Source organism: Bacteroides propionicifaciens DSM 19291 = JCM 14649, assembly GCF_000375405.1.
GTDB lineage: Bacteria > Bacteroidota > Bacteroidia > Bacteroidales > Bacteroidaceae > Bacteroides_E > Bacteroides_E propionicifaciens.
Map to the genome: position 1 here is coordinate 1 of NZ_AQWS01000024.1, position 41,443 is coordinate 41,443.

At 38.8% G+C, this 41,443-nt stretch carries 26 protein-coding genes, 1 tRNA gene, 1 rRNA gene and 1 pseudogene; 6 read left to right on the forward strand and 23 right to left on the reverse strand.

Going from position 1 to position 41,443, the window contains the following annotated elements; translation table 11 throughout:
• Positions 1 to 816 precede the first annotated feature (816 nt).
• The 3 genes from B091_RS0108285 to B091_RS0108295 are packed head-to-tail and all read left to right on the forward strand — an operon-like array spanning position 817 to position 3,787.
• Positions 817 to 1,926, forward strand: a complete 1,110-nt coding sequence (locus tag B091_RS0108285; protein WP_018109539.1) for a DNA polymerase III subunit — start codon at positions 817 to 819, stop codon at positions 1,924 to 1,926.
• A 12-nt stretch (positions 1,927 to 1,938) separates the two neighbouring features.
• Positions 1,939 to 3,291, forward strand: a complete 1,353-nt coding sequence (locus tag B091_RS0108290) for a PSP1 domain-containing protein (RefSeq protein WP_018109540.1) — start codon at positions 1,939 to 1,941, stop codon at positions 3,289 to 3,291.
• A complete protein-coding gene (locus B091_RS0108295) occupies positions 3,278 to 3,787 on the forward strand; it encodes a gliding motility lipoprotein GldH (protein WP_026166350.1) in 510 nt (169 codons plus the stop codon). The genes B091_RS0108290 and B091_RS0108295 overlap by 14 nt, the downstream gene beginning before the upstream one ends.
• Here B091_RS0108295 and rodA read toward each other — a convergent pair.
• From rodA to B091_RS0108385, 18 genes are all read right to left on the reverse strand, one after another.
• Positions 3,726 to 5,189, reverse strand: coding sequence for a rod shape-determining protein RodA (gene rodA, locus B091_RS0108300; protein WP_018109541.1), 1,464 nt, complete (start codon positions 5,187 to 5,189; stop codon positions 3,726 to 3,728). The genes B091_RS0108295 and rodA overlap by 62 nt on opposite strands.
• Positions 5,170 to 7,032 (reverse strand): penicillin-binding protein 2, encoded by a 1,863-nt coding sequence (mrdA, locus tag B091_RS0108305; protein WP_018109542.1) that lies wholly within the window; start codon positions 7,030 to 7,032, stop codon positions 5,170 to 5,172. The genes rodA and mrdA overlap by 20 nt, the downstream gene beginning before the upstream one ends.
• Positions 7,032 to 7,538, reverse strand: a complete 507-nt coding sequence (locus B091_RS0108310; RefSeq protein WP_018109543.1) for a hypothetical protein — start codon at positions 7,536 to 7,538, stop codon at positions 7,032 to 7,034. The genes mrdA and B091_RS0108310 overlap by 1 nt, the downstream gene beginning before the upstream one ends.
• A gap of 1 nt (position 7,539) precedes the next feature.
• On the reverse strand, positions 7,540 to 8,373 hold the full coding sequence (gene mreC, locus B091_RS0108315; RefSeq protein ID WP_018109544.1) for a rod shape-determining protein MreC: 834 nt from the start codon (positions 8,371 to 8,373) through the stop codon (positions 7,540 to 7,542).
• A 58-nt stretch (positions 8,374 to 8,431) separates the two neighbouring features.
• On the reverse strand, positions 8,432 to 9,451 hold the full coding sequence (locus B091_RS0108320) for a rod shape-determining protein (protein ID WP_018109545.1): 1,020 nt from the start codon (positions 9,449 to 9,451) through the stop codon (positions 8,432 to 8,434).
• Positions 9,452 to 9,483: 32 nt separating this feature from the next.
• Positions 9,484 to 11,007, reverse strand: a complete 1,524-nt coding sequence (purH, locus tag B091_RS0108325) for a bifunctional phosphoribosylaminoimidazolecarboxamide formyltransferase/IMP cyclohydrolase (RefSeq protein WP_018109546.1) — start codon at positions 11,005 to 11,007, stop codon at positions 9,484 to 9,486.
• Between the two features lie 142 nt (positions 11,008 to 11,149).
• Complete coding sequence (locus B091_RS0108330; RefSeq protein ID WP_025069598.1) at positions 11,150 to 13,186, reverse strand: M13 family metallopeptidase; 2,037 nt, start codon at positions 13,184 to 13,186, stop codon at positions 11,150 to 11,152.
• A 19-nt stretch (positions 13,187 to 13,205) separates the two neighbouring features.
• Positions 13,206 to 15,161, reverse strand: a complete 1,956-nt coding sequence (gene abc-f, locus B091_RS0108335) for a ribosomal protection-like ABC-F family protein (protein ID WP_018109548.1) — start codon at positions 15,159 to 15,161, stop codon at positions 13,206 to 13,208.
• A 651-nt stretch (positions 15,162 to 15,812) separates the two neighbouring features.
• Positions 15,813 to 17,339: a leucine-rich repeat domain-containing protein gene (locus B091_RS0108340; RefSeq protein ID WP_018109549.1), complete on the reverse strand. Its 1,527-nt coding sequence runs from the start codon at positions 17,337 to 17,339 to the stop codon at positions 15,813 to 15,815.
• A 132-nt stretch (positions 17,340 to 17,471) separates the two neighbouring features.
• Positions 17,472 to 18,689, reverse strand: a complete 1,218-nt coding sequence (gene mobV, locus B091_RS12360) for a MobV family relaxase (protein ID WP_018109550.1) — start codon at positions 18,687 to 18,689, stop codon at positions 17,472 to 17,474.
• Positions 18,690 to 18,970: 281 nt separating this feature from the next.
• On the reverse strand, positions 18,971 to 20,203 hold the full coding sequence (locus B091_RS0108350; RefSeq protein WP_018109551.1) for a site-specific integrase: 1,233 nt from the start codon (positions 20,201 to 20,203) through the stop codon (positions 18,971 to 18,973).
• 277 nt (positions 20,204 to 20,480) lie between these two features.
• The gene (locus B091_RS0108355) at positions 20,481 to 21,383 is read right to left on the reverse strand and encodes a glycosyltransferase family protein (protein WP_018109552.1); all 903 of its coding nucleotides are present in this window, start codon (positions 21,381 to 21,383) and stop codon (positions 20,481 to 20,483) included.
• A gap of 95 nt (positions 21,384 to 21,478) precedes the next feature.
• Positions 21,479 to 23,869 (reverse strand): translocation and assembly module lipoprotein TamL, encoded by a 2,391-nt coding sequence (tamL, locus tag B091_RS0108360; protein ID WP_018109553.1) that lies wholly within the window; start codon positions 23,867 to 23,869, stop codon positions 21,479 to 21,481.
• Positions 23,866 to 28,329 carry a translocation/assembly module TamB domain-containing protein gene (locus B091_RS0108365; protein WP_018109554.1) on the reverse strand — a complete coding sequence of 1,488 codons (4,464 nt, stop codon included), beginning with the start codon at positions 28,327 to 28,329 and terminating at the stop codon, positions 23,866 to 23,868. Before B091_RS0108365 ends, tamL begins: the two co-directional genes overlap by 4 nt.
• A 50-nt stretch (positions 28,330 to 28,379) precedes the next feature.
• Positions 28,380 to 30,560, reverse strand: a complete 2,181-nt coding sequence (locus B091_RS0108370) for an ATP-binding protein (protein WP_162137974.1) — start codon at positions 30,558 to 30,560, stop codon at positions 28,380 to 28,382.
• A gap of 82 nt (positions 30,561 to 30,642) precedes the next feature.
• Positions 30,643 to 31,980, reverse strand: coding sequence for an MATE family efflux transporter (locus tag B091_RS0108375; protein WP_018109556.1), 1,338 nt, complete (start codon positions 31,978 to 31,980; stop codon positions 30,643 to 30,645).
• Positions 31,977 to 33,224, reverse strand: a complete 1,248-nt coding sequence (locus tag B091_RS0108380; RefSeq protein ID WP_018109557.1) for a M16 family metallopeptidase — start codon at positions 33,222 to 33,224, stop codon at positions 31,977 to 31,979. The genes B091_RS0108375 and B091_RS0108380 overlap by 4 nt, the downstream gene beginning before the upstream one ends.
• Before the next feature lie 3 nt (positions 33,225 to 33,227).
• Entirely contained in the window at positions 33,228 to 34,061 is an 834-nt protein-coding gene (locus B091_RS0108385) for a peptidylprolyl isomerase (RefSeq protein WP_025069595.1), read from the reverse strand.
• A gap of 211 nt (positions 34,062 to 34,272) precedes the next feature.
• On the opposite strand from B091_RS0108385, the gene B091_RS0108390 reads away from it, so the two are divergent.
• Positions 34,273 to 35,658, forward strand: coding sequence for a sigma-54-dependent transcriptional regulator (locus B091_RS0108390; protein WP_018109559.1), 1,386 nt, complete (start codon positions 34,273 to 34,275; stop codon positions 35,656 to 35,658).
• Between the two features lie 69 nt (positions 35,659 to 35,727).
• Here the strand turns inward: B091_RS0108390 and B091_RS0108395 are convergent, their stop codons facing one another.
• The 3 genes from B091_RS0108395 to B091_RS0108405 are packed head-to-tail and all read right to left on the reverse strand — an operon-like array spanning position 35,728 to position 37,750.
• Positions 35,728 to 36,396: an RluA family pseudouridine synthase gene (locus tag B091_RS0108395; protein ID WP_018109560.1), complete on the reverse strand. Its 669-nt coding sequence runs from the start codon at positions 36,394 to 36,396 to the stop codon at positions 35,728 to 35,730.
• Between the two features lie 3 nt (positions 36,397 to 36,399).
• Positions 36,400 to 37,146, reverse strand: coding sequence for a 3-oxoacyl-[acyl-carrier-protein] reductase (gene fabG, locus B091_RS0108400; protein ID WP_018109561.1), 747 nt, complete (start codon positions 37,144 to 37,146; stop codon positions 36,400 to 36,402).
• Positions 37,147 to 37,150: 4 nt separating this feature from the next.
• Complete coding sequence (locus B091_RS0108405; protein ID WP_018109562.1) at positions 37,151 to 37,750, reverse strand: TetR/AcrR family transcriptional regulator; 600 nt, start codon at positions 37,748 to 37,750, stop codon at positions 37,151 to 37,153.
• 230 nt (positions 37,751 to 37,980) lie between these two features.
• Between B091_RS0108405 and B091_RS0108410 the strand changes: the two genes are divergently transcribed.
• Both B091_RS0108410 and B091_RS12850 read left to right on the forward strand, forming a co-directional pair.
• Positions 37,981 to 38,053 (forward strand) — tRNA-Met (locus B091_RS0108410).
• 74 nt (positions 38,054 to 38,127) lie between these two features.
• A pseudogene (locus B091_RS12850) lies at positions 38,128 to 38,928 on the forward strand (carbon-nitrogen hydrolase family protein).
• Here the strand turns inward: B091_RS12850 and B091_RS0108420 are convergent.
• The gene (locus B091_RS0108420; protein WP_018109565.1) at positions 38,923 to 41,028 is read right to left on the reverse strand and encodes a glycoside hydrolase family 97 protein; all 2,106 of its coding nucleotides are present in this window, start codon (positions 41,026 to 41,028) and stop codon (positions 38,923 to 38,925) included. The pseudogene B091_RS12850 and the gene B091_RS0108420 overlap by 6 nt on opposite strands.
• A 188-nt stretch (positions 41,029 to 41,216) precedes the next feature.
• Positions 41,217 to 41,327: ribosomal RNA gene (rrf, locus tag B091_RS0108425) — 5S ribosomal RNA — on the reverse strand.
• Between the last annotated feature and the right edge of the window lie 116 nt (positions 41,328 to 41,443).

Here is a 41,443-nt window from a genome sequence, read left to right on the forward strand (position 1 = left end):
TCTTCAAAGATCGCTTATCTTTTTAAACCTCCTGACTTTTCAGAAGCGAGTGCAAAAGTAAACCTTTTCTTTTTATCATCCAAATGTTTTAGTAGAATAATTGAAAAAGTTTTTCTTGACTCTTTTCGTTTCGGATCAGCTTACTAATATAGTAAATAAAACTCGCTTTAGCAAGCTTCTAACCTAAAATTCGAAAAACTTCTTTTCTGCCAGTATGTCATTTTCTCGTGGCCTTAACCTCGAGGCCTTGTCTCTTACAAAGCGAGTGCAAAAGTATAGCATAGGATTGCCAAATGCAAGTAATATAGAACATAATTTACAAGACTTTTGGTTTATTATTTAGTAAAGCTCTATTAACCCGCACGTTAACACGTGAAATAAATTTACATGGTTTGCAGACTAGTTACTGGTGCTCTTTTACTACTCCTTATTATATACAGTTTATTTTATTACTGTACTGGTGCAGTAAAACCACTACGGTGGAAATCTAAAATGAGCTACTCCCTTGAGGGCTCCGAGTAGGTCGAAGTGGACAAACCAGTAGCTCATTTTAATTTACTGTAAACCCTGATTAAGAATTTAGCACATGCTACTTGATAAAACCAAATCGTCACAATAAAACTCAAAAGGATACTCGAATGTTGACCTAATACAAGATCAAAAGAAAATTAGAACTGATAAATAATCACTTTAAAGCCGCTTAGATTATAATTTAAGTACTAAGTTGCCTATGAAGCTTCACGGATTTTAGTATTTTTGTTGAGATTTGGATCATTAAGCATACCAAATTTATCCAGACTCACACCCGCAAGAATTATGTATTTCAAAGATATTTTAGGTCAAGATAGAATTAAACAAGAACTTCTCCTCCAATACAAGGAAGGAAGAGTAGCACACACCCAATTGTTTTGCTCAGCCAAAGGGGTCGGTGCATTTGAGTTAGCACTCGCTTACGCACGCTACCTCAATTGCGAACATCCAGGCGCTAGTGATAGTTGTAGAGTTTGCCCCTCTTGTATCAAATTCAACAAACTAATTCATCCCGACTTACACTTTATATTTCCTGTGATTAAAGCTAAAATATGCGATGATTATCTTGCAGACTGGAGACGCTTTGTCTTAAGCACCCCATATTTTACGTTAGAGCAATGGTTGAATTATATTCAAGCCGAAAATGCTCAGGGAATAATTTATGCCAAAGAGAGTGAATCGCTACTGGAGAAGCTATCCTTCAAGTCGAGCCAGGGTAAATATAAAACAACCATTATCTGGCTACCCGAAAAAATGCATACGGTTTGTGCCAATAAGCTTCTCAAGCTTTTTGAAGAGCCTCCGAAGAATACAATCTTTATTTTAGTATCTCAAGAACCTGAGCTACTACTCCCCACTATACTAAGTAGAACCCAACGCATTGATATTCCGAAACTAAAAAGTGAGGAAATAGCAGGCTACCTGCAACAAAATTACGGTATCGACCCAACTCTTAGTAAATCTATCGCACATATTTCTGAGGGCAGTTTAAATAAAGCACTGGCTGAAATTCAATTGAATGAAGATAAAAGCTTATTTTTAGAGCTGTTTATTAATATCATGCGAAATGCTTATGCCAAAAAGGTCAAAGAAATTAAGGCTTGGAGTGAGCAAGTAGCTGCATTAGGTCGCGAAAAGCAGAAACAATTATTGACCTATTGTCAATACATGATTCGAGAAAACTTTATATATAATATACAAAAGCCAGAGCTAAACTACATGAACGACGAAGAGAAGCGATTTTCTAAAAACTTTTCTCCGTTTATTAATGAAAGAAACATCATCAACATCATGAAAGAGTTTAATCGGGCTCAACAACATATAGAACAAAATGCCAATGCTAAGATGGTCTTTTTTGACTTAGCATTGAAATTGATTGTTCAAATCAAACAATAATAAAATTAATTTATGGATTTCAAGCTATATAATGGAAGTGGAGCTCTCTCATACAAAGGAGTATCCCGTCCTACAAACAAACTTAATACCTACGATTGGCTGGCTGACGTTCCGGGAAATACGGAAAACTCAGACATGGTCGAAGTTCAGTTTAAAAACACCCGAAAGGATTATTATAAAAACAGTAATAAGATAGATCTTCGAAAAGGCGACATCGTGGCTGTAGAAGCTAGTCCTGGGCACGACATAGGCGTTGTTACCCTGACCGGAAAACTTGTTCAGCTACAAATGAAAAAAGCTAACGGACATCCAAATGCAGAGGTTAAGCGAATTTACAGAATAGCTAAACCTGTAGATTTAGAAAAGTACGAAGAGGCAAAAGCTAAAGAACACAATACCATGATCAAGTCGAGAGAAATCGCTGCCCGACTTAACCTAGATATGAAAATTGGTGATGTCGAATATCAAGGAGATGGAAACAAAGCTATTTTCTACTATATTGCAGATGGCCGTGTCGATTTTAGACAACTGATAAAAGACTTAGCTGGCGAATTCAGAATACGAATTGAAATGAAGCAGATTGGTGCACGCCAAGAAGCAGGTAGAATTGGTGGTATCGGCCCGTGTGGTAGAGAACTTTGCTGTGCTTCGTGGATGCGAAACTTCATATCTGTATCTACCAATGCAGCACGAATTCAAGACATTTCACTAAACCCACAAAAACTAGCGGGCCAATGTGCTAAGCTAAAGTGCTGTTTAAACTACGAGGTAGATGCCTATGTAGAAGCACAACGTAAAATGCCTTCACGCGAGGTTGTACTTGAGACTAAAGATGCGGATTACTTCTTTTTCAAAGCCGATATTCTAAATGGAATGATTAGCTATTCTACACACAAGTATGCTCCTGAAAACTTAGTGACCATAACTGGTCAACAAGCTTTCGATATTATATATCAGAACAAAAAAGGCCGTAAACCAGCTCTAAATATTGATCCTGTGGAAGAGGAGTCAACATCCAAATCCAAAGACTTACTTGACCAAGAGAGCTTAACTCGCTTCGATCCAAGTAAAAAAGAAAAGCCTGCAGGAAAACGCAAGAGCAACAACAAAAAGGTTATTCAAAAGAATAACAGCAGAGGAGAAGCTAAACAAACAGAAGAATCAGGCAAAGATCAGGCGCAAGTAGCACCTCAAAACACAGAACGTCGCAGACCCAACAGACCTCGTCCTGTTAAAAGAGAAGCAGACAGCAATCCATCTAAAGAGGCTCAAGCTCCTAATCATAAAAGAAAATATAGAAGACCAAATAACCGAAGAGGTCGAAACACAAACGAAGGAAGCAACAATAGTAGTGAGCAAAAGTAAATTTACCCTGCTATCTGTAATTATATTCTTAATTTCAGCATGTAGCGATTATAAAACTTATCATCAGTTTTACTCCATAAGCCAAGGCAGTTGGAGTAAGACTGATTCTTTAGTTTATGAGATTCAAAATATTCCAGAGCATGCAGCTCTACAGGTTGAAGTAAGATTTACATCAGAATATCCATACAGTGATTTATACCTAGCCATAAGAGAGAATCTATCCGACTCTACATATTATAAGGTTGATACACTAAAGCTATCACTTACCCATTCTGATGGGCGCTCAAAAGGCAGTACGTTGGGTAAACTCTATCAAACCTCTAAGAGCTATAAAACCATTAATACACCTCAGAAAGCCAAGTCAAATCAAATTTATATTTATCACCTGATGAATGACTCAACCCTTGTAGGCATAGAGGATGTTGGTATACGAGTTACCCATGCAGACGATGCGCACGACCCGCATCCAAACGAAGAAAAACAAACAGAAGAATAGTAAACCCCCAAAGAGAAGACCCACCATAACTCAAAAATGGCAGTGGTATTCCAATTACTGGAGTTAGCCCTAAAACCATCCCAATATTGATAAATAGATGGAAAAGGAAAATACTCAACACACAATAACCATAGACCCTACAGAATGTAGAAGTCTGTCTTTCGGCTAAAACAATCAGACGCAAGATCAAAAGCAAGTACAGGAGCAGTATCAATGATGAGCCTACAAAACCAAGCTCCTCACCCACAGTACAGAAAATAAAGTCAGTATCTTGCTCGGGCACATACTTCAGTTTCGTCTGAGTTCCATTAAGGAAGCCCTTACCTGTAAGCCCACCTGAACCAATTGCAATCTTAGATTGATTTACGTTATATCCCGCACCCGATAGATCTTCATCCATACCCAAAACAATTTCAATACGCACACGCTGATGAGATTCGAGCACATTGTCGAATACGTAATCTATCGAGTATAAAAAACTAATAGAACCAACCAAAAATAAGGCTATCAAACTATACCCCCACTTACGGCTCTTAATAGAGATGATAATCAAGTAGGTTATCGCAATCAAGCAACATAGATAAACGGAATATATAAAATTAAATGGAATAAGATATTTCGAAATCAAGTAACTAACTCCTATAATAAAAGTAGAAACAAGAAGAATAAAAAGTGAGACTGACTTCTTTCGACGAAAGACCCAAGCTAGACAACTCGTAAAAAACAGTGAAAGAACCAATACACTAAACTCCCCTATCGAAACGGTTGAGTTGGCAAAATACTCTTCATCAAACCGAATACCAACAATAAAGTAGAGCACGGAAGCTATTGCTAAAAACAGGACTACGCCAGGCATCCCCTCACGATATAACATCAGAAAGAAGGTAAAATAGACTAAAGCTGAACCCGTCTCTTTTTGAAGTATAATTAAAGCAATGGGTAAAATAATAATCAAGGCTAAAATCAGTACATCGGCAAGTTTCTTCATTGAGAAAGTCCGACTATTCATAAACCTAGCTAAAGCCAAGGCTGTAGCAAACTTACCAAACTCGGCAGGCTGCAAACTTATAGGACCAAATACAAGCCAGGACCTCGACCCTTTGACATCAGGAGCCACGAAGATGGTGACTATCATCAGCAGAATCATCCCAATGTAAAAGACATAGGAGAAGTTCCGATAGAATGAATCATCAAGCATCAGAAGGACAAAAGCCAATCCAAAAGAACAAGTTATCCACAGAAGTTGCTTACCAGCACGAGTAGAATAATCGATAAAATCGGGGTTTCCATATTCATAGCTAGCACCACAAACACTGAGCCAACCACATACAACCAATAGGACATATAATAAAACTGTCCACCAGTCTAGTGCTTTCCAAATACTAGTACTTTTTGAGATCATAGGGGATTAAGTTAGTTTTACTAATTTCGTCAACCAAATAGTCGCGTTCCTGAGCAATGGTTCCGTTTAAATATTTCTCTATCATTAAGGCTGCAATAGGTACAGCAGAAGTAGCTCCAAAACCTCCATGCTCGACGTAAACCGAGATTGCTATTTCCGCATTCTTCATGGGTGCAAAACCCATAAAAACGGAGTGGTCACGACCTCGATTTTGAGCAGTACCTGTTTTACCACAAACCTCAATGCCTGGAATATTTGCTCTTCGAGCAGTACTACCATAGGGACTACCAATTACAGCTCCACGCATCCCCTCGACAATATAATCGTAGTAGTGTGGATCAATGCTTGTCTGTTTTGGTGTGCGGTATAGCTGGCTAATCGTATCATTTTTGACCGACTTAACAATATGGGGTACATAGTAGTGACCGCGATTGGCTATGGTAGCACTTAAATTAGCTATTTGAATAGGTGTCAATAAGATTTCCCCCTGTCCTATAGCTGTATGAATAATACGGAGTCCGTTCCACTTACCTTCACCGTATATTTTATCGTAAAATTGAGCATTAGGAATTAAGCCTCTCTTCTCACCAGGTAAGTCCACACCAAGAGCGTAACCAAAACCCATTGTGACCATATGGTCTTTCCAAACGGTAAGCGCTTCAGCTGGAGATTTATATTTTCGATTATCTATCATTTTATAGAGACCCCAACAAAAGTAAGAGTTACAAGAGGTCGATATTGCACCTTTAAAAGCTACAGGAGATGGATGAGTATGGCAACCAACACGCAAGCCTGGCACTACAAAGCCATGATAGCAAGGAAAAGTTGTATTGACATCTACAATGTTTTCTTGTAAAAATATAGCCCCTTGTGCCACCTTAAAAACAGATGCTGGAGGATAAGTCGCCATTATTGAACGATTAAAAAGTGGCTTGGTTGGGTCACGCTGAAGATCACGATGGCTTATTCCACGCTTACGGCCCACCATTGATGAAGGATCAAAAGAAGGAGACGAAACCAGACATAAAATTTCACCAGTCGAGGGTTCTATTGCAACAATACTCCCCAACTTACCTTGCATCAGCTTCTCTCCAAACATTTGCAATTCTATATCAAGACTCAAGGTTAAGTCTTTTCCTGGAGCAGCCTTAATATCAAGCTCTCCTCCTTTATATTTTCCTTGAATACGTCCGTGAGCATCACGAAGTAACACCTCTAAACCTTTGGTCCCCCGTAACTGCTTTTCATAAGATCGCTCTACACCTTGACGACCTATATAATCACCTCGAGTATAATAATCATCGTTAGCAATATCACGCTTAGAAACCTCTCCAATATCCCCTAGTGCATGAGCTGCTGAATTATGGGCATATTTACGAGTATCTCGTCGTTGGATGTAAAAGCCAGGAAATTTAAATAGTTTTTCTTGAAAAACAGCCGACTCTTCGACCGTTAGCTGAGTCATAAATAGTTGTGGGGTAAAAACAGAATACCCAGGATTCAACCTTCTATCTTTCATTTTAGCTACACGTTCATCAAAGTACTCTTTAGTAATTGACAAGGTACTGCACAAATCCAGCGTGTCTAGATCTACAATCTCACGAGGAATAATAGCAACATCATAGGAGGGCTCATTGAAGACAAGTAGTTCTCCGTTTCTATCATATATTGCACCTCTAGAGGGATAAATCGTTTTTTTAAGGAAGGCATTACTGTCAGCATTCTTTTTATAACGATCTGTAGCTACTTGAAGTGAAAAAAGTTGAATGATAAAAACAAGAACAATACCTATCGCGATACCTGCTATCACGAATTTTCTATTTTGGTATTGGTGCTTTGACATTAATTATTGCGTATTCTTTCGATTGCAAAGATACAAATAGTGGTAAGTATAGCACTACCTATGATGCGCAGCGAAAGCATGGATAATGAACTAATTTTAAAAAACTCTATTGAAAGAAGAGCTATATGATGAATTAACACTCCTAGTGATAAATATTTCAGATAACCTGCAACTCCCATATTACGAATTGATGGTCTGAAGTTATTAGCGTCGTCGTTGACTTGACAAAACATACTAATAAGCATTGGTCTTGAAAAAGCCAATAGTACGGCTGCAGCTGCATTCATACCCAACGTATTTGAACCTATATCGACACCTAATCCCAAAAAGAATGCCCAAACCATCAGCTGATTCCTAGATACCAAAGAGGAATCCATAAAAAACAGCAAGTAAATATAAAGATAAGGGGTAGCATAGCCAAAAACCAAAACATTATTCAAAAGCAATACTTGAACAATCAATAGCCCAAAAAACCAAAGGATGTAATTTATATATCGTGCGGCCATTTTAGTCTTCTCCTAATTGTTTACGTTCCATCAAATCTTCATTCTCAATCACTCTCACACCATCGAGTTTACCAAAGTCAACCGATAACTTCACTTTGAGATAAAACGAAAATCCATCATCAATATCACTCATATCATCTATGGTCCCTACCAATATGCCTTCAGGGAAAATAGCAGAGAATCCACTAGTTACGATAGTATCTCCTAAGCTAAAGGTGGCATGGCGGGGTAAATCTCGAAGATAGGCATAGCCCACATCTCCATACTCCCAAGTTAGATTTCCAAAATAGTTATTGCCTGCGATCTTACAGCTTATGTTACTCTTAGTGTTTAGAAGTGACATCACCCACGAATAGTGTGGTGATGTTTTATAAACAATGCCAACTACCCCATTACCGTCAATGACTCCCATTTCTGGACGAATGCCATCTAAGGAGCCTTTGTCTAAGGTTATAAAGTTATTAGCGCTGTTCAAGCTATTTTGAACCACATGGGCTTTAAAAAACTTATACTTGGAAGTTACTACATCATCAAGCAAACGATGATCCTCTTCAAGAGAATATTCCTCACGAATAGTTGCCTGTAAATTGGCTATTTTCTTTTCGAGCTCAATATTCCTATCAAGTAAATCTTCATTTATAGATTTAAGGTGAAAATAAGAAGTCACTGTTGATTTCCATTCGTACATTTTGCCTGTTGCAGTGTTGGCTGAAGTCAGATAAACACTGTGTTGGTAGTTATTGTACTTAAAAATCAAAATAAAACTGGTTACCTCTAAAATAATAAAGAGGAACCAGTAATTATATTGATGTAGAAACTGTAATAGTTTGCGCATTTACACTTATGTAGTATAGGTTTTGAACTCTACTAAAATTCTTGGTTAGAAACTCGTTTTAAAACAAGAACGAGAATTTATCAACATTCTTAAGTGCTATACCAGTTCCCATAGCTACAGAGTGTAGGGGATCTTCAGCAACTTGAAAAGGTATATTAAACTTGTCGTTCAACCTCTTATCTAAACCTCTAAGCAAAGCTCCACCACCCGTAAGATAAATACCATTCTGAACGATATCTGCATAAAGCTCAGGAGGAGTGTTCTCGAGTGCATTAAGAATAGCCGCTTCAATCTTAGAAATTGTTTTATCTAGACAGTGTGCAACCTCCTGGTAACTAACGGGTACCTCCATAGGTAAAGCAGTAATACGGTTTGGACCGTGTACGATATAATCTACAGGAGCATTCTCGCCTAGATCAGGCAAAGCAGCACCCACATGAATTTTAATACGTTCGGCCATACGCTCACTCACCTTAACATTGTGTTGTCTATTCATGTATTCTTGAATATCGGTAGTCAGGTCATCGCCAGCAACACGAATGGAGCTGTTCGAGACAATACCACCAAGTGAGATTACAGCAATTTCTGTAGAACCACCACCTATATCAACAATCATGTTACCTTCGGGCAACTCAACATCAATACCCACACCTATAGCAGCTGCCATAGGTTCAAAAAGTAGATATACTTCACGACCGTTGGCTCTTTCAGCAGAATCGTGCACAGCTCTTAGCTCCACATCAGTACTACCTGAAGGAACACCAATAACCATTCTCAAGCTCGGACGAAACAAGCGGCGACCAGGGTTTACCATAGCCATCATTCCACTTATCATCTTTTCGCAAGCATCAAAGTCGGCAATCACACCATCTTTAAGAGGGCGGACTGTTCGAATATTGTCATGCGTCTTTTCATGCATCATCTTCGCCTTGTTCCCAACCGCAATCATCTTGTTTGTTCTGCGGTCAAGGGCTACTACAGAGGGCTCATCAACAACAACCTTACCATTACTTATAATAATGGTATTTGCTGTTCCAAGATCCATAGCTATTTCTTGAGTAAAAGAAAATATTCCCATAAAAATTCTTTAATCCTTAATTAGTAAAAATATTAATGCTTGAAATGTCTAAAACCAGTTATCACCATAGACATTCCATTTGCATTGCAATAGTCAAAAGACTCTTGGTCACGTATAGAGCCTCCCGGTTGGATTACCGCTTTTATTCCTTCATCTCCAGCAAGCTCGACACAGTCGGCAAAAGGGAAGAATGCATCAGAAGCCATTACAGCACCATTTAGGTCAAAGCCAAAAGCTTTAGCTTTTTCAATTGCCTGCTTTAAGGCATCAACACGTGAGGTTTGACCAACCCCACTAGCAAATAACTGTTGATCTTTAGCTAAAACAATAGCATTTGATTTACTGTTTTTTACCACTTTATTGGCAAAGAGCAAATCCAATAGCTGAGAATCCGTAGGCTCAGCTTCAGTCACCACTTTTAAATCATCTAGAACCTCAACCTTCAAATCTTTTTCTTGAACCAATACTCCATTGAGTACGGAACGAAATTGTTTTTTGGGCAGGCTTATATCTTTTCGAACAAGAATTATACGATTCTTTTTATGACCTAGAATCTCAAGAGCATCCACATCGTAGTCGGGAGCAATAATGACCTCGAAAAATATTTTATCAATCTCTAAAGCCGTAGCTTTATCAACAACACCATTAGTTACCAGTACACCACCAAAGGCAGAAACTGGATCACAAGCCAATGCAGTTTGCCAAGCTTCGACCACTGAAGATCGAGAAGCTATGCCACAAGCATTATTATGTTTTAAGACTGCAAAAGTTAAGTCTTCGAATTCATCGATTAACTCAACAGCAGCATTGATGTCGAGCAAGTTATTATAACTAATTTCCTTACCATGAATTTGGTCAAACATTGATTCTAAATCACCATAAAAAGCCGCTTTTTGGTGCGGATTTTCACCGTATCTTAAAGTCTTCATTGTGTCGGCAGCGCAACGGAAGGCTGAACTATCTTCACCATCAAAATAGTTGAAGATAGAGGAGTCGTAATATGACGAAACTTTAAAAGCTTGTTTTGCCAACCAACGACGCTCTTCCAATGAGGTTACTGCTCCATGCTCAGTAAGCATATCCAAGAATGGCATATACTGTTCTTGAGAAGGGATAATAACAACATCTTTGTAATTTTTTGCTGCAGCTCTAATTAAAGAAATTCCACCTATGTCAATTTTCTCAATACAACTAACCTCATCAGCACCAGACTTAACGGTATCTTCAAAGGGGTAAAGATCAACTATAACTAAATCTATCTCATCAATTTCGTAGCGAGCCAACTCAGCTTGATCACTTTCGAAATCTCTTCGAGATAAGATTCCTCCAAATATTTTAGGGTGCAAAGTTTTCACTCGTCCTCCCAAAATTGAAGGGTACTGCGTTAAGTCCTCTACCGCTTGGCAGTTGTAGCCTAAAGATTCAATAAATTGGCGAGTACCACCAGTTGAAACAAATTTAACTCCCTCATCATTAAGTCGAGACAAAATTACGTCGAGTCCATTTTTATTAAAAACCGAGATAAGTGCTTTCTTAATTTTCTTGTTCGTAGACATCAGAATTACAAATTAGGTGATTGAATTACAAAGTTACGAAAATTTGTTTATGACGAGTAATAAAGGGCTTACGATTTACTGACAAAAAAGACTCTTTTTCTATTTTAAAAAAGAGTCTTTTTATAAATTATTGGATACTTAATTACCAAATAGACACTCGTTTGTCCTTTGGCACAAAAAGTGAATCTGTTTCAGTTATACCAAAAGCTGTATACCAATTGTCAATATGAGGCAGTGCACCGTCTACTCGCCATCTACCCAATGAGTGTGGGTCGGTTTTGGTACGATTTAAAATCTCTTCAGGACGGATATTACCAGCCCAAACATTGGCGTAGGCCAAGAAGAATCGCTGTTCTGGAGTAAATCCATCTTTGCTTTCTAATGGCTGATTTTTGGTAGCTTCTTTAAAAGCTTGGTACGAAACCTGAAGACCTCCATGATCGGCAATATTTTCACCAAGAGTGAACTCACCATTAGCAAATACACCTGGAGCAACCTCGATGTTATCGAAGAAGTCGGCCATTACCTTAGCACGAGCTTCGAAGTTTTTTCCGTCTTCCTCGGTCCACCAATCTTTCAGGTTACCATCTTTGTCATATTGACGTCCTTGGTCATCAAATCCGTGTGTCATTTCATGACCAATAACAACACCAATAGCTCCATAGTTGAATGCATCATCAGCTTCCATATCGAAGAATGGGTATTGCAAAATTCCTGCAGGAAAACAAATTTCGTTTGTAGTTGGGTTGTAATAAGCATTGACTGTTTGTGGGCTCATAAACCATTCGTCTTTATCAACAGGCTTACCCGCTTTAGCAACCATCTCTTTATGTTCCCAAGCATTTGCACGTTTTATATTATCCCAATAGCTATCTTTTTCGATAGGCAAAGTAGAGAAATCTTTCCATTTGTCGGGGTATCCAATCTTTACGTGGAAAGTATTTAATTTTTCTAAGGCTTTAACCTTAGTCTCTTCACCCATCCAGTCGAGTCCGTTGATACGCTCTCCTAAAGCTGTCTGTAGGTTAGAAACCAAGTCAACCATACGTTGTTTGGCTGCTGGTGGGAAGTAGGCCTCAACATACATTTGTCCTACAGCTTCACCCAAAGAACCGTTAACTGTACTAACAGCACGCTTCCAGCGAGGTTGCATCTTCTCTGTACCTGACATTATTTTGCCATAAAATTCGAAGTTTTGATTATTGAAATCATCACTTAAGAACGAAGCAGCCGAATTGATGACATTCCATTCCAAATAAGCTTTATGCTTATCTAGAGGGAGTTTTTTCAATAATGCATTAGCAGCTTCTAAAGCCTTAGGTTGACCAACGTCAATAGTTTCAATGCCTTCAAAACCACTATCGGTCAACAAGGTTTCCCAAGAAATGGCATCGTATTTAGTTTGTAACTCATCAATCGTGGTAATGTTATAGTTGGCATGAGGATCTCTTAGCTCAACTGGAGATAAGAATGATTCGGCCAATTGATGCTCTACCTCATATACATCTGCAGCAGATTTCTTAGCTTGCTCAGCACTAAAACCGGCTAATTCGAACATGGATGCAATATGCTTTTTATAAGCTTCACGAATAGTCTTTGTAGCCTCATCAGAAGCAAGATAGTAGTCGCGTTGACCCATACCTAAACCCGATTGATAAGAGTGAACAATATTCATCACACTATTTTTATCATCGGCACCAACGTATAATGCGAAATAAGGGAACAGACCGTATTGGTTCAAGCGAGCCAATTCAGCAGTCAACTCCTGATTGTTTTTGATTTGAGCGATACGCTCTAGATCTGCTTTAATTGGATTGGCACCTCCAGCATTCAGAGCCACACTATCCATAGCAATACTATAAAGATCACCGATTTTTTGCTCTATTGAACCCTGTGCGTGCGGAGTAGCAGCAAGTTTTTCAATCAAACCCTTGACCTGCTCACGGTTATTCTCGGCCAAAAGATCGAATGAACCAAAGCGAGAATATTCTGGAGGCAACGGATTACTAGCCATCCAACCACCACAAGCGTAATCATAAAAACTTGTTCCAGCAGGAACCGTGGTATCAAGATTCTCAGGGTGAACACCAGAAGTCAAGCTTTTTTGACCAGAGTTCGAACCACAACTGGCTGCCATAAAGCATGCAGCAAAAAGGGGGATACAGTTTTTGAACTTCATATTATTGAGTTATTAGTGATTAATATTTTTGGGCCTCAAGCTCTTCGTGTTCCATTAGTAAGGTTTCCCACTGAGCCATAATCTCATTAATATCTTGTTTATTCTTTTCGTATTTCTCATAGACCGAGACATCGGAAGCACCCTGAGGTGTAGCCAAAACGGTTTCAATCTCAGCTTTTTTGACTTCAAGTTTTTCGATTTTCTTCTCACACTCCTTGATGTCACGCTCAATCTTTCGGAGTCTGCGGTTGAGTTCTTTTTGAGCTTCGTAAGAGAGTTTTGTCTCACTTAGCTCTTGAGTAGTTTCGCCATCTGCAGACTTTGTTGGTGAGGCCGATAGACGAACGGCTTGTAGATCGTTTAAGTTATCAATATTTTTCTTTTGTAGAAAATCGTAAATACCACCCAAATGCTCTCTAACTTTTCCTCCACCAAACTCGTAGACCTTAGTTACCAAGCCATCGAGAAAATCACGGTCGTGACTCACAACTACAACGGTGCCATCAAAGTCGAGTATGGCCTCTTTAAGAACATCTTTTGAACGCATGTCTAAGTGATTGGTAGGCTCATCCAGAATTAAGAAGTTAACTGGCTCTAGGAGCAGTTTTATCATAGCCAAACGGCTTCTCTCACCACCCGACAACACCTTGACTTTTTTATCACTTGCTTCTCCTCCAAACATAAAGGCACCAAGCAGGTCACGAATTTTAGTCCGAATATCACCTACAGCTACCCGATCAATGGTGTCGAATACGGTTAAGTCGTCTGCTAGAAGCTGTGCCTGATTTTGAGCAAAATATCCAATCTGAACATTATGTCCTAACTTTAATTCGCCTTCAAAATCAATTTGCTCTAATATACATTTGACAAGGGTGGATTTCCCTTCGCCATTTTTTCCTACAAAAGCCACTTTATCGCCACGCTCAATAACCAAATCAACATGATCAAACACGAGATGATTGCCATATGCCTTCTTTACATCTTTGCTAATTACGGGGTAACTCCCACTCCGCGGAGCTGGTGGAAACTTCAAACGCAACATAGCCGTATCTTCATCGTCAATCTCGATGCGATTAACTTTTTCTAATTGTTTGATTCTACTTTGAACCTGTATCGCCTTTGTGGCTTGATAGCGAAAACGCTCAATAAAGTCTTCGGTTTCTTGAATTTGTTTTTGTTGGTTCTCGTAGGCTCGAAGCTGTTGCTCTCGTCTATCCTTACGAAGTACCATAAATTCGTCGTACTTCACCTTATAGTCATATATATGTCCACAGCTAATCTCAATGGTACGATTGGTTACATTATTTATAAAGGCACGGTCGTGACTTACTAAAATAACAGCATTAGCTTGAGTTCTCAAAAAGTTTTCGAGCCACTGGATAGACTCTATGTCAAGGTGATTGGTAGGCTCATCGAGTAATAATACGTCTGGCTTTTGAAGTAAAAGCTTTGCCAACTCAATACGCATTCGCCAACCTCCACTAAACTCTTTTGTGGGACGCCCGAAGTCTTCACGAGAAAATCCAAGACCAAGCAACGTACGCTCGACTTCAGCATGGTAGTTTGTTCCGCCAAGCATTAAGAAGCGGTCGTTCTCACGGGTAAACCGATCGATTAGGTCATGGTATGACTCCGACTCGTAGTCGGTACGCTCGGTCATTTCAATAGTCATTTTGGCTAGTAGATCTTGTAGATAAGACATCTGTTCAAAAGCCATTTCAGCCTCCTGACGCACAGTTTTGTCTTCAGCCAAAACCATAACCTGTGGAAGATAGCCAATAGTGACCTCCTTAGGGCTAGCCACAGAACCTCCAGTGGGGGTTTGTTGACCAGCGATAATTTTGAGCATGGTTGATTTTCCAGCTCCATTCTTTCCCACTAGGGCTATTCTTTCTTTGTTATTGACAACAAAAGATACATCCTCAAAGAGAGGTATGGCATTAAATTCGACTTTTAAGTTTTCTACAGATATCACGTTATTACTCTTTTACGACAGTTTTATATAATTACAAAGGTAGTCAATTCTAAACAACTGAAATTAAATTTACCTTAATTTCTAATTCAACAAAATAAGCTACTCGTTTGCTTGCTCTAACCTACTCGCAAGGGGCAAAGCTGCTACTCGTTTTAATGGTGTATATGCATATAAAAAGAGAGGAGCTTTAGCTCCCCTCTTCAATTTATTATATTTTAGATTTTCATCAGTTTGACTTAACCGATTGAAGAATAAACCTTTCGCAGAGTTTTTGAATTTCAAAAGTAACGATTTAGTAACCGTGCGTATTTCAGCGAATTGTGGTGCTATACAGTCAAATAACTCACGCCAAAAGTACGCATTATTTTTGAAACCAATACATATATTTTTTATTTGATAAACACCTCTCCTATGGAAAGAATGAATAAGGCAAGGCTTTTATCGGAAATACTCTTTCGAGGAACGAGAAAGGAGGATTTTTGATAAAATTCATTTTAGCCTTGACGTTTTATTCTTGGAATATATCTTTGTGTTCAGATAAAAATGATTATTCTCTCGTGCCAATATTTGTTTCGGTATGCTGAATTGTTTTATTTTATTTACTTTTGAGAAATATGAAACTTTTGCGAACAACTGACAATGGGTTCTTAATTAAGAGCCAGACCGAAATCTATAAATCTCATTTAAGTTAATAACTACCTTTTCTGCATTTTTAGAAAAACAATTATGCTTAGCTATTTGCCTCGCTTCTCTTAAGTGAAGATAAGTCTCGATATATATATTGGCCTTAATCAATGTAGAGATATAATCATCAACAATTGTATCAATATGTTTCACTCTATCATACGTTTTTGATGCATTTTGTTTCGTGTTTTCATCTTCTTCCTCAATACGATTTCGTTCTTCAGACGACATATAAGAGAATGTGGTATATCCACTATCTCTAAAGGTACTATGTAAAGGAGGGAGTAATGAATCAATATATGCATCACTTATTATTGTTCTGCGATCTATTTCTTGATAATATCTATCATCTCCCCCGACTTTAGTTATTATATTCTCATGGATGGATGTTCTGTAATTATTTATAACCTCCTGTATATCTAAACTATCCACATAATTAGTAGTATTGAAAATTGTTTCTTGAATAGGAATATTATGCATGTGTAATTGTTTTAGATAATAAAGCATAGCGCATTTCTTGTTATCTTCAAGATAAGGCAGTTCTTCCTCTGTATTGACAATAGTAATGTCTTTGGCTTTATATCGGTGAGACAACGTAATTTCCTTATTCTCATTACTGTGCATATTTATCTCCTCAACAATCTGAAACCGTACAATCTTGTCATTATAAGCATTGGAGTCTATATCTGAATAATAGAACCTGTAACTACATATATCCCAAATAATAACAAATTCATTGGTAGAAACAATAACTATCCCTATAGAAGATAATTCATGATCTTGTAATCTGAAATGAGATTCATTGATCTCATCCGAAAATAGTTCGAGATGCCTTAAATTGGAGCAACCTTGAAATGTAGTGGGATATATCTTGTTTATGCTTTTGCCCCCATTAATAGTTAATAAGTTGAAGCAATTAAAAAAGACATATGATTTTAGTGTGTCTATATCGTTAGGTAGAGTTATAGTACGTAGATAGTGGCAGTTTTGAAATGCGTGCTCGTAGATATGGACATTATTGTCGGGAATAGTTATGTGAGTTATTCCGGATCCTGCAAAAGCGAATGCTCTTATATGTTTGATATTTGCCCCGAAATCTATATGAATCAAATTTCTACATTTTACAAAGCAATACTCATCTATAAATTCTATGTTCGCCCCGGACACTCTAATTAAATTAGGACAATTCTCAAACTTAGGCATCATTTTTAGTGAAGTAGGCAATATAATCACCTTTAAATCTGGTAAATTTTTAAAAGAGTCACTGAAAACCTCCACATTTTCGTATCGGCTCATATCTAAGATTTCAATCTCGACTTTTCTTATGGAATCAAAAAAATCCATAAATAGATATAGCTTCTGATAATAGGTATATGGAGATTTCCAGCCTACATCAGGCAAGTGCCCTGTAATATTAAGATATGTGCATCCGCGAGGAATACTCAATAGTTCTAAAGAAGTATTGCTGTTATTATGAATAGTGTGCTTGTCCATGCTGTGGGTTACTTTATTCTTCAACAATATTATAACTCATTATTTTCAGCCAAATTTAGCAAATATCTGTAAACCAGCCATAATTATCTTTTAAAACCTTTGCTTTTACTTACTTCTGGCTTTGCAGGGGGCTTATATTCCTTGTCCTTTCTTTTGCTTGGGTTCGGCGGGCTTAATATGCGGTCTAACCGCCTGCCGGACTTCTTGATATTTTTGTTTAAACCAGTCGATTATATTTTGTCCGTTAATAGATAGTTTCAGTCTGTCAGAATCCTTGCTCTCCTTAAATAGCTGTAATTTGGCATCCTGTACGCTGAATGATTGGTTGTGTTCAGGTGAATGGAGTTTGTCCGTGACCGATACCGCTTCACCCTTAAATAGCTGCTTAATGACGTCTATTGTTAATCCAATACCCTTGCATAGCTGCGCTATCCGCAAACGTTCGCTTAAATGCGGAAATACGCTAAACAGCAGGTTTATATCTTCCTGTGCCTCGTATGGCTCATACTCCCGTTTGAGTTGGTTCAGGCGGGATTCCATTTCTGCGATTTCTTTTTCCTTATTCTGGGCGTAATCGTGCATATCGAGGAACTTCTCCCGCGCTTCATCCTTACGGTCGTACATATCCCCTACTTTCTCGTAAACTTCCTGCTTTTCTTCTTCGAGATAACCGATGCTCTCTTTCAAGTCTTCATTTTGGGCGAATAACTCCCTGTAATATTGAGGCGTGGAGATATGTCTTGCATTCGAGCCTTTGATACCTCGCTTCAAGTCATATTTCTGCATTTTCTCGGCATATGTGTCCTGAAACCGTTCCAGATTATCGCGTGTCATCACATGATCGGCGCAGAGTCGGACAGTATCTTTGGGCTTTTTCTGGCATTTCTTCTTACCGTTGTTCTTCTCGGCTTCCGCTTTTCTTCTTTCACCGGTTACGATAGGAACTACCGTTGCGTGAATATGGGGTGTCTTTTCATCCATGTGCAGGACGGCGGAAACGAGATTATCCCTGCCGAAGGCATCCTGCAACCATTTAATATTGTCGTTGCACCACTCATCGAGCTTGCCCTCTGACTGTATGCGCCGCATATCTTCGGGTGTGCCGGAGAGCATAACCTGTAACGCTCGGACTTGGTTATGGCTTATCTTGCGCTTTATCCCTGCGTTCTCGATACGGTGTTGTATAGCTTGCGTGCGGTTCTCTACTCCGTCCGGAAAATCGACAAACTCCCGGTTAAGATGTGTGCGTTCAGGATCGGCGTTGGCAGGATTAACCGTCCGCTCAATGTGAGCGGTCGTTCCGCTGTCGTTCCCTTTCGGCTTCTGTATATGTAAGACTGCAAAGCCCATATTAAGGTAAATTTTAAGTTTGATAATTTGCCGTAATTACCGCCTTGTGCGGTTGCGGTCTCTGACCGCTTCGGGGTGTCCAGAGGGGTTTACCCTTTGGCTTATTGGGGCATTTTTAGCAGGAGTGAAACGGATGCGTTAAGAAAATGCCCTAATAAGCTATGGCTTTTTGAAAAAGCCCATTGTGGTCGCTGCGGTTAAACTCTGATAGCAGCATTGGTACTTCCTTTGGTGACCGCACCTGCTACACTAAATATAGCGGGTGCAGTGTGTCGACAGGTTTAGATAGCTTCACAGATATTCTTCTCCATGCCCTCCAACTTTTGAGAAAGGGTTTCCATATCCCGGCTTATCTTCTGATTGGTTATCCGGGCGTATATCTGCGTGGTCTTAATATTCGTGTGTCCAAGAATACGGCTCACGGTTTCAATGGGTACTCCGTGCGATAACAGGATAGTCGTTGCCGCGGAATGTCTTGCAACGTGATAGGTCAGGCGAGTCTTGATGCCGCACTGTTTGCCTATCTTTTTCAGCTTCTCGTTACAACTGCTGTTGCTCGGAACAGGAAATACACGGTTATCCCCGGTTAAACCTTTGTATTTCTCTATTATCCGCTTGGGAACGTCCAACAGACGGATATTGGAATCGGTGTTGGTCTTGCGCCTGCGGGTGATGATCCACAGGTTACCGTCGAAAAACGTTTGCAGGTTGTCGGTGGTAAGTTTTTTCACATCCGCATACGACAATCCGGTGAAAACAGAAAAAACGAAGAGGTCGCGCACCAGTTCGTATGTTTGGTTTTTCATCGGAGCCTCTATAAGCGTTTGTATTTCTTCTTCTGTAAGATAACCCCTATCTACACTTTCGGAGCTATTGATATAGCCCGCAAAGGGGTTGAACGGCAATAAGCCTGTATTCCGGGCAATAGAGATTATATGCTTCAATACAATCATATATCCCCACACGGTATTGGTACGGCATTTCTTCTCCTCCCGCAGGTAGTATTCGAAATCGTTGATAAAGGTAAGGTTGAGCTCCTTTAGCGGTATATCCTCCCTGTGGTAGGTAAAGGGGAGAAACTCCCGTATATGCTTGCATACGGTGCGGTATCGGGCGAAAGTACCCTGCGCCCGGCTATAACCTACTTTCTTCTCGAACTCGGCGTTGTGCTGCTCAAATAACTTCAATAACGTTTCCTGCTTGATGCCGATACCGAGATAGGCGTTTTTTAGCTTTTCGGCGGTAACGTATCCGTCCGTCTGCATCAGCTCCTGATAACGGCGGTTTACGTCCACACGGATTCTGTCGATAGCGTGATTGATTTTGTGCGCTTCGGCACTCTTTCCCGATGCCCGGTTGTTCTTCACATCCCATAAGTGGAGAGGAACGTCCATTTTGCAGCTGAACTGTTTAACTTCGCCGTCCACTGTGATTCGGCACATCAAAGGCAGGTTTCCGTTTGGTTTCTCGCTGCCTTTCTTTACGTAAAATAATACTTTGAATGTTGACCTCATAACTCAATGCTTTTACTGGTTACAAAATTAGTTATCATTGAGTTATCTGACGGTATGAAAAATCACGCAAATCACTGAATAAAACCGATTAGCAAGAAATATTCGTTTATTACCAAGTAACGAGATGGTAACGGAACTACTGCTGTGTTCTGCTTAATTCTGTTTTTTCGCTTGTTGCAATACAATGCAAAACAGAGTGTAACGAACGCTCTGTCAGCTAATTCGCTACACTCTGCTTAAAAATGCTTTCTGCTTAGAAGTTTATTTTAGAAAAACTCTAGAATAGTTTTTCTGGATATTCACCAGATTTGATAAGTGCGTTAATTTTATCAACCACACCTTGACGGTCGGCAGCATAAGTAACACCAAACCATTTGCTTGTTGTATCCAAAACCTTCACACGAGCAGTACCTTCAGTGATCAAACGATTTACCACAAGAGGGATAAAGTATTCCGCTTTAGGATTGTCCATATTTTCTCTTAAGAACTCAGCAAAAGAAGCTTCTGAATGCTCAAAATAATCAGGTGTAAAACCCCACATATTCATAGATACCGGCGTGTGATCATCAATCACAACAGGCTTACCATTTTCGTCGTTAAAGGTTACCTTACCATTAACACGCTCAATAGCCGTACGCTCAACAACCGAAGTCAAATAACCTTCAGGATTAGTCTGGCACACACCACGCGCAACAGAACCACTTTCAGAAAGCGTATTACCAACACGGTAACCAACCATGCAGTAATCGTTTTTCTTACCCGTCATAGTAGAAAGCTCTTTGCCTAGCACCTCAAAACTATCTTTACCATAAAAATCGTCGGCATTGATAACTGCGAAAGGCTCATGAATAACATCCTTACCCATAAGTACAGCATGGTTAGTACCCCATGGCTTTGTTCTACCTTCAGGACAGGTAAAGCCCTGTGGTAAAGCGTTTAAGTCTTGAAAAACCACTTCAACAGGAATATGGTTTGCATATTTCTTAAGAATAATATCACGGAAATCTGCTTCAAAATCTTTACGGATAACAAAAACCACCTTACCAAATCCTCCGCGAATAGCATCGAAAATTGAGTAATCCATGATAGTTTCTCCGTTAGGACCAAGCCCGTCCAACTGTTTAAGTCCACCATATCGGCTTCCCATACCAGCAGCTAGAACAAATAATGTAGGTTTCATATTTATCGTGTTTTTATGATTAGTTTTTATTAAGACAAAGATACAAAATATTGTATTATAGAGTCTTTATTTTTTGATTAAATCTTTACTACAAACTAGAAGGGATAACCTATAGCGAAGTGGTATCCCAGCCCATCTTTAAATTTCTCAATATTGTAATAACCTTTCTTTTTCGTCTTGTAAGGGTCGTGTAGGGCGACACCCCAGTCGAATCTCAAAACCAGAAACCCAAAATCATAACGCAGGCCAAGCCCTGTACCTAAAGCTATTTGCCTAGGTACATTGGCCAATTTAAATTTACCTTCTCGACGGTTTCGACTGCTTGCATCATTGGAATCGACACCTGGGTCATCTCTTAACAACCATACGTTACCTGCATCAAGAAAGGTAGCCCCATGAAGATCACCAGCAATACGGAAACGGTACTCAATATTAGCTTCTAAACGTATATCACCCGTTTGATCAATGAATGAATATCGGTTACTTTTATCGGGTACATACCCTCCAGGGCCAACACTACGCACAGTAAAAGCACGGATACTGTTGGCTCCTCCAATATAGAACTGTTCGCTATAAGGAGCTACTCGCGAGTTTCCATAAGACCAAATCACACCTGCACCAAGACGAGTCGCAATAGATTGATTACGATTCAGTATCCATTGATACCTGACCTCGGAGTTAACTTTAAGGAATTGGGCAAAAGGAGAACCGAAAAGTGCCTTTTCTTTTTTAGAGATGCTTTGCCCAAAGGCAGCATAAGCAAGTGAGGTTAAGTTACCCGAAGAAACAATGGTGTTTTGCCACCACAGACGACTATTTCTCTTTTTAAGTGGAGCATTGTCGTAAGTAAACACATATTCCATCGCGGGGATAAACTGATTCTGCAAGCTCACATAAAGAGCTGGGTTGAGTTCGGCTATAGAGTCGAACGCAGCAGTACTACTTTTAAGCACATTAAAGGTTAGCCTCAACGGAGAAAACGAGTGCCTAACGGTCCTTTTGGGTTGCAGATCATAAGTAGCCTTTCCTCCAAACGAGAGGATTCGATAATATTTTGCTCGATTAAGCTGATCGGCATAGAGCTGGAAAGTTGTTGACGCAGGGAACGTAAACTCCCGACGATGCAACTTAGGGAAATAGAGTCGTGGGAAAGTCAAAGAAGTAGATATCCCCAGCTCATAACTATTCATCAGAGAACTCTTATTGGTACCTGTCTGCCATTCATACGACCCTTTGAGTTGAACATTCCATTTCTCACCTCCACCAAACACGTTTCTTCTACCTAAGGTAAAAACAGCTCCAGGACCTAGTTGATCATTACTTTTGGAGGTTACGTTAAGATCCATTTCGGCATCCATGGGCAACTCTAAGGCAGCACGAATATTCAAATCTAGGGAATCACTAGTAAGTTTTGGACCTACTGGTACATATTCACTCTCAATATGTTTGAATATACCGACTTCCCCCAGCCTCTCTTGCATACGCATATGACGAGTCTGGCTATAAAGTTTTTTCTTACCTCTACGACGGGCAGAGACATCGGAAGAATATTGATCGGCATTGACCCAACGATAAAGCATATTCGGACGTACGGGGAGTTTATTATAATAATAGATATCCAAGTCTCTATAAAGCAACGTATCGTTAGGTTCTTCTCCATTTTTACCTAAGATGGCTACAGAAGTCTTAGCTACATAATACTTACGCTGTGCCTCAGGAGGTAAGCCTGGTAGCGGACGCATCCGTAAACTAACTTCCCCCTCAACGAGTGTCGTGTCTGCTTGAAAGGTCAATAAATCGGGGCGAAAATAGTAATAACCAAGGTTTCTGAGTATCGTATTAACACGTGTGCGTTCAGCATCAAGGTCAAGAACATTAAACTGATCTCCAGGTTTTACTTTAGACCAGCGCGAAGCATAGTTAACAATGTTCTGAATAGAGGGCTCAAACTTATAGTAGGTCAGGGTATCCACCATATAAGGATGCCCCATGTTTACAGTATAATGAATTTTAGCTTTGCGGTCGTTCTTTTTATTGGGAACTATATCATAAGTTACCAAGCCATTAAAGTAGCCAAAGTCATGTAGAATATTAGTTCCAATCTTAACCCGAATATCTGGGTTAACGGTTGAGATAAATACAGGCTTAGCGGCGAAAGCATTAAAGATCCACTTGCCAAAACCTTTTTCATAACGTACAAAACTATTATACACCCACAAACCGAAAGGAAAGGGGATTCTATGACTAGAGCTACCAAACAAACTATTATTGGGTGCTTTAGATAAAGCAGCCTCAAGTTCGTCTAGAGCTGTATTGTCTGTTTTATTAGCAGGCTTTTTGTCATAATCTGTTTTAGTAGTCCCGGTATATAAGACCTCACCTTTTGGCAGGTTCTTAGTGGTGGAGCAAGAAGACAAAACAATCAAGCTCACTAAGAATAGTCCTAAGACCTGCTGCAATATTTTTATTGTATTGTGTTTTTTCATTTCTCTTGTTTTTTCTTCTTTTTAAAGATAAACAGCTCACCCAAACGATTTAGCTTCTTACGTAGGATAAGACCTACACCAGTTTCGGTAATCTCTCCCTCCAACACACTTTCGTAGTTTTTGTTATGGAAGATTCTTACAAAGCGAGTGCCCGAAGCATCAAGCCTATATTCTAGCGAAACGTTGTCGATAAAGGAGTCGAAATCATTTTCGGCTTGTACTCCAGTCTTGATTCGTCCACCTAAACTAATTTGGAATCGGTTATTCAAAAATCGCTGTGAATACCTGAAGCTATAATCGGTACGTTTTCCACCTGCTTCAGACATATCATACTCTTCAACACCTACCGACAAGCTTGCATTTTTAAGTGATGAACCAGCAATAGCGTTAATTTGACTTTGCAACACACTATTCAGAGCTGCTCCCATATCAAGACCACCCTTTCCTCCACTACCAGAGCTTGCCAAATAAACACCAGTAGCAAGCAATGCTATAGCCTGTTTACTACGCTCTTCTTGACCCATAGAAGCCAACTGATTCTGAACCGTAGAGTTATCTGGTGCATTGACATCAAATACGAGTTGAAGATTATCCAACCTGTTTTTAGCCCCAATAATGACATCAAAGTTAACCATATGAGAAGACCCATCAGCCTCGGAAACGGAGGCTCGCACCCTATCGGAAGCAAGCAAATTGAGCTTAGGATTGTCAACCTTACCCGTCCATTCGATATAACTATCGTTGGATATTTGGAACTCTTTAGACGGGATTACAGGCAATGAATACTTTATAATACCCCCACTTAAGGCATAACGACCATTTAGGAAGAACTCACCCTGAGGCGTGTATTGCATCGATAGATCTCCACCTCCTTGCAAGGCTATTCTACTACTCCTATCAGCACTTAAATCGACTTTAAACTGAACCGATGGATCAATGTGAATAGCCATCACCATATCAATTCCACCAAGTTCTCGAGGTATCGTATCGGTATGCACCTCAGTGGTATCCCTAAATGATGTAAACTGAACCAAATCACCCAGCCTATCTTGAACAGTAAGAGGAGATTCCGTAAGAACATAGGTTAAATCGGTATTATCCAACACCGACATGTTTCCTCGCATTTTCAAAGCATCGAGTGTTCCTCTAACGGTCGCATTAACCCCGACAAAAAGCTTTCCGTAGAGAATACTCTCCTTAGTACGCTTAGCATTAATTAGTGTATAGTTGCTTGCCGTAAGTTTTAAGTCTATAACTGGTTCGGATAGATTAGTAATATCGACTGTTCCATTAATCTTGAATGGGTTTTGATCGGTACTATAAATTGCAAAATCATTGAAAACAATCTTACTATCTTTGACTACCACTGGTCTACTGTCAAGGGTAAATTTAGCCCCAGCTTGTTTTGAGAAGATCGTTACACTATCCAAAATAAGCTCTCCGTTGATCTTAGGTGCATCGGCAGACCCCGTAATATGCAAGTGCCCATCAATATCACCATCTAAAGCAAGTTCTCCTTCGGGAAAGAGAACATTGGCCACCTTCAAGGGGAAATGTTCAAACACTGCATTGACATCAACCACATCTTGTTCTCCTGCCCTGTTGATAACACCATCAACCATCAGGACTTCATCGTGATTATGTGTAAGGTACATATTGATAAGATCCGAGTTTTTGCCATCGGGTAACCATGTGGCTCCAAGACTTAAATCTCCAATAAGCTTTTTCTCGTATTGCAGGCTATCTATAAAAAGCTCAGTAGAAACTTGCAATGTGGAGTCGGTTTGCACATAATGTGTTTCGGCAGAGAATACCCCATCGAGTTGTGGCAAGAATGGGAATAAGCGAGTGATGTCATTGAGCTGAATCTCCCGAATATCAATATTCATATTTTGTAGAGAGGTTGTATCTTTGAGGTTGGAGGTCATCTTAAAACCAATCTGACGAGTTTCTTCCATATCAATGTCGGCAAAAACCCGAAAGTCATCGCGTAAGACTAACCAGTTCTTCTTGTCCTTAAACTTAAACTTCCTAAATGCTATAATGGGTTCATCAGGAGTTAGGGTAACATAAGTACCTTTGCCCACAGGCATTATATTAACGCCGAACAAAAGTCCCTTCATATTATTACCTGTTTCAAAATCAAGATCAATACTAGCACTACTCTTACTTAAGAATCCACGAACAAAACTACGGAAGGCTGTCTCTTGATTTTTCTTACCCTTCACCACCCCAGTTTCTACACGAATACCTGTGGTATCTTGATCTAGGGTAAAGATAATCGAGTCTAGTTTCAATGAGTCCACTTTAAAGCCACCCACTCCCATCCAACCGTGCATACCCCTTAAAGGATTGACTTCGAATTTGGCAGTTGAGTTGGTGTAGTTTATCTTATTTTGAGATAGAAGAGACGAGATTACATTTTTTTGTCCAACCTCCCAAGCCAAATGAGCTTCGGGCAAATGCTTTTGAAGGTCGTTATAATCAATATCTTTTTTCTTAAGCTGAGCCATAAAGGTTTTCATCAGCAAAGTGGACTGATCCAAAAGCTCATTAAACGACTGGTGAGCATCAAAATGGAATGCAAAGTCACCAGAATTTATAGTCAAACATACAGAGTCATTATCGGTTATCAGATCAGCTGTTATATTTACAGGGTCCTTAATTCGTTGCTTAGAAAGGCCCAATTTATAGAGGTCTATATCTTCAATACTAACTTGATAATTCAAATTCAGCATAGGTGCAGTCAAGATATAGTAGCCATCTATAGTTCCTTTTACAATAGGATTATCACTACTTATTTTAGTTTGCAGTTTGCCAGAGTTCAAAAGGGCACTTAAGTTAAATTTCCTAAAAGCCAAATGATCATATCTCAATTCATTTAGGTGTAGATCAAATTCTCCTTGGGACTTATTCGACATAAAATCTATACCCGAACCTTTTGCCTGCAAACCTAGCGACAGGTTATAAAGAGGCTGATTAGGTATGAAATGATTAATATTAAGAGAATCAATATCTCCACTTACACGATAAGACTCATTAGCTGTATCATAATCAGCTTCTAAATTGACAACTCCTTTACCTTGATTAAGCGAGAGCTGTGTATGAATTTTACTACCGTTTATACTTGCGATACCTTTTAGCAACATTTGCTTAGGTATTCTTATTGAGCCATCATCGGCAATCCAACTCTCAAACCTAGATAAATCATAAAAATCACCTAGTAGATCGACCTGACCTACACGCTTGTTTTCATCACAAGCCTTTTTAGCGGCTCCTTGAATCGTAAAGATAAAAGAGTCTGAGAGTTCAGCATAAACCTCGTCTAGTCGAAGATTATCAGCTGTACCACTTGCTTTTACTTTGGCTATTATCGGGCCCCAAGTTGAGATATCAACATCCTCATCTTTAACTCCTAGCGCCATAGCCAATTCTTTCAAACTCAAATGAACCGAGGCATCTATTTGTGTTGGAACAGTATCATTACACCAGTTTAGAGGGGCATCAACCCCAAGAGTAAACAGAGATAGAGGAGTACGGAGTGATAAGTTAGAACAACTAAAGTACTCGTCAGTCATTTTCAATCTACCCTCTAAAGAGTTAACTTGAATTCCCGATTTTTCGAGGAAGCTAAACGTTTCGATATTTGCCTGAATGAGCTTTTCACCATAGAATACCGAGTCGAAGGAGAGAGAAAGTGTTTTAAAATCTAAATTATTAGGATCAACCCCAAGCTGACGAACAATACTTCCACTTTGATATGTTAATGCAGCTTCGGAAAGGTCAATTCGAGATACTCCATAATTGCCTGCACCCAAATCTATGTTAACTCCTCGAACATTCAGTGAAGGAAGATGCGCACCAAGAGTCATAGAATCAAGAGGCATTTGCAGATCGACACTACTGTTGGTCAAATTGATGTTATCAAGTAGAATGGTCCAATCAAGAGGCTCTTCGTCGGATTTAGTTTCTGTCGTATCGGCCAAAACAACCAACAAATTAATTTGATCTAAATAGATATCCGTAAAATCGGCAATACTTGTATCCAAGTCAACCAAACGAGTACCTACCTTAATATCCCCTAAAGTTCCCTTAACCTTAACCCCATCAATTAATGAACGAGTATTAACCTTTGCCTGATTTAACATCAGTGTATTAAGCATCACCTTCTTTTTGAGCAAGGGTAAAACTTGTACGCTTACATTAAGCTCGCTGAAAGATAGCATCGTATCTTTTTCTTGAAGGACCGTAACATCGCGCACAAGTAAGTTCAAGGGAAAGCGCAAGTCAACCCTACCTATGCTAATATCCATACCTGTAGCTTCAGACACATAAGAAGTAGCCTTCTTCTGTATAAAATTCTGAACTGAAGGAATGTATAAACTAACAATCAACAGAGCAAATATGATTATAGGAATCAATAACACCAATACAATGCGTCTGACCCATTTTCTTTTCATAAAAGATTCTTTTTATTTAACGCCTCAACCTTATAAGGTTGGGGTAATCGTTATTTTGTCTTAAGATATTTTGCTATCGCTCCAGTCAAGTCTTGAAGCTTTATCAAAGCTAGATTCACTATCTCGTGCTTATCAAAGTCTGTCCGATCAGAGTCAAGCATTGAGAGTAATTCACTAAGCTTGGGTTGCCCTAACATCTTTACCAGAGGTAACAGTTTATGAGCTGTTCTCACTACTTCTTGCCAGTTACCATCTTTAATAGCAAGATTAAGGGCCTCAGCTTGTGCAGTTCCATCAGCAACAAAGCTCTGTAAAATAGAGTCTAATGCCAGTTTATCATCTCCTACAAACTCTTGAAGAGTGTTCAGGCTAAACTCGGGCTCAACCTCTTGCTGAAGTACTCTGTTTTCGACTACCTCAAGTTTATTAATAACATCAATCGCCTGAAAAGGTTTTTTCAACACCCCTATAAAACCAGCCTTTACAAACTTAGTTTCATCCATAAAGGTTCGTGCAGACATAGCCAAGACTGGAATTGTTTTAAAGGTATCTATATTACAGGAACGAAGCAAGTTTAGGAATTTAAATCCATCCATTTCAGGCATCTGGATATCGGTAATCAGAAGTGAATAGGTCTTAGATTTTAAAGCCAAAAACACTTCATCCGTCGTGTTACAAGTAAGAACTTCAGCACCGTATTTTCGAAGTATCAAAGCTGTTAGCTTTAATTGTATTTTGTCGTCATCCAGAAGCAGAATACGGGTACCCTCTGGAAATTCAACCTTCAGCGAATCTTTATCACCTATCTCTCTGGAGTTAAGCTGTCTGACTGGAATCTGTACTGTAAACCGAGAGCCTTTACCCAGCGTAGATTCAATCGAAACAAATCCATTCAGACATTCGACAATTTTACTTACAATAGAAAGACCTAATCCAACTCCTTCTTGACCTTGAGCATTTGGTAATCGCGTAAATTCCTTAAATGCCTTGTTTTTCTCATACTCAGACATCCCAACTCCCGTATCGGTTACTCTGAAAACAAGTTGTCCATTACTCATACTAGCGAATAATTCTACACGACCAACATTAGTAAACTTCTTAGCATTTGAAAGTAAATTGGTTAGAATTTGTGCTAAACGCATCCGATCTGACTCTATCCATTGATTAAGCTTAGAGGAGTTAAAGTCTGTGATAAACTCAAGCCCCTTAGCTTTAAATTGAGGAATAAAGAACCCTTCAATTTCAAGAAGCAAGTCGTAGATATTAAATACGGTTGTGTTGATGTTGGCTTTATTTAAGTCTAAAGAGTGATAGTCTAATAGGTCATAGATTAAGCGATAAGCATGATTAGTAGCTTTATCAATATTGAGCAAAAAGCTTTTTTGTTCTTGTGTTAAAGCTGTATCATTCAGGAGTTCAGAATATCCCATAATAGTCCCTATCGGAGCTTTAATATCATGAGTAATTGTCAACATAAGCTTCTCACGAGCTTGAAGTAAATCTTCTGCCCGCCTATTGGCTCGTTCAAGAGCTATACGATATTTATTTCTCTTATTTATATCACGAACCAAAAGTATACTAAACACTATTGTTAGTAGAATAGCAACCAAAGCAATTATACCTACCCATTGCACTGCTGTCTGCCTACTTTCATTACTTGACCGAATTCGATTGAGCAGATCATCCACACGAGCTTTATCATAGTTCGAGAGGATCGAGTCAATTTGCAAACTTAACTGCTTGCTTATCTTTTTGAGTTGATTTGTCTGGTATGTCCTTTTTTGAACTAACCGCCTTTCAGCTTCAAGTGATTCTTTGATTTCTACTATTAGCTTTGTATCTGCTGTATCTTGACGAATAGACGACTGATAAAAAGTATCAACCGCTATCTCTTCGTAAGTCCGAACCTTAACGGTACTATCCATTTTGCTAGGAGAAAATGCTTCAGCTAAGCGACGAAAAAATCGTTTCTTCTTGGGCTTTGTAAGCACCGTATCAGCTTTTAACTTAATGCTAGTTTTGACAATGGGAACAGGCTCCTTAGAAAGTAAAAGCTTATCTAGATTAATCGAAGAAACTTTTAAATTGGTATTCAACTGGCTAAACGAGTGAATCAATTCTGTCGTCTTAGAATCCTTCTGCTGTATCAGTAAGGATATACTATCCGTATTAAGAACTGAATCATCATCAAGCTGAGTCAATACCCTCACATTGGCATATAAAAACCACAACGTAAGGAGTAAAACTACCAACAAAGAGCTAAACCCTAAGATTAATTTAACTTTAATATGTTTAGAAGGAGCCTCCATTATCCTATCTGGTCTTTTGTCTAAAACGTAACCATAAAAGAATTCCTGCAGATGTTAACCCTACAGGTAAAGCCATCCAAATCCCTACAATCCCCCAATCAAATACAAATCCCAAAGCATAACCCAATGGTAGTGAAACCAAAAAATAGGAGAATATAGCAATGTACATCATCGGCTTAACATCACCAATACCACGTAATGAGTTTGCATAGTTAATTTGCAAAGCATCGCCAAATTGATATAAAATCATCGGCAACATCAACATTAATATCATAGCCCCAATCTCAGGATTATCGGCCTGACCAAACCAACCAGCAAAATGTGATTTCAAGGAGAAAACTACGGTTGATAGTATAACAGCTAAAACTAAAATCAAGTGAAAACCTGCTGTAGAGGTCTTTCGAATACTTTTCAAGTTATTATTACTCTTAAAATTACTCACACGTATGGCTACTGCTGCACCCATACCCGTATAAATCATAAAGGTAGCTGTCGAAACAGTAATCACAATCTGATGCGAAGCCAAAGCCTCACTACCTAGCCAACCGACCATGATTGCACTAAGGCTAAAGCTTGCACTCTCCAATCCCATCTGTACACCCACAGGCCACCCCATTTTATTGATCTGACCAACTAGTGTTTTGGTTAATGGCAAGCGCATAAATCCTTCACGGTATTGGGTATAACGCGTAGAGAAAAAGAAAATACAGGCAAAAACAATAACAATCAAGATACGCGAGAACAAAGTGCTCATTCCAGCACCCACTAAACCAAGCTCAGGGAAGCCAAACTTCCCATAAATCAGAGCATAATTACCTACGATATTCATCGCATTACCACCAACAAGCAACCACATTGGAAGACGCGTGTCGGTAATTCCGTCAGAAAACTGCTTAAACGCATTAAATAGTACTACGAAAGGAATAGAACAAATTAAGATTAAAAAATAGGGCTTGATAAGATACATCAAGTTTTGAGGCTGCCCCAAGTGCTCAACATTTAGGTAAACGATATACATAATTAATGTAAGTATTGCACCTAACATAAGGTTTGAAAGCAAGCTCCCCTTAAGTGATTGTCCTACCTGAGAGAACCGTTTCATACCAAATAATCGCCCAACAATAGGTGTCAAACCATAACTAAAACCTGTACCAAAGATAATGGGTAGGTTAAATACATTATTAACAAAACCTACTGCGGCCAACTCATTTTTGCTGTGCCACGAGATCATCAAAGTATCAGCAAAACCCATCACTATAATACCTAGTTGCCCAATAATTATGGGTATCCCCAGGTAAAGTAGTGCTTTGTAATCCGACTTATATTTTTCGTAAAATCTCATAATTGTGTGTTATCCTTTCTATAATAAAGAACCGAACTATTCTCGGGTATAAATGTTGATTTAGCTATTTCTTGCAAGAGCTCAGCTGAAATTGATTTATAATCTGAGACTACTCGATTAATCTCTTCGACATCTCCTAAAAGCTCGAACCAAGCTATGTTAGTTGCCACGTTCAAATAGCTAATATTATTAAATATGTAATTGGACTCAAACTTGTTTTTCACTTTGTCCAATTCATAATCTGCAATTTTCTCTTCTTTGAGCAAAGCCAATTCTTCCCAAATAGCTGCCTCCGCTTCCGATAGACTCACACGCTCATGGGGTTTACCGCCAATATGAAAAAGTCCAGCATCGACCGAACCCGACACATAAGCATCAATTGACGAAAACACCTTCCGATCTAAAACCAATCGCTGATATAGTCGGCTTGAAGCCCCATTAGATAATATATCCGAAAGAATATCAAAAGCATAATAGTTACGGCTCCTTCGATCACACATATGAAAAGCCATAACTAACATATCAACTGGAACAGAGCGCCTCACCTCTAAAAAGCGCTTCTCTTGTTGGGCAGGCTCTATGATTAAAGGCTTTTTAAAGTCACTAAACCTTTCGATAGAGCCGAACCATTTTTCGGTCAAACCAACTGCTGTTTCGAAGTCAATGCCACCAGTCACAGCTAAAATTGCATTATTGGGCGTATAAAACTTATCGTAAAACTGCTGTACATCTTCAATATTTGCATTTTTAATATGCGAGATATCGCGACCAACCGTTGGCCATCTGTATGGATGTACTTTGTAGGCTAATTCACGAATTAAGTGACCAACATCACCATAGGGTTGATTTAGATAACGTTGCTTGAATTCTTCTGTTACCACGTCTTTTTGAACAGTAACACTTCGTTCGTTAATCGAGAGATTAAACATACGATCAGACTCCAACCAAAACCCAACTTCTACATTCTGACGAGGGACTGTGAGATAAAAATTGGTAATGTCATTATTTGTCCAAGCATTGTTCTCACCTCCAGCATTCTGCAAAGGTTCATCGTAGCTTGGAGCATTCTCCGAGCCAGAAAACATAAGATGCTCAAAGAGATGAGCAAAACCTGTTTTATAGGGATTTTCGTCTTTTGCACCAACATCATATAAGAGATTTAAGGCTACCATTTGGGTAGCCTTATCTTCAAAGTGTACTAAACGTAATCCGTTTGAAAGTATTTTACGATTAATTTTCAACATAAATCAGTCTATAATCGACATCTTAATGATTTTCACATCTGCACATGGGCGGTCGTTGCGATCAGTTTCTACTTCTTGAATCAAATCAACGATCTCAAGACCTTCGACAACTTCGCCAAACACAGTATATTCTTGATCTAAATGAGGAGTTCCACCAACTGTAGTATAAGCCTGAATCTGCTCAGGAGTAAAGGTAAACTGAGGTTGCAAAGCAGCCTCTGCTTCTGCTTTCTCAATTAGTTCTTCTTGCAGGTTAAGAAGAGCCTCTTCATTTTGTTCTTTTCGAAGCTTATAGATATCTTTCATGTGCTTACGAGCCAACTCCTCGAATATCTCATGAACTTTTGATTCGTTCATCTGATTTTCCAGACCTATGATTGATTCTTCTGTATAGACATTGCCCGTCACGATATAAAACTGACATCCCGAAGATGCTTTTTCTGGATTAACTTGATCTCCTTGGCGTGCAGCAGACAAAGCTCCTTTTTTATGAAACAACTCAGGATAAACAATCTCAGCAGGAATAGTATAGCCTAGATCTCCAGAACCTAAAGACTTTCCTGCAGGAGCACCTTTTGAATCAGGATCACCAGCTTGAATCATAAAGTCTTTAATAACACGATGAAACAGAGTTCCTTCGTAAGTTCCATCTTTAACAAGTTTCAAGAAATTATCTCTATGGTTGGGAGTTTCATTATAGAGTTTGATTACAACATCACCTAAGGTGGTTTCTACTTTTACTTTTTGTTGGGTATCCATATCATTCTTATTTGATTTCAAGCTGCAACTGACTAACAGTAAACTCGCTATTACAAGTATATTAAAATTCTTATTCATAGACTCGATTCTTAAGTTGAGCAAAAATACAATTAATCAACTATATAAGCATTCAATAAATACCCTAATTCTCTACTTTTTCCAATAAGCTATTTATTTTAACAGAGATTATGTAGGAATATCTAACTTGAGTTAATATAATATCAACTCAGAGATTTAAAGATTTGAAAAAACAGCATACCTTTGTGTAAAGACTAACTAAGCTTATAAAATGAATTCTATTTTAATTGTTGAAGATGATATAACATTTAGCCTGATGATAAAAACCGTTTTGATAAAAAAAGGATATAAAGTCGACACGGCAAGTAACATTTTAAATGCTAAGAAAGCGATCAAAGAGCATCATTATGACCTAATCCTTTCTGATATGCGTCTTCCAGACCAACAAGGAGAAGATTTACTTAAATGGATGCACAGCATCAATCTAAATACGCCATTTATTATCATGACCAGCTATGCCGATGTTCAGTCGGCAGTAAGAGTTATAAAGCTGGGGGCTTTTGATTACATCACCAAACCTTTTCACCCCGAAGATTTACTCGGAAAAATGGACGAAGCTTTAAGTACATCACTCAGCACTAAAGGTTCAGCAAAGCCTAATCAAGAGAGATGCGAATCGAAACCTCTTGAGCCTTCCGAAAATTACATACAAGGCAATAGCCCTGCATCTGACCAGCTTTATCAGCACGTAGATTTAGTTGGTCCTACAAATCTATCAGTGCTTATTGAGGGTTCAAGTGGAACAGGGAAAGAACATATAGCCCATTTAATACATAAAAAAAGTAAGCGTGCAGACAAACCTTTCATCGCTATAGACTGTGGAGCAATCCCCAAAGAGCTAGCAGCATCTGAGTTTTTTGGACACATAAAAGGTGCTTTTACAGGAGCAGTTACAGATAAGGTTGGAGCTTTAGTCGAAGCAAAGGGAGGTACTGTTTTCTTAGATGAAATAGGCAACCTAAACTACAATACACAAATTCAGCTTTTAAGAGCACTACAAGAAAGAGTGATTACCCCGATAGGATCAAACTCAGAGGTTAATATTGATATCAGGATTATTGCTGCAACCAATGAAAATTTGCCAAAAGCCATTGAAGCGGGAGCTTTTAGGGAAGATCTTTACCATCGAATCAATGAGTTTAGCATTCGCGTGCCAGATCTTAGAGAGCGTACAGAAGATATTCCACTATTTATGGATTTCTTTTTAGCAGAATCTAATAAGGAATTTGATAAGTCGGTATCGGACTTCACTCCTCAAGCAAAACTAGGAATACTACAGCACCCTTGGCCTGGAAACATCCGTCAACTTCGAAACACCATACGCAAGGCTACCTTGTTGACTCAAACTGATCTAATAAGCTTCGAAAACCTAGAAATAGATCAACTCTCACAAGCTACCAACTTCACAGAGCCTTTATTAGTTGCTCAGCTCTCGACTGGGCCAAACATTGAGCTTTACGATGAGCAGTCTGAGAAAGAAAAAATAGTTGCTGCTCTCAAGCATACAAAAAACAATAAAACTCAAGCAGCTAAACTCCTTAAAGTAGATCGAAAAACCTTATATAATAAGATCAAGCTTTACGGATTAGACACATAAAGCAAAAGGCGTGAGAAACTGAATTCTCACGCCTTTTGTTTGTATGATATCATTTGTAGTAAATTATACCTAAAGTGTAAAACTATGCCAAAGCACATCCTCTGGAACGGGTGCAATGACCTCAATCTTCTCTTTAGATACAGGATGTACCAAGGAAAGATAACGAGCATGTAAACTAATACTTGCATCAGGATTTGATCGATTGAAGCCATACTTTAAATCTCCTTTAATAGGACATCCAATTTTAGAGAGCTGCGAACGAATCTGATGATGCCTACCTGTCAAGAGGTTAATCTCCAACAGGTAATAGTTATCGGACTTCCCTATTACTTTATACTCTAAGACAGCCTTCTTGCTATCTGGCTGGGGTTCATCGTAAGCGTAACTCTTATTTTGGCGCGTATTACGAACCAAATAATGCGTAAGCACCCCTTCATCTTCCTTTGGTTTATTTTTAACGATAGCCCAATAGTGTTTCTCTACCTCACCATCCTTGAATAATTTATTCAACCGAGGTAAAGCCTTGCTTGTTTTAGCAAACAAGACAACTCCACTTGTTGGGCGATCTAACCGATGCACAACGCCAATAAAGCAATTACCTGGCTTATTATACTTCTGAATTAGATACTCTTTAATAGTATCAGAAAGTGGGGAATCGCCCGTTTTATCTCCTTGAACAATTTCAGAGCTAGCCTTATTTACTACAATAATATGATTGTCTTCGTAAAGTACTTGCATAAATTACATATTCATTCCACCACAACAGTGAATAACCTGACCTGTTACATAAGAAGAAAGGTCTGAAGCCAAAAATAAAGCAACATTCGCAACATCATCGGGAGTACCACCACGACGAAGAGGTATTTGTTTAGCCCATTCTTCACGTACCTCTTCTGAGAGAGCACCAGTCATGTCTGTTTCAATAAACCCTGGAGCAATAGCATTAGCACGAATACCTCTAGAACCAATCTCTTTGGCAATAGATTTTGCTAGACCAATCATACCCGCCTTAGAAGCTGAGTAGTTACACTGACCTGCATTACCCGAAACACCTACAACAGAAGCCATATTAATAATGCTACCCGATTTTTGACGCATCATAATTGGGGTACAGGCATGGATAAAATTGAATGCTGATTTAAGATTAACCGTTATAACAGAATCCCATTGGTCTTCAGTCATACGCATCATCAAACCATCTCTGGTAATTCCAGCATTATTTACTAAAATATCAATCGAACCAAAGTCTTTGTGAATCGCTTTAACTACTGCAGCAGTATCTTCAAAGTCAGCAGCATTAGAAACATATCCTTTAGCCTTAACACCGTAAGCTTCGATTTCTTTTTCGGTTGCAAAACCGTTTTCGTCCATTCTTAAATCTGTGAAAGCAATATTAGCTCCTTCAGAAGCTAGTTTAAGTGCTATCGCCTTTCCAATACCTCGAGCAGCTCCTGAAACAAGGGCTGTTTTCCCACTTAATAATCCCATAAGTTTATTGATTTAATTTATATTCTTTACCTAAAGCGCCAAATACGATATTGGCTATATATACTTTTCTTTTCTCGTAATCAATATCTGCACCAATCTGTCCCCTAATAAATGGTACCTCAATACCTTTTAAACAATAATGTACTAAAGAAGCAGTCATCTCAACATCTTGAACCTTAAAAACTCCCTGCTCTATACCATCGGCAAGCACTTTCTTAAACAAATTGATTTCTTTACAATCAAAACGTTTTCTCACGTTTTCGACTTTCCAAATGTCACGGAAGAAGCTTGCTTTAAGGGTACCGTTTCTGAAGACAATCTCTTTTACTGCTTCAAGACGTGTGTAAATAATTTCCAACATCTTCTCATCAGGTGGAATATTCTTTTCGGATACAGTCTTTAAATGCTGCCAAAGTTTATCCAGTTCTGATTGAACTACAGCTAAGTAAACATCTTCTTTGTTCTTAAAATAAGTATAAAGAGTCCTGCGACCTTTCTTAGAAGCTTTAGCAATATCATTCATTGTAGTATTCTCAACTCCGTTTTTAGCAAACTGAAGCCGAGCAACATCGACAAGTTGATCTCTAGTTTTACGAACTCTCATATATTAATTATTGCACAAACATTAATAATCTGAGCAAAATTACCTTTTTTCTAATAAGCATACAAATAATGCCCTAATAGAAATTTAATCTTTAGGAGATATTATAAGTAATAATCTTTTTAAAACTTTATATTGCAACATATCAGTACCTTACTCGTTTGTACTAAAAATAACCTCCGATATAATTTGGAGGTCATATTTATTTGCTTTATATTTGCACTCAGAATGATCGCGGAGTGGAGCAGTTGGTAGCTCGTTGGGCTCATAACCCAAAGGTCATCCGTTCGAGTCGGGTCTCCGCAACTAGTAAGGGAAACATAGAAATATGTTTCCCTTTTTTATTATTACTAACAGCAGAATCCTAACCTAGATTAGATATGAAAGTCGGCTTTTTTCAATATGCAGTATTCCAAAGAGATGTTAAAGCCAATTTAGACTACCTTGAAACTAAACTGCAATCTACGCAGTTCGATTTACTTGTACTTCCTGAATTGTTTACTAGTGGCTATGCTTTTGATCATAGCTCAGATATAGAACCATACGTGGAAAATATTAAACATAGCTACACTGTAAATCGACTCAAAGAGATTGCCCAAAACTCTAAGGGTTACATTACAGGAACAATTCCCGAAATCGATAATAATAAGATTTATAATACTGCAATAATGGTTGGTCCTGAAGGATTAATCTACAGCTTCAGAAAGATACATCTGACCGATTACGAAAAACGTATATTTACCCCTGGCGAAAATATCGATGTCTACCAATGTTGAGATGCAAAAGTGGGAACTGTAATTTGCTTTGACATTTGGTTTGCCCCATTAAGCTCTAAACTTAAACAGCTCGGAGCTCAAATTATCTGCCATTCGTCCTGCTTTGGTGGCGATGTAACCCCAAAGATCATACCTATTAGAGCCTTAGAAAATCAATATTACGTCATTAGCTGTAACCGAATCGGCACAGAGTTATTTGAAGGTCAGGCAGAAGACTATAGAGGTGAAAGCCAAATAGTAGATCCCGATGGTCATACCATAATAAAAGCCAGCAACGAAGAGCTACTGGCCTTTACCCATATCGATCTGAGTCTAGTTAATAATCCTGCCTTTGGTAGTCTTATTACAAATAATTTTCTCGAAGAACATGACAAATATACTATTGCATTAAAATCTAAATCATAACTCTTTTATACTGACCGCTACACCTCCACTTGGAACTAATTGAAGTTTCAATTTAGTTTTGCTTGACACCCTTTTCTTAGAAACAACATAGCTTTGAGGATTACTAATCCAATGAGCATCCTTCCCGTCGGAATAAATTGTCGCTTCATATTTCTTACCAACAGGCAGAAAACTTAAATCAAGAACTGCTTCGCGTGGATTTTCATCAGTAATGCTCCCAATATACCACTCATTCTTACCCTTAGCCTTTCGAGCAATAGTGATATAGTCACCTGGCTCAGCCTCTAGAATATAAGAATTATCCCAATCAACAGCTACATCTTTTATAAATTGGAAGGCATCAGGAAAACGCTCGTAATTTTCTTTTAAGTCGGCAGCCATTTGCAAAGGACTATACATAGTCACGTACAAAGCTAACTGCTTAACAAGAGTTGTGCTTAATTTTGCCTTATTAGGTCCATAAACCGACAAATCTCCTTGGAATATACCTGGAGTATAATCCATAGGGCCACCCATCAGCCGAGTGAAAGGAAGAATAGTTGTATGATCAGGATTATTACCGTTGAAAGACTCAAACTCCGTCCCACGAGCAGACTCTTGAGCCAACCAATTGGGATAAGTTCTGCTCAGTCCTGTAGGCCGAACAGCTTCATGCGAATTAATCATAATTTTATAATCAGCTGCAGTTTTAGCAACGTAGTTATAGTGATTTACCATCCACTGTCCATCGTGAAATTCACTACGAGGTGTTATGGGACCTACGTAACCAGTCTTAACAGCATCATAACCATTATCTACCATAAACTCGAAAGCATCGTGTAGCTGCCTCTCATAGTCCACAACAGAAGATGTAGTTTCGTGATGCATCATCAACTTTACTCCTTTTGATTCTGCATATTCTTGAAGTTCCTTAACATCAAAATCAGGATATGCCTGGGTAAAACTGTATATCTGCTCTTTTACATAAGCAGTATTATCTTCCCAACCCTCATTCCAACCTTCTACTAAAACAGCATTAAAACCGTGCTCAGAAGCAAAATCAATATAGTCTTTTACATGTTGAGTATTTGCACCGTGTCGGCCATTGGGAGTAAGAGATGAATAATCTGTTTGACCCAATTTGATATCTTGATAATCAGTATACGCCCAAGTAGATCCACCACCTGTGAAATATTCCCACCACACTCCTACATACTTCATTGGTTTAATCCATGAGGTATCTTCTATTTCACTAGGAGTATTGAGATTTAAAATAAGATTTGATGATAGAATATCACGTGCATCATCACTAAGAACAACCGTACGCCAAGGGGTAACTGATCCAGTCTGGATATATCCACGATTACCATTTTTATCGGGTGCTAAGTGAGAATCTAGTGAAGGCAAGTCAGCACCGACATTCAAAAACATAGCTGGATAATTGATTAATGCAGCTTCATGTATATTGATATAAATACCATCATTAGTTTTAAGCATCAATGGAGTTTGAACTGCCAATGTTGACGATGGTGCTTTAGCAGCCAATGGCTCTTGTCTGACACCATCAATTAAAGAGGCGATTTCAGAAAGTTTTGACGTAGTTATAGGGAATTCATTGGTATCGTAATCGGCTGGTATCCAAAAAGCCTTAGAGTCAGCAACCATGTTAAACTGTGTTAGCTCTTCCTTTATTATAAAATGACGCAGGTTTTTTTGGATAGGAAATTCATATCGAAAGCCCAAACCATCGTCAAAAAGGCGAAAACGAATATCCAATTGTCGATCTGTATTAGCCTGCGTTAATGAAACCAACATCTCATTATACTGATTCCGAATTTGAGCATTTTCACCCCAAACAGGTTCCCAGGTCTGATCAAAAGAGAGATCAGTAATATTAGTTATGGTAAAGGCTTGATTAAAAGGATCTGGAGAATTAATCAGAAACCCCATGCCACTATCCTTTATTATCACCTGATCTTTATAAGAAAGGTTATAAATAGGTTCACCACTCGTATTAAGCTTGAAGTTCAGCTCTAGACAACTATCTGGAGAACTAATTTTTTGAGCAAATAAGTTATTAATAAAAAGTAGACATAAGGCAAGACAGATAGATTTTTTCATAGTATCAGGATTAATTAATCTATTAAACAACTGAAACTGTCAAGTTACGTACTTACTCTTAGTTTATAATTAAAACTAACTAATAATTAAAGCGATATTTAGCAAGAATGGTTGGGCCGGACCCACAGACCTATATCAACAATAAAAGAGAGAGTCATTAGGACTAATCCTATGACTCTCTCTTCTTAAAAAGGCGGCTACCTACTCTCCCACGGGTATGCAGTACCATCGGCGTGACAAGGCTTAACTTCTCTGTTCGGAATGGGAAGAGGTGGAACCCTTGTGCTATAACCACCTAAAATATCTTTTGGTTATAAACATAAATCAACAAGAATAGTAACTAGTATTCTAGTTACAACTAAAAGTAAATACAGACCTTAAAAGCGTTAATATAAGTTGACGGGCAATTAGTACT

Excerpts from the sequence above, each read along its gene's own strand:
- B091_RS0108285 (WP_018109539.1), top strand. The coding sequence starts at position 817 with ATGTATTTCAAAGATATTTTAGGTCAAGATAGAATTAAACAAGAACTT.
- B091_RS0108290 (WP_018109540.1), top strand. The coding sequence starts at position 1,939 with ATGGATTTCAAGCTATATAATGGAAGTGGAGCTCTCTCATACAAAGGA.
- rodA (WP_018109541.1), bottom strand. The coding sequence starts at position 5,189 with ATGATCTCAAAAAGTACTAGTATTTGGAAAGCACTAGACTGGTGGACA.
- mrdA (WP_018109542.1), bottom strand. The coding sequence starts at position 7,032 with ATGTCAAAGCACCAATACCAAAATAGAAAATTCGTGATAGCAGGTATC.
- B091_RS0108310 (WP_018109543.1), bottom strand. The coding sequence starts at position 7,538 with ATGGCCGCACGATATATAAATTACATCCTTTGGTTTTTTGGGCTATTG.
- mreC (WP_018109544.1), bottom strand. The coding sequence starts at position 8,373 with ATGCGCAAACTATTACAGTTTCTACATCAATATAATTACTGGTTCCTC.
- B091_RS0108320 (WP_018109545.1), bottom strand. The coding sequence starts at position 9,451 with ATGGGAATATTTTCTTTTACTCAAGAAATAGCTATGGATCTTGGAACA.
- purH (WP_018109546.1), bottom strand. The coding sequence starts at position 11,007 with ATGTCTACGAACAAGAAAATTAAGAAAGCACTTATCTCGGTTTTTAAT.
- B091_RS0108330 (WP_025069598.1), bottom strand. The coding sequence starts at position 13,186 with ATGAAGTTCAAAAACTGTATCCCCCTTTTTGCTGCATGCTTTATGGCA.
- B091_RS0108340 (WP_018109549.1), bottom strand. The coding sequence starts at position 17,339 with ATGGACAAGCACACTATTCATAATAACAGCAATACTTCTTTAGAACTA.
- mobV (WP_018109550.1), bottom strand. The coding sequence starts at position 18,689 with ATGGGCTTTGCAGTCTTACATATACAGAAGCCGAAAGGGAACGACAGC.
- B091_RS0108350 (WP_018109551.1), bottom strand. The coding sequence starts at position 20,203 with ATGAGGTCAACATTCAAAGTATTATTTTACGTAAAGAAAGGCAGCGAG.
- B091_RS0108355 (WP_018109552.1), bottom strand. The coding sequence starts at position 21,383 with ATGAAACCTACATTATTTGTTCTAGCTGCTGGTATGGGAAGCCGATAT.
- tamL (WP_018109553.1), bottom strand. The coding sequence starts at position 23,869 with ATGAAAAAACACAATACAATAAAAATATTGCAGCAGGTCTTAGGACTA.
- B091_RS0108365 (WP_018109554.1), bottom strand. The coding sequence starts at position 28,329 with ATGAAAAGAAAATGGGTCAGACGCATTGTATTGGTGTTATTGATTCCT.
- B091_RS0108375 (WP_018109556.1), bottom strand. The coding sequence starts at position 31,980 with ATGAGATTTTACGAAAAATATAAGTCGGATTACAAAGCACTACTTTAC.
- B091_RS0108380 (WP_018109557.1), bottom strand. The coding sequence starts at position 33,224 with ATGTTGAAAATTAATCGTAAAATACTTTCAAACGGATTACGTTTAGTA.
- B091_RS0108385 (WP_025069595.1), bottom strand. The coding sequence starts at position 34,061 with ATGAATAAGAATTTTAATATACTTGTAATAGCGAGTTTACTGTTAGTC.
- B091_RS0108390 (WP_018109559.1), top strand. The coding sequence starts at position 34,273 with ATGAATTCTATTTTAATTGTTGAAGATGATATAACATTTAGCCTGATG.
- B091_RS0108395 (WP_018109560.1), bottom strand. The coding sequence starts at position 36,396 with ATGCAAGTACTTTACGAAGACAATCATATTATTGTAGTAAATAAGGCT.
- fabG (WP_018109561.1), bottom strand. The coding sequence starts at position 37,146 with ATGGGATTATTAAGTGGGAAAACAGCCCTTGTTTCAGGAGCTGCTCGA.
- B091_RS0108405 (WP_018109562.1), bottom strand. The coding sequence starts at position 37,750 with ATGAGAGTTCGTAAAACTAGAGATCAACTTGTCGATGTTGCTCGGCTT.
- B091_RS0108420 (WP_018109565.1), bottom strand. The coding sequence starts at position 41,028 with ATGAAAAAATCTATCTGTCTTGCCTTATGTCTACTTTTTATTAATAAC.